This window comes from Prosthecobacter sp. (assembly GCF_044226605.1).
Lineage (GTDB): Bacteria > Verrucomicrobiota > Verrucomicrobiia > Verrucomicrobiales > Verrucomicrobiaceae > Prosthecobacter.
Window position 1 is genome coordinate 1 of the sequence record NZ_JBGAGS010000010.1, and the last position, 57,671, is coordinate 57,671.

General features: G+C 61.0%; 48 protein-coding genes. 21 read left to right on the forward strand and 27 right to left on the reverse strand.

Features of this window, described 5'->3' with window-relative positions:
• From ACILSO_RS14895 to ACILSO_RS14930, 8 genes are all read right to left on the reverse strand, one after another.
• The coding region (locus ACILSO_RS14895; RefSeq protein ID WP_395738221.1) for a DUF1501 domain-containing protein at positions 1-1,028 on the reverse strand (1,028 nt) is incomplete at its 3' end.
• A 92-nt stretch (positions 1,029-1,120) separates the two neighbouring features.
• Positions 1,121-2,350, reverse strand: a complete 1,230-nt coding sequence (locus ACILSO_RS14900; RefSeq protein WP_395738222.1) for an MFS transporter — start codon at positions 2,348-2,350, stop codon at positions 1,121-1,123.
• Positions 2,347-3,171 carry an NAD(P)-dependent oxidoreductase gene (locus ACILSO_RS14905; RefSeq protein WP_395738223.1) on the reverse strand — a complete coding sequence of 275 codons (825 nt, stop codon included), beginning with the start codon at positions 3,169-3,171 and terminating at the stop codon, positions 2,347-2,349. The genes ACILSO_RS14900 and ACILSO_RS14905 overlap by 4 nt, the downstream gene beginning before the upstream one ends.
• Positions 3,168-4,025, reverse strand: coding sequence for a sialate O-acetylesterase (locus ACILSO_RS14910; RefSeq protein ID WP_395738224.1), 858 nt, complete (start codon positions 4,023-4,025; stop codon positions 3,168-3,170). The genes ACILSO_RS14905 and ACILSO_RS14910 overlap by 4 nt, the downstream gene beginning before the upstream one ends.
• A gap of 88 nt (positions 4,026-4,113) precedes the next feature.
• On the reverse strand, positions 4,114-5,154 hold the full coding sequence (locus ACILSO_RS14915; protein WP_395738225.1) for an amidohydrolase family protein: 1,041 nt from the start codon (positions 5,152-5,154) through the stop codon (positions 4,114-4,116).
• A gap of 7 nt (positions 5,155-5,161) precedes the next feature.
• Positions 5,162-6,715, reverse strand: a complete 1,554-nt coding sequence (locus tag ACILSO_RS14920; protein ID WP_395738226.1) for a hypothetical protein — start codon at positions 6,713-6,715, stop codon at positions 5,162-5,164.
• A 5-nt stretch (positions 6,716-6,720) separates the two neighbouring features.
• Positions 6,721-7,383 carry an acyltransferase gene (locus ACILSO_RS14925; protein ID WP_395738227.1) on the reverse strand — a complete coding sequence of 221 codons (663 nt, stop codon included), beginning with the start codon at positions 7,381-7,383 and terminating at the stop codon, positions 6,721-6,723.
• A gap of 14 nt (positions 7,384-7,397) precedes the next feature.
• Positions 7,398-8,936 carry a hypothetical protein gene (locus ACILSO_RS14930; protein WP_395738228.1) on the reverse strand — a complete coding sequence of 513 codons (1,539 nt, stop codon included), beginning with the start codon at positions 8,934-8,936 and terminating at the stop codon, positions 7,398-7,400.
• Positions 8,937-9,042: 106 nt separating this feature from the next.
• Here ACILSO_RS14930 and ACILSO_RS14935 point away from each other — a divergent pair, with 106 nt between their 5' ends.
• Positions 9,043-10,293, forward strand: a complete 1,251-nt coding sequence (locus tag ACILSO_RS14935; protein WP_395738229.1) for an MFS transporter — start codon at positions 9,043-9,045, stop codon at positions 10,291-10,293.
• Between the two features lie 261 nt (positions 10,294-10,554).
• On the opposite strand, the gene ACILSO_RS14940 is transcribed toward ACILSO_RS14935, so the two are convergent.
• The 6 genes from ACILSO_RS14940 to ACILSO_RS14965 all read right to left on the reverse strand — a co-directional run bounded on the left by ACILSO_RS14940 (position 10,555) and on the right by ACILSO_RS14965 (position 18,131).
• Positions 10,555-11,802 carry a mandelate racemase/muconate lactonizing enzyme family protein gene (locus ACILSO_RS14940; RefSeq protein ID WP_395738230.1) on the reverse strand — a complete coding sequence of 416 codons (1,248 nt, stop codon included), beginning with the start codon at positions 11,800-11,802 and terminating at the stop codon, positions 10,555-10,557.
• A complete protein-coding gene (locus tag ACILSO_RS14945; RefSeq protein WP_395738231.1) occupies positions 11,799-12,809 on the reverse strand; it encodes a D-2-hydroxyacid dehydrogenase in 1,011 nt (336 codons plus the stop codon). Before ACILSO_RS14945 ends, ACILSO_RS14940 begins: the two co-directional genes overlap by 4 nt.
• Positions 12,806-13,729 carry a dihydrodipicolinate synthase family protein gene (locus ACILSO_RS14950; protein WP_395738232.1) on the reverse strand — a complete coding sequence of 308 codons (924 nt, stop codon included), beginning with the start codon at positions 13,727-13,729 and terminating at the stop codon, positions 12,806-12,808. The genes ACILSO_RS14945 and ACILSO_RS14950 overlap by 4 nt, the downstream gene beginning before the upstream one ends.
• Before the next feature lie 12 nt (positions 13,730-13,741).
• On the reverse strand, positions 13,742-15,328 hold the full coding sequence (locus ACILSO_RS14955; protein ID WP_395738233.1) for a M14 family zinc carboxypeptidase: 1,587 nt from the start codon (positions 15,326-15,328) through the stop codon (positions 13,742-13,744).
• Entirely contained in the window at positions 15,325-16,713 is a 1,389-nt protein-coding gene (locus ACILSO_RS14960) for a hypothetical protein (RefSeq protein WP_395738234.1), read from the reverse strand. The genes ACILSO_RS14955 and ACILSO_RS14960 overlap by 4 nt, the downstream gene beginning before the upstream one ends.
• Before the next feature lie 74 nt (positions 16,714-16,787).
• On the reverse strand, positions 16,788-18,131 hold the full coding sequence (locus ACILSO_RS14965) for a Gfo/Idh/MocA family oxidoreductase (protein WP_395738235.1): 1,344 nt from the start codon (positions 18,129-18,131) through the stop codon (positions 16,788-16,790).
• 143 nt (positions 18,132-18,274) lie between these two features.
• Between ACILSO_RS14965 and ACILSO_RS14970 the strand changes: the two genes are divergently transcribed.
• Positions 18,275-18,724 carry a CBS domain-containing protein gene (locus ACILSO_RS14970; protein ID WP_395738236.1) on the forward strand — a complete coding sequence of 150 codons (450 nt, stop codon included), beginning with the start codon at positions 18,275-18,277 and terminating at the stop codon, positions 18,722-18,724.
• A 1-nt stretch (position 18,725) separates the two neighbouring features.
• On the opposite strand, the gene ACILSO_RS14975 is transcribed toward ACILSO_RS14970, so the two are convergent.
• Together ACILSO_RS14975 and ACILSO_RS14980 are read right to left on the reverse strand one after the other, a co-directional pair.
• Positions 18,726-19,940, reverse strand: a complete 1,215-nt coding sequence (locus tag ACILSO_RS14975; protein ID WP_395738237.1) for a sialidase family protein — start codon at positions 19,938-19,940, stop codon at positions 18,726-18,728.
• Between the two features lie 19 nt (positions 19,941-19,959).
• Positions 19,960-20,883 (reverse strand): ThuA domain-containing protein, encoded by a 924-nt coding sequence (locus tag ACILSO_RS14980; protein ID WP_395738238.1) that lies wholly within the window; start codon positions 20,881-20,883, stop codon positions 19,960-19,962.
• Positions 20,884-21,012: 129 nt separating this feature from the next.
• Between ACILSO_RS14980 and ACILSO_RS14985 the strand changes: the two genes are divergently transcribed.
• Positions 21,013-22,032, forward strand: coding sequence for a potassium channel family protein (locus ACILSO_RS14985; protein ID WP_395738239.1), 1,020 nt, complete (start codon positions 21,013-21,015; stop codon positions 22,030-22,032).
• A gap of 54 nt (positions 22,033-22,086) precedes the next feature.
• On the forward strand, positions 22,087-24,123 hold the full coding sequence (locus ACILSO_RS14990; RefSeq protein WP_395738240.1) for an FAD-dependent oxidoreductase: 2,037 nt from the start codon (positions 22,087-22,089) through the stop codon (positions 24,121-24,123).
• Here the strand turns inward: ACILSO_RS14990 and ACILSO_RS14995 are convergent.
• Both ACILSO_RS14995 and ACILSO_RS15000 read right to left on the reverse strand, forming a co-directional pair.
• Positions 24,080-25,006: a YndJ family transporter gene (locus ACILSO_RS14995; protein ID WP_395738241.1), complete on the reverse strand. Its 927-nt coding sequence runs from the start codon at positions 25,004-25,006 to the stop codon at positions 24,080-24,082. The two genes, ACILSO_RS14990 and ACILSO_RS14995, sit on opposite strands and share 44 nt — an antisense overlap.
• On the reverse strand, positions 25,003-25,539 hold the full coding sequence (locus tag ACILSO_RS15000) for a DUF1990 family protein (RefSeq protein WP_395738242.1): 537 nt from the start codon (positions 25,537-25,539) through the stop codon (positions 25,003-25,005). The genes ACILSO_RS14995 and ACILSO_RS15000 overlap by 4 nt, the downstream gene beginning before the upstream one ends.
• A gap of 122 nt (positions 25,540-25,661) precedes the next feature.
• Here ACILSO_RS15000 and ACILSO_RS15005 point away from each other — a divergent pair, with 122 nt between their 5' ends.
• The 3 genes from ACILSO_RS15005 to ACILSO_RS15015 are packed head-to-tail and all read left to right on the forward strand — an operon-like array spanning position 25,662 to position 28,445.
• Positions 25,662-26,324 carry an HAD family hydrolase gene (locus ACILSO_RS15005; protein WP_395738243.1) on the forward strand — a complete coding sequence of 221 codons (663 nt, stop codon included), beginning with the start codon at positions 25,662-25,664 and terminating at the stop codon, positions 26,322-26,324.
• Between the two features lie 47 nt (positions 26,325-26,371).
• The gene (locus ACILSO_RS15010) at positions 26,372-27,049 is read left to right on the forward strand and encodes a hypothetical protein (RefSeq protein ID WP_395738244.1); all 678 of its coding nucleotides are present in this window, start codon (positions 26,372-26,374) and stop codon (positions 27,047-27,049) included.
• 22 nt (positions 27,050-27,071) lie between these two features.
• The gene (locus ACILSO_RS15015; protein WP_395738245.1) at positions 27,072-28,445 is read left to right on the forward strand and encodes a non-reducing end alpha-L-arabinofuranosidase family hydrolase; all 1,374 of its coding nucleotides are present in this window, start codon (positions 27,072-27,074) and stop codon (positions 28,443-28,445) included.
• Between the two features lie 89 nt (positions 28,446-28,534).
• Here the strand turns inward: ACILSO_RS15015 and ACILSO_RS15020 are convergent, their stop codons facing one another.
• The gene (locus ACILSO_RS15020) at positions 28,535-28,846 is read right to left on the reverse strand and encodes a hypothetical protein (RefSeq protein ID WP_395738246.1); all 312 of its coding nucleotides are present in this window, start codon (positions 28,844-28,846) and stop codon (positions 28,535-28,537) included.
• 246 nt (positions 28,847-29,092) lie between these two features.
• On the opposite strand from ACILSO_RS15020, the gene ACILSO_RS15025 reads away from it, so the two are divergent.
• The 3 genes from ACILSO_RS15025 to ACILSO_RS15035 all read left to right on the forward strand — a co-directional run bounded on the left by ACILSO_RS15025 (position 29,093) and on the right by ACILSO_RS15035 (position 32,744).
• Positions 29,093-30,493, forward strand: a complete 1,401-nt coding sequence (locus tag ACILSO_RS15025; RefSeq protein ID WP_395738247.1) for a DUF2851 family protein — start codon at positions 29,093-29,095, stop codon at positions 30,491-30,493.
• A 25-nt stretch (positions 30,494-30,518) separates the two neighbouring features.
• The gene (locus ACILSO_RS15030) at positions 30,519-31,937 is read left to right on the forward strand and encodes a pectate lyase (protein ID WP_395738248.1); all 1,419 of its coding nucleotides are present in this window, start codon (positions 30,519-30,521) and stop codon (positions 31,935-31,937) included.
• A 96-nt stretch (positions 31,938-32,033) separates the two neighbouring features.
• Entirely contained in the window at positions 32,034-32,744 is a 711-nt protein-coding gene (locus tag ACILSO_RS15035; protein WP_395738249.1) for a hypothetical protein, read from the forward strand.
• A 256-nt stretch (positions 32,745-33,000) separates the two neighbouring features.
• On the opposite strand, the gene ACILSO_RS15040 is transcribed toward ACILSO_RS15035, so the two are convergent.
• Complete coding sequence (locus ACILSO_RS15040; protein ID WP_395738250.1) at positions 33,001-33,732, reverse strand: CorA family divalent cation transporter; 732 nt, start codon at positions 33,730-33,732, stop codon at positions 33,001-33,003.
• 186 nt (positions 33,733-33,918) lie between these two features.
• On the opposite strand from ACILSO_RS15040, the gene ACILSO_RS15045 reads away from it, so the two are divergent.
• Genes ACILSO_RS15045 through murC form a run of 3 tightly spaced genes read left to right on the forward strand, consistent with a single transcriptional unit; the run spans position 33,919 to position 36,888 of the window.
• The gene (locus ACILSO_RS15045) at positions 33,919-34,164 is read left to right on the forward strand and encodes a hypothetical protein (protein WP_395738251.1); all 246 of its coding nucleotides are present in this window, start codon (positions 33,919-33,921) and stop codon (positions 34,162-34,164) included.
• Positions 34,161-34,562: an HNH endonuclease gene (locus ACILSO_RS15050; protein WP_395738252.1), complete on the forward strand. Its 402-nt coding sequence runs from the start codon at positions 34,161-34,163 to the stop codon at positions 34,560-34,562. Before ACILSO_RS15045 ends, ACILSO_RS15050 begins: the two co-directional genes overlap by 4 nt.
• A gap of 19 nt (positions 34,563-34,581) precedes the next feature.
• The gene (gene murC, locus ACILSO_RS15055) at positions 34,582-36,888 is read left to right on the forward strand and encodes a UDP-N-acetylmuramate--L-alanine ligase (RefSeq protein ID WP_395738253.1); all 2,307 of its coding nucleotides are present in this window, start codon (positions 34,582-34,584) and stop codon (positions 36,886-36,888) included.
• Positions 36,889-36,895: 7 nt separating this feature from the next.
• On the opposite strand, the gene ACILSO_RS15060 is transcribed toward murC, so the two are convergent.
• A complete protein-coding gene (locus ACILSO_RS15060; RefSeq protein WP_395738254.1) occupies positions 36,896-37,597 on the reverse strand; it encodes a hypothetical protein in 702 nt (233 codons plus the stop codon).
• Between the two features lie 163 nt (positions 37,598-37,760).
• On the opposite strand from ACILSO_RS15060, the gene ACILSO_RS15065 reads away from it, so the two are divergent.
• The 4 genes from ACILSO_RS15065 (at position 37,761) to ACILSO_RS15080 (ending at position 42,767) form a co-directional block, all read left to right on the forward strand.
• Positions 37,761-39,677, forward strand: coding sequence for an O-antigen ligase family protein (locus tag ACILSO_RS15065; protein WP_395738255.1), 1,917 nt, complete (start codon positions 37,761-37,763; stop codon positions 39,675-39,677).
• Between the two features lie 51 nt (positions 39,678-39,728).
• Entirely contained in the window at positions 39,729-40,331 is a 603-nt protein-coding gene (gene leuD / locus ACILSO_RS15070) for a 3-isopropylmalate dehydratase small subunit (protein ID WP_395738256.1), read from the forward strand.
• A gap of 33 nt (positions 40,332-40,364) precedes the next feature.
• The gene (locus ACILSO_RS15075; RefSeq protein ID WP_395738257.1) at positions 40,365-42,119 is read left to right on the forward strand and encodes a putative manganese-dependent inorganic diphosphatase; all 1,755 of its coding nucleotides are present in this window, start codon (positions 40,365-40,367) and stop codon (positions 42,117-42,119) included.
• A 255-nt stretch (positions 42,120-42,374) separates the two neighbouring features.
• Positions 42,375-42,767 carry an endonuclease domain-containing protein gene (locus ACILSO_RS15080; RefSeq protein ID WP_395738258.1) on the forward strand — a complete coding sequence of 131 codons (393 nt, stop codon included), beginning with the start codon at positions 42,375-42,377 and terminating at the stop codon, positions 42,765-42,767.
• On the opposite strand, the gene ACILSO_RS15085 is transcribed toward ACILSO_RS15080, so the two are convergent.
• The 5 genes from ACILSO_RS15085 to ACILSO_RS15105 form a co-directional block, all read right to left on the reverse strand.
• Positions 42,757-43,428, reverse strand: a complete 672-nt coding sequence (locus tag ACILSO_RS15085; RefSeq protein WP_395738259.1) for an esterase/lipase family protein — start codon at positions 43,426-43,428, stop codon at positions 42,757-42,759. The genes ACILSO_RS15080 and ACILSO_RS15085 overlap by 11 nt on opposite strands.
• A complete protein-coding gene (locus ACILSO_RS15090; RefSeq protein WP_395738260.1) occupies positions 43,425-43,736 on the reverse strand; it encodes a type II toxin-antitoxin system RelE/ParE family toxin in 312 nt (103 codons plus the stop codon). Before ACILSO_RS15090 ends, ACILSO_RS15085 begins: the two co-directional genes overlap by 4 nt.
• Entirely contained in the window at positions 43,733-43,951 is a 219-nt protein-coding gene (locus tag ACILSO_RS15095; protein WP_395738261.1) for an addiction module protein, read from the reverse strand. The genes ACILSO_RS15090 and ACILSO_RS15095 overlap by 4 nt, the downstream gene beginning before the upstream one ends.
• A gap of 64 nt (positions 43,952-44,015) precedes the next feature.
• Positions 44,016-44,147 (reverse strand): hypothetical protein, encoded by a 132-nt coding sequence (locus tag ACILSO_RS15100; protein WP_395738262.1) that lies wholly within the window; start codon positions 44,145-44,147, stop codon positions 44,016-44,018.
• A gap of 158 nt (positions 44,148-44,305) precedes the next feature.
• Entirely contained in the window at positions 44,306-49,405 is a 5,100-nt protein-coding gene (locus tag ACILSO_RS15105) for a DUF1549 domain-containing protein (RefSeq protein WP_395738263.1), read from the reverse strand.
• A 163-nt stretch (positions 49,406-49,568) separates the two neighbouring features.
• On the opposite strand from ACILSO_RS15105, the gene ACILSO_RS15110 reads away from it, so the two are divergent.
• From ACILSO_RS15110 to ACILSO_RS15125, 4 genes are read left to right on the forward strand one after another with little or no spacing between them, the layout of a single operon-like run.
• On the forward strand, positions 49,569-51,047 hold the full coding sequence (locus ACILSO_RS15110; RefSeq protein WP_395738264.1) for a Wadjet anti-phage system protein JetA family protein: 1,479 nt from the start codon (positions 49,569-49,571) through the stop codon (positions 51,045-51,047).
• 37 nt (positions 51,048-51,084) lie between these two features.
• Positions 51,085-51,741: a DUF4194 domain-containing protein gene (locus tag ACILSO_RS15115; protein ID WP_395738265.1), complete on the forward strand. Its 657-nt coding sequence runs from the start codon at positions 51,085-51,087 to the stop codon at positions 51,739-51,741.
• On the forward strand, positions 51,738-55,076 hold the full coding sequence (locus ACILSO_RS15120; RefSeq protein ID WP_395738266.1) for an SbcC/MukB-like Walker B domain-containing protein: 3,339 nt from the start codon (positions 51,738-51,740) through the stop codon (positions 55,074-55,076). Before ACILSO_RS15115 ends, ACILSO_RS15120 begins: the two co-directional genes overlap by 4 nt.
• Positions 55,073-56,284 (forward strand): Wadjet anti-phage system protein JetD domain-containing protein, encoded by a 1,212-nt coding sequence (locus ACILSO_RS15125; RefSeq protein ID WP_395738267.1) that lies wholly within the window; start codon positions 55,073-55,075, stop codon positions 56,282-56,284. Before ACILSO_RS15120 ends, ACILSO_RS15125 begins: the two co-directional genes overlap by 4 nt.
• 21 nt (positions 56,285-56,305) lie before the next feature.
• Here the strand turns inward: ACILSO_RS15125 and ACILSO_RS15130 are convergent, their stop codons facing one another.
• Entirely contained in the window at positions 56,306-57,559 is a 1,254-nt protein-coding gene (locus tag ACILSO_RS15130; protein WP_395738268.1) for a GNAT family N-acetyltransferase, read from the reverse strand.
• Between the last annotated feature and the right edge of the window lie 112 nt (positions 57,560-57,671).

Here is a 57,671-nt window from a genome sequence, read left to right on the forward strand (position 1 = left end):
TCCACCAGCGCCGTGATGCCCTTGTCAAAGATGGGGAAGTCCTCGCGCTCGCGGGAAAAAATGTCGTTGTTCGCGCCACCGTGCCAGTCCCACTTGCTGTAGTTCACGGTCACCACTCGCGCCCCGGCCTCCACGAGCCGGCGTGCGGCGAGAAAGCTTTGCGGCACCCGCGGTGCGCCGTTTTCATCAATGCGCTTCACCGTGTCACCCGAGCCATAGCGTTCACAGATGCGCGGGTCCTCTTTGGAAAGATCGAGCGCGTCCGCCAGCTTTGATGATGTCAGCACTCCCATGGCCTGCTGCGTAAAAGTGTCCATGGCTTCCATCTTTCCGCTGGAGTCCACATCGCGCCGGAAGTTGTCAAAACTCCTCAGCAGTTTCGTGCGATCCGAAAGCCGGTCATACGTGATGCCTTGCAGCGTCAGGTCGCCACGACTTGGCCCCGTGTGCTGGAAGGCTGCGCTCGCAGAGCCGAGCAATCCCGGCCCCGGCTCGTTGTAGGGGCCGTGCGTACATTCGTAGCACATGCTCACAAACGGTGGCACCGCCAGATCATGCGCCCCCTGCAGCTTTCCCACCACACTGCCAAATTGCGGCCATCCTCCGGGCGGCACAGTCCCGGTCCGATTAGGAAATCCTGTGTAACATTGGATGGCATCATGCCCCGCCTGCGCACCCACCAGCGAGCGGATCACGGTAAACTTGTCCATCATCTTCGCCATCCGCGGAAAGAGCTCGCAGATTTGAATGCCGTCCACATTCGTACCGATCGGCTTGTGCGGCCCGGCGATCTCGCGCGGCGCATCCGGCTTCAAATCAAACATGTCCTGATGCGGCGGCCCGCCCACCAGATAGATCAAAATCACCGCCTTGTGCGAGTTGCGGATGCCCGCCTGGTCTTCCAGCGCCAGCAGCTTCGGCAGCGAAAGCCCCACCGACCCCAGTCCTCCGATCTTGATAAAATTACGACGCGAAACACCATCGCAGAAAGCGCTGCGCGATTCAGCCGGGGCAAGGATCTTGAGCATGAGGGATCAGCGTTGAGTTGACAGACCGCTCTCAAGTAATCGCGCTCAGCCCGCTTTCTTTCGCGCACCCCAGCAATCACTGCGCCATGCCCTCACGTAAGGTCTTCCGCCTTCGTGTCCGGCGCCCACCAGATCACCACCATCCCCAGTGCATAGATCGACGCACAAATCGCTCCCACCCGCGCATAATCCCCGCCCAGCGCCGAGAAAAGATATCCCGCCGCCAGCACTCCCACCGCCGTACCAAAGCGCCCCGAATTGTAAGCCAGCCCGCTTCCCGTCGCCCGCACCCGCGTCGGAAACAGCTCCGGCAGATACAGCGCCAGCCAGCCAAAAAACAGCGTCGCCACAAACCCCTGCGCGCACACGATCGCATGAAACCCCGCCTGCAGCGGCGCCGTCAGTTGAAACATTGCATACGTAATGCTCACCGTCGCCGCGCTGATCACACAATAGCTCAGCCGCCGCCCCAGCCAGATCGCACACTGCCCTCCCAGCAGACTTCCCAGCGTCGCCCCCAGCGCCCACCACCCCTGCGTCGCCGCCTTGTAGTCCCCATGCGCCGCCCCCGCGATCTTGTCCGCCCACGGAATCATCCACTTGCTCGCCGACCACGCACCGATCATCGGGATCGAACTCAGCAAAATCCCCACCACCGTGAATCGAATCAGCCCCGGTTGAAACAGTTCCCGCAGCGGCGTCACCGGTCCCTTCGCCGCCCCACGCGAAGCCAGCCACTTCGGCGACTCCGGCAAAGCGATCAGCACAAACACTCCCAGCACCGCAGGAATCCCCGCAAACTGAAACACCCACCGCCACGACTCCGGCGTGATGTGCCACTGCCGCGCCACCTGAGACAGCGCCAGGATGCCCACATTCAGCCCTGCCATCATCGCGCCCGACACCAGCGGCCGCGACGCACTCGACCAGCATTCCGAAACCAGCGCGATCCCATTCGGCCACAGCCCGCCCACTCCCAGCCCCACCATAAATCTCAGCACCAGCATCTGCTCCTGCGTCTGCGCATACGCACCCATCGCCGCAAAGACCGAGTAAAACAAAACGCACACTCCCATCGCCCGCGTCCTCCCCACCCGATCCCCCAGCGCTCCCAGCGCCACACCACCGATCGCCGCGCCCAGCATCAGCGCCGCCGTAAATCTCGCAAACCATTCGCCCCCCAGCTCCGCTGTAAAACTCGCCCCCAGCAAACTCTTCGACACCGACAGCGAAGCCACCGGCATCAGCCCCAGCTCCACGCCATCAAAGACGAGCCCCAGAAACACCGTCACTAAAACAAGATATCGTTGCGCAGCACTCATGGTTTTAAAATCGCTTGAATCACCGCGCTGTTGTCCGCCTCTCCATATCCCAGCGCCTCCGCCTTTTCCAGCAACGCCCGATGCGTCTCACTCAGCGGCAGCGGCAACTCACTCGCCGCCAGCATCAGCCTCACATCCTTCAGATGCTGCGAAAGCTTCGCCTGCGGCTCAAAATCTCCCGTGATCATCTTCTCACCCTTCGTATCCATGATCCGCGAGTACGCCATGCTTCTCCGCATCACATCAAGCGTCTGCGCCAGATCCAGCTCCATCTGCTGCGCAAACACAATCCCCTCCGCCAGCGCCGCACGATTCAGCCCCAGCACCAGATTCGTCACCAGCTTCATCTTCGCCCCGCTCCCACACGGCCCCACATGCACCACCTCTCGCGCAAACCTCTCCAGCAGGCCGCGGCATCGCTCAAACACTTTCCCATCTCCACCCACCATCACTAGCACCTCCCGCTTCATCAACTGCGCACTGCTCCCCGACACCGTCGCATCCAGATACTCCACGCCTCGCTCCTTCAGTTCCGCCCCCAGCGCCGCCATCTCACTCGGATCTCCCGTCGTCGTATCAATGACAATCCGCCCCGCCTTCAAATCCGCGCCCCTCAACACCTCCCGCACAATATCTGAATTCGGCAGACAAAGAAAAACCACCACACAATTCTCAAACACATCCCCAGCCGTCACCGCATTCACACAGCGCGCCCCATCCACATCCCACCCACGCTCCGCACCGGTCATCTTCATCAAGGCACTGCCCATCAGCCCCATGCCGACGATACCAGTCACGCTCTCGATCATGTCCGGCTTCATGGTTTGCTCAGTTCGGTGAACTTCGCCGCAAAGCGTCTGCCGATTTCATATTGCGCGGCCGTGTCAAAGTGAACCTTGTCGCCGATATGCGTCTTCAAATCGCGGGCATCCACACACGCCGTATGCGGCACCTGTTTCGGCAGATCCAGCAGGATGGCATTCATCGCCTGGATGTCAGCCAGCCTCTCTTCGTCCGCCATCTCGCCGATCGTACAGGCGATGAAAGGCAGATCCGGCACCGCGAGATCACTGCGCAAAGATTCAATCATCGCACGCAGCCTCTCCGCATGCACCGGAAGTCCGTCCGGCCTCGCGTTCGCCTCGCCCTGCAGCCAGATCACCCCTCGAATGCGTCCTTTGACATCCGCGGTGCTTTGCAGCGCCACCTTGGCCCGGCGCACGCTCTCATCGTACAGCTTCGCACCCTTCAGCCATCGTTGAATCGACGACCCTCCCACCGCACACGGAATAAGCCCGATGGCCGCCTTCGGGTTCGCTGTCTCAAGCGTCTCCGCAAACGCCAGCCCAGGCCCCACTCCCGCGTTGTCATACCCTTTGAAAGTCTTCGCGTCTCCCGTGAGATGCAGCGGGTGCCGCGCCAGATACCACTGATCATCACCCAGATGCATCATCACGATGCGGGGATCACGCTTCGGCTCCTCCGGCATCACACCCCGCCCCTTCATGTTTGACTGCCCCATGAGCAGAAACAAATCCAGCTCCGTCGTGCCCTCCGGCAGCTTCGTCACATCCACCGCCTCCAGCGGCGGCTTCGTCGGCGGCGGAGTTGCGACCTTCTGCGCAAATGCCGCAGGACAAAGTACCATCACAAAAAAGGCGGGCAGTAGTCTCATGAAAACGGTGATTGAGTTGTGTTATCCAAAGCAGAGGTTCGATTCCATAAGTCGCAATTTCATTCATCCATGCAGCCGCTCACCTCTCTCACACCAGCCCAAAAAACTCACGCGCATTCCCGGATAAAATCTTCTGCTCATCCGCCGCCGGCAGTTTTAGCGACCGCAGCGGCTCCAGAATGGCGCTCGGCTCCACCCACGGATGATCACTCGAAAACAGCAGCTTGTCCGCCCCGCTGAAATCCAGCGCAAACCGCATCGCCTCCGGCAGCGGCGACACAATGTCCATATAGATGCTCTTCAAATACTCACTCGGCTTGCGCTGCAAATTCTGCGGCCCGCGCTTCAACACCGTGAGCTGATGATCCATCCGCCCGCTGATGTACGGCAGCGTGCCACCGAGATGCGGACACACCAGCTTCAGCCTCGGATGTTTATCCAGCAACCCGCTCGCAATGATCCGCGCGATCGCAATGGTATTTTCAAACATGTTCCCCAGCGTGCTCGTCAGCTCATACCCCTTCACCACCTCCGTCGTCATCGGCTTCGCCGGATGCAGCAGGATCGGCACCCCCAGCTCTTCCGCACGCGCATACAGCCAGTGAAACTGCGGCTCATCACACCACGCCCCCGCTAGATTCGTGTACAGCAGCACACCCTTAAATCCCAGCTTCTTCACACACCGGTCCAGCTCCTCGCTCGCCGCCTTCTCATTCTGCAGCGGCAGCACACACAACCCGCGAAACCGCGTCGGATGCTTCGCGATCACCCCCGCCAGCGAATCATGAATCAGCTGCGCCACCGCCGGCCCGTCCGCGCCAAACCACTCCGGCCCCGGATCATTCGTGCTCAGCATCGTGATCTCGATCCCGTTCTTGTCCATCGTCGCCAGCTTCGCATCCACATCCAGGTAAAACGGCGGCACCTTCCGCAGCCAGTCCCCCATCTTCAGAATCGCCATTCCCTTCTCATCATACACCAGCGGCTCCGTCTTCCGCTTCCGCATCATCTCGATCACCTCCGGAAAGAAAAGATGGCTCTGACAATCGATAATCCCACTGGGTGGCGCTGCTACAGCAGCCACCGCGCTGCCCGCGACAGTGGCAGTAAGAAAATGACGTCGATTCATAAGTTCATCACTTGGCGGGTTTCAAATACAACGCGCTAAACCGGATCTCCGTGTTGCGCTTCCCCTCAAACGTCACGCGCACCCGAATCCGTTCAGGCAAATCCGCGCCCCCCTTCTCCCACACCACCGGTGTCTGAAACCCGCTCTGCTTCACCGTGCCGACATATCCCGCCAGCGGCGTCTCGTTCGCACTCAGCAGCTCAATCTTCAACGCCGCATCCGCCCCCAGCCCATCCGCATTCACAAAAAACTCCTGCGCTCCCTTCACCAGAATCGCAGCCGTCGTGAACTCGCTCGTGATCTCCGGCAGTTGATAATCCCCCGGCCCCTTTCCCGCCGTCTCCACCACCAGCTCGCCAAACCGATCTCTCGGCAGCTTCGCGATGCCCACCCCACCACGCGGCGGCGCTTCCTTCCAGTGCCTCGGATCCCACGAGCCATAATAAACAAACGTCTCGTCACCGATGTTCTCAAAGCCCTGCCCCTGAATCACACCGCCCTGATCCCACGCGCCATCCTCACCACGTTTGATGAAAGTCCACTCATGCGCTGGTTCACGAAAATTCAGCCCATCATTGCTCACCACAAAGCCCAGATCGATCGTGATGTCCGGCCACTCCTTCGCGCCATGCCACAGGCCCACTACGCCCAGCAGCACATTGCGCCGGTTCCACACACTGATCCCCTCGTGTGTCTGCTCCCCCTCCAGGCTGCGCCCCGCCCCTAGCACCTCATGCTGCGGCTCGCGCACAAATCCCACATTCTGCGTCGGCATCCAGTGCACAAAATCCGCCGAGCGATACATCCGCGTCACCCGTCCCTGATACGGCCGCGTCGCATTCAGTGCATTCTGTCCGCACGCATAAAACATCCCGTCCCACTGATACAGCCCGCCGCTTGGCTCAAAATGAATCGCAGGCAGCAGCACATCCTCCTTCTTCAGCTCCGCCTTCACTGACTTCACATCCACCACAGGTTTCCAAGTCAGCCCATCCGCACTCACAAACGGCAGCAGAGTCCCCAGCCTTCGTTGCCCTCGAAAATACACATGCGAGGTCATCTTGTACCGCCGCGCCGGATCCGCGTCCGCTTCATCCTTCAGCACCTTCACATTCACAAATCCCCACGGCCCGCCACCCATCGCCAGCAGGTTGTTGTTCTTGTTCCCCTTGTAGTCCACCAGCCCCAGATTTGGCTTCGTCCAGTTCACACCATCCGTGCTCTCCGCATACGCCGCACGCCACCGCGCCGAGGCCACCTTGTTCTCCTTGTCATCATCAAACGCCACATACCACAGCCGATACTTCCCATTCTCCTTCAGTATCGATCCATAAAACTGCACTCCCAGCGCATCCGGCGTCCCCGGCGCACCACGCGGCAGCACCGGATTCCCCGCATGCTTCTCCGGCTGCCTCATCTCCAGCCGAAGATTCTGCGAATACGGAATCGAAACGTTATCAAAAGCAAACAAGCTCACCGCCTGCGTCTCATCAAAAAATTCCGCAGCAGCAGACACTGTCGCGCATGCACAAATCATCAGCATCAAGTTGAAGCGTTTCATAAAATTTAAAGCGTTTCCTCCCTCCACGTATCGTCCCTCTGCGCCCCAAACAAATCCGTCTGCGGCAGCAGTTGCTCCGGCAGATTCCCACCCGCCAGCACCTCCGGCATCGGCTGAAACTTCACCGGCACGCCATATGCCAGCGTGTCCGGCGGCACGTCCTTGTTCACCAGCGTCCCCGCACCAATAAAAGCCCCGCGCCCAATCCTCACTCCCGGACAAATCGTCACCCCACCACCAATCGTGACCCCATCCTCAATCGTCGCCCCCTGCACCCCATCCTGCCGCATCGGATACTTCGCATTCAGAAACGTCGTGCCGGGTCCAATGAAAACCATGTCTCCAATCGTCGTGCGGCTCGGCACATACACATGCGCCATGATCTTCACCCCGTTGCCAATTATCAGCCGTCCCTCCAGCGTGCATTTGTGATGCACCACGCACCGATTCCCGATCGTGATCTCCCCACGAATCAGCACCTGATGCCCGCATTGAAAGCGGTGCCCGATCGTCGTGTTCGCATAAATAATGCTCCCGCTCCGAATGATCGCATGATCCCCGATGCGCGTCGGCTGCGAGTCTCCCGGATAGCGATACCCGAGTACCACATTCGCATCGATCTGCGCCTCCGCGCCGATCTCATGAAAAGGTTCCGTGGGAATGCTCATGGTATTAATCAATCTCAATTCTCCTTGGCAAAACGGTTCAATGTTTCCAGCCCCTTCACCGCGATCACATCTCCCGCAGGCTTCGCATAAGGCGCACGAAATTTGCTGTAGCGATAGTGCGCGCTCATATACTCCCCATCACCCGGATTCGTATTCGCACCATCCGTCAGGTACCCATACGAGAGATTCGTGTAGCCACACGGAATCGAAATCGGCAGCGGCGATCCCGCACGGATCTGCCGCCCAATCCCCTGAAACGGTTCAAACGGCATGCATACAAATCCCACATCCCCCAGCCTCAGCACCTGAATCTCCACCTCAAGAAATTTCGCAACACTCTCCGCCTCGCCCTTCTTCCGCCGCTCCAGCGCCCACTGGCTCCACGGCAAAATCATCTCGATCAATTTGCCGCGATACGCCGGTGTCAGCTCCCTCGGGAAATTATGCCCGATGCACGCCAGCGTATTCTCATCCCCCGCATTCGCACGCCGGATAAAATCCTCCATCTCCGCAATCTCCCTCTTCAGCACCTCCTCGCTCGGCAGCGGCGCCAGCGGTATGCCCACCTTCTCCACCGCAAAGTCCATCCCATCCCGCTTCGACACCTTCAGCCCGCCCAGCGCCGCGATGTAGCTGTCCGCCAGCATGCGCCCATACTTTTTCGAAAGCTCCACATCCCCACGAAACATCCCCTTCGAGTTCACATCCCCTGCGCAGCCTTGCAGAAAGCTCACCGCAATCGGCTTCTTCGGAGAAAGATGCGCCGCCACATGCTCGCACGCCACCTGCGGCCAGTCGCCAAAGATGATCGGCTTCTCCGGATGAAAACACGTGCACGGATGCGCGGTGAAATGCGTGATCGCCGTCACCACCTCTCCCTTCACATTCTTCAGCACCACGATCGGCGCCTGCCGGTCCATGTCCCCATTGAAATCCACGCCCAGCAGATCGCGATCCTCCTCACGGATCAAATAGCTGCTCCCATCCGCACGCCGCCCCTTGCGGTTGTAGCTGATTCGCCCCTCCGTGCCCTCCGCCCACGAAACCGTCACCGCCTGCAGCAGCGCAGGCAGTTGCTTCGCCGTCGCCGCCAGTTGCTTGATAAATTCCTCCCCCGCAGGCACCAGCTTCGCCGGAGGTACATCGTGCGGATGCATCGCAATCGTCGAATACGCCTCGATGTGATTGCTCACCAAATTGAGATCCGTGTGATTGTGCGACACCATCAGCAGCACCCGCTCCATCGGCAGCTTCAGCGCCTCCGCCGCCGTGCGCCGGATCAGCGGACTCACATTCGCCCCCTTCGGCGAATTCATGTGCGTCGCGATGAGGCACACCCGCGACTCCCCTGCTTGAAACAAAGTCACCGTCGTCTTCAGCGGCCCCTCCACCTTCTGCACCAGCGCCCCCACCTTGCTCGATGTAAAGCCTCCCGTCGTCGGTGTGATACCAAACTCCAGCGCCGCCACCTGCAGCCTAGCATCAGCAGCACGCACGCTCATCAGCCCGCTGAAAGCTGCCAGAAGAACGAAGATTCGAAAAAAGCGCCTCATAAGTTCCCGCTGTGAACGTCAGCAACTCCCCGCGCTTTCTTGGTCATGTCACCAGACCAGCATAAATACAGGAAGAGCCGAAACTCCTTGGCCGTTGTCACAGCCCATGCCCTCTGACGCAAGCCCCCCTTCCCTTCCCGAAGATTCGCGTCCGTATCAGGGGGCCTGGCTGGTGGTCGCTCTCCTCTGGGTCGTCGGCTGCCTGAACTACCTCGACCGCGTCATGCTCACCACCATGCGCGACTCCATCAAGGCCGCCATCCCCATGGGCGATGATCATTTTGGTGCCCTCACCATGGTTTTCCTCTTCGTGTATGGTTTGCTCAGCCCTGTGGGCGGGTGGTGCGCGGACCGTTTCAGCCGCAGCCGCGTCATTCTCATCAGCCTCATCGTCTGGTCGGCGGTCACCTGGGCCACGGCCTATGTGCAGACCTATTGGCAGCTTGCCGCCACACGTGTGCTCATGGGCATCAGCGAAGCCTGCTACATCCCCGCCGCCCTTGCCCTCATCATGGACTACCATCGCGGCAGCACACGCTCGCTCGCCACCGGCCTTCACATGACCGGCATCTACGCAGGCATGGCGCTCGGCGGCATGGGCGGCTGGATGGCGGACCATCACGGCTGGTCTTCCGGCTTTAAAGTCTTCGGCTCCTTCGGCGTCGCTTATGCGCTCATTCTCTTCGCCTTGCTGCGGGACGCGCCGCGTCAGCGCACCGAAAAATCCGCCGACGGCCTCACCACCGAGCCTCCGCTCCAAATCGTCGCCACTCTCGCTGGCAATGCCCGTCTCTGGCTCCTCGCCCTCCACTGGAGCCTGCTCGGCTTCGCTGGCTGGGCCTTCGTCTCCTGGATGCCCAGCTACCTCCGCGAGCATTTTGACCTCACTCAGACCAAGGCCGGCTTCACCTTCTCCGTTTACATGCAGACTGCATGCCTGGCCGGTGTCGTCGTAGGCGGCGCCTGGGCGGACCGCTGGAGTCGTGTCAATCTTCGCGGACGCGTCTTCGTCCCCATGATCGCCCTCACCCTCTGTTCGCCCTTCGTCTTCCTCAGCGCCAACACAGACACCCTCTCGATCGTCTCCGTTTGTTTGATCGCCTTCGGCTTCGCCCGCGGCTGCTCAGACTCAAACATGATGCCCATCCTCTGTCAGGTCATCGAGGCCCGCCATCGCGCCACCGCTTACGGTTTCCTCAATCTCTGCTCCTGCATCGTCGGCGGCATCGCCGCCTATCTCGGCGGCTGGCTTAAAGAGCGTCACGTGGACCTGAGCTACATCCTCATGTCCTCCGCCCTCGGCGTCCTCCTCTGCGGCCTCCTCCTCATCATCGTCAAACCCGCCCGCCGCGATTGATCCCGCCGGGACTGCGGCACTCCATTGCCGCTCTGGAAACCTTCCTCCGAAGCCCACCCACCTCGATTGATCCAAGAAGCCTCATTCCGATTTGGAGTGCGGTCGCGCAGCGAGGAACGAGCGCAGCTACCGCTTTCCGCAGGCCAGCCTGCTTCCGCTCACCCACCCTCCTCAAAAGCACCCACCTCCCCCAAAACACCGCGTCCTTTCTGTCCCTTCCGTCCTTTCTGTCCTTCTAACCAGCTGCCACTCCCCTCCCCCTCACGGCCTCAACACCTTCCCCGTCACCGAGCTAAACTCCCCGCTCCCCGGCTCAAACGGATACCGTTCAAGAAACCCCTCCGGCAGCCGCACTCCCAGCCCCGGCGTATCCGCCAGCCGCACACGCCCGTTCTCAATCACCGGCGGCTCAATCCACAAATCCGTCAGCAGCGGCGCCACGATGTGCGTGTTCAGCTCCGGCCGCGTCGGATTATACGCCGCCATCTCGCACACCGCCGTGTTCCGGCTCGCAAACGCCGCATGCAGATTCGCCGCCACACCCGGTGTCGCCGACCACGCATGCGTCGCGATGGACACTCCCTGCAGCTCGCACAGCCGTGCGATCTTGATAAAGTTCATCATCCCTCCCATGAACGCCGCATCCAGCTGCGCCAGCGCAAAGGGCTTGTGCTCCAGCCAGTCGCGCCACTCCTCCAGACTCGTCAGCGTTTCACCACCCGCCACCGGAATCGTCGTCGAGCGCCTCAGCTCACCATACGCCCGCATGTCCGTATAAGGCAGCGCCTCTTCAAAAAACCCGATGGGGTAGCTCTCCAGCGCCTGCAGCACAAACTGCGCCGTGGGCAGATTCCAGATGTGATCCGCCTCACCCAAGAAATCCATGTGCGCATCCAGATTGAGCTGAAACGTGTCGCCAAAGCGCTCACGCAAAAACTCCACCTTGCTAACCTCAACATCGCTCGCCTCCTGCGCCGTCCGCGAGGCCAGGATCGGATGCCCCGGCCGGTACAATCCCGCGCCCAGCTTCACCGCATGAAATCCCAGGCTTAAGTATTGCTCCACCTTGCCCTCCAGTTCCCCGCGATCATGCGGACTCGTCCCGCCCGTCGCATAACACGGCAGCGTCTCGTGGCAGCGACCGCCCAGCAGTTCATACACCGGCACCCCCAGCGCCTTCCCCTTCAGATCCAAAAGCGCAGCCTCAATGCCGCTCAGCACGATGGAGCCCAGCCCAACCCGTGCCCAAAACTTCCCCGCCGTGAACATCCTCCGGCTCAGCACATCCACCTCCAGCGGCGACTGCCCCACCAGGATCGGCTCATAAAACTTCACGATCTCCGGCACCATCTCCGGCACAAAGTACCCCGCGTATGTTTCCCCCAACCCCGTCAACTCCGTATCCGTCTCGATGAGGATCAGCGCCGCCGAGCGCCTCACACGCGACTTCATGAAAATGTCCCGCTGCGGCGCGGTGGTCAGCAGGGTGCGAACGGCGGTGATTTTCATTGGAGGTCGTCAGGTGGAATGATGTTCAGCAGCGCCTCACCCGCCGCATAGCGGCGTGCGTTCTGGCGAAAAATGTTCAGCAGATCCCGGCTGTAATGCGGCGAAAACGAAGTCCCCGAAATGTGCGGCGTCAGAATCACCTGCGGAAACCGCCACAGCGGATGCTCAGCCGGCAGCGGATAGTGGTAGTGCGTGTCCAGCGCCGCGCCGCCGAGATGCCCGTCACGCAGCACCGCCAGCAGCGCCTCCTGCTGAATCAGCGGCCCCCGCGCAGGATTCAGCACAAAAGCCCCCTTCCTCAGCGTTCGCAGTTCCACCTCGCCCACGATGCCGTCCGTCTTCGTCGTCAGCGGCATCGCCAGCACAAGAAAATCAATCCCGCTCAAAAACTCCATCTTCTCCTGCTCGGTAAAATAGCGGTCAGGCAGCGAGCCATCCGGATCACCCGTTCCCGCAATGCAGGTGGAATCCGCCCGCGACTTCACTCCCGAGCGAGTCAGCGCATGCACCGTCATGCCAAAAGCCTTCGCCAGTCGCGCCGTCTCACGGCCGATTCCTCCATACCCCCAGATGCCCACCGTCTTCCCACGAATCTCACCCGTAAACTGCGCCGACCGCTCCCAGATCGCCGCATCCTGATGCCGGATCAGCGTGCGCAGATCCCGCACCAGATTGATCATCATGGCCAAGTTCCATTCTGCGATCGGGCAGTCAAAAATCCCCCGCGCATTCGTCACCGTCACACCTCGCTCACCCAGCCGATGCGGAAACAAATGCGAATACCCCGCCGACTCAATCTGCAGCCACTTCAAATTTTTAAACGCCACGAGATTCGGCGGCGGCTGCGCGGCAAAAATCACCTCCACACGCTCCGCCTCCTCTTCCGGCCACGCCGCACCTGCCGCCAGTCCGCGCAGCACACGCACCTCCAGTTCATCGATCACCGGCTCCGCGCCCGGCGCAGCTTCCATAAACGGCAGTCCAGTGGTTAGGCAGAGACTCTTCATGGCAGCCAGTGCGGTTGATGTTGTTGCAGCAGCTCACGATAGCGGTCAAACCGTGCCTCGCTCACGCTCTCATACGGCGGCAGCAGCCGCAGCGGAAACGCCGGATCATGAATGCGGCAGAACAGTTTGTCATACGCACCATCCATGTGCGCACTGCTCCCCACCGCCTCTTTAAACGCCGCGATGAGTCCTTCAAAGTCAGCCACGATGCTCGCAATCTTCGCCTCATCCCGCTCCCGCCCCGCCTGAAAATACTCCCTCGCCCGTGCAAAATTCGTTGAGGTAAACGAGATCAAAAAGCCGCACTCACTCATCAGCGCCGCCTTCGCAAAGCCCGCCTCCGTGATGAAATGCTGAAGCTGCGGCGCATCCGCAAACAGACTCCTCAGCCTCGCCTCATCCGCCGTGCTGTTCTTCGTCGCCACCAGATTGGGAAACTCCGCCGCCAGCCTCCCATACTCCTGCCCCGTGATGATGCGCCCCGTGCGCATCAGGTTGTAGTGCAGAAACTCCGCCTCAGGAAATCGCCCGCAGGTCTCACGGAAAAAAGTCTGCATCTCCACATCATTCAAAACGCCCCAGCTCGGCAGACTGATTTGAAACCTCGTTGCCCCCATCGCCCTCGCCCGCTCGATCCTCTCGATCACCGTCGGCAGCGACTGATTGATCAGACCCACCATCCCCTGAACCCCATCCGCCTTCGTCTCATCCAGAAAGACCCGCGTCACCACATCAAACTGCGACTCCGTCACAGCATACCCCTCCCCCGCAGTCCCAAAGACATAAAGATCCCGAATGCCACATGCGATCTGATGCCGCACCGACCGCCGAAAAATCTCTTCCTCAAACTCGAACCTCTCACTCCACGGCACACAGCACGTTGCCAGAATGCACGGACGGTATCGTTTGGCGGCGCTCATGAAAAAAACACCTCAAGGTTTCTTCAGCTTCTCCATCACCGCCGCAGGCGGCTCCCACCCATAGCTGCGCTTCTCATTCCCGTTGTAGGCGCAGGTCACCACAAAAAGGTCCGCCGCCTTGGTTTTCTCCGGCGGCAGATTGATCTGCACCTGCGTGTACCCATCGGCAAACCACGCCTGATACCCATCCGCTGCACTCTCCTTCAGCGTGTGCCCGTTCACCGCCACATCCAGCAGCGTCGGCGCCTTGTAGGGGATCCGCAGCCGAAACCCGATGCCCTTTTGAATCGGCTCACCCTTCGTCGCCTCACGCGGATCAGACGTAAACTCATACTCCGGCCCCTTTTTCACAAAGGCTTCAATCGCATCCGCATTCACACCGGGCAGCCCCCGCAGATTCGCCACAAACTTCCCCGGATCATTGTCCAGTGCCGCCAGCCCTTTCGGCGTCACCGCGCACACATACGTCGCCCGCCCGTCATATTCCGGATACATCATGCCATCCGCAAAGGTCGGCTGCCGACCCCACAGCTCCGCGCGGCTCTGCCGTCGCTGCGTGGCCGTCTCACCATACGCCGTCACAAATCGTCCCGCCCTCGCACGCACCCGTGTCACCGGATACCCCGAAAACTTCTCGCTCACCCACGGCTTGTTCCCCAGCGCCAGAATGCCCGACACCCGCGCCACCCCGCTTTCCTCCCAACCGATCTCCGTCGTCGAAATCATGGTATGATATTTCATGTAGCCATAGAACATGGTTCGAAACCGCTGCGGCCTCGGCGCATTCCACAGCCGGCTGCGAAACACATCATGGTCCGGATTGTAAAAACACCGCTGTGCATCCGCCTCCGCCCGGTCAGATCCATACCCAGCGTCCTGCCCTGCCTTCACCATCGCCTCCGTCACCCGCGGGTCCCACGGCCTCACTCCGCAGTTGGAGTACGAGCACGCCGAAACCTCAAACATCGTCTGCCCTTTCAGCATCGTTCGATCGCCCATCTTGTCGTCCGGAAACGCCTGCAAACCCGTCCCATGCAGATCAAGATGCACATCCGGCTGAAACTCATCCACGATACCAAGGAACGCGTTCAGCTCCGGCGTGCGCTTCGGCACCGCCAGCTTCAGCTTCGGCAGATCCCAGTAGCCAATCTGCGAATCATACAGATCGATCTTCTCCTTGTTGTTAAAACGGTCCGTCGTGAAAAACGCATACGGATTCGCTATCGGCACCACCAGCACCACCTGCTTTTGCCTTGTTTCCTTCGCCAGCTCCGAATCCCCCAGCAGCCACTCGATCAGCTTCAGCGTTGTCGTCGTCCCCGATCTCTCCGGCCCTCCATGCAGCGCGGACACCAGCGCCACCTGCTTGTCCTCATCCGGCACCTTCGCATCCGTGATCTTCACCAGATACACCGGCTGCCCCTCATGCGACTCCCCGCGCTTCTCAAACGTGAACACCCCCGGATGCTTCTCCGCCCAGTACTTCAGCGTCGCATCATACTCCTCAAAGGTGATGCGGTGAATCTTCTCCACCCAAGGCTGCGCCTGTTCGGCATAGCAGAGCAGTGGCATCAGCAAAAAAGCAAAGATCAGTTTCATGGTACAAATTGCAGCGCAAAGAGATCAGCATCCTTCAGTTCAAACCGCAGCCTCACCTTCTTCCCGGCCAGGCTCCCCCCCTTCCACACCACCTCATGGTCGATGTGGTCCCCCTGGATAGGTTTGCAATCACCCGCCGAGAATCCCGGAATCACCTTCCCCTCCGCATCCAACACCTCCACCCGCGTCTCTCCCCGGCTGATCAAATTCAGCACCAGCTTGCTTCCATCAAAAGTCAAAGGCTTCGTCACCACCACCCCATCTTTTGCCGAAACCGACACACAACCGTCCACTCGAAACGTGAATCGGCGAATGCGACTTCCCGGCCCCTGGTAGTACGCCTCGCTCGCATAGACCGACAGCTCCCGCTCCCTTCCAGGCAGTTGCAGCACCCCACACGTCATATAGTTGCTCCGATTCCAGTCCCGGTCCTTCGGTGCCGTAATGGGTATGAGAGGCTCCTCCCAGCGCTTGAAGTTCACCCCGTCCCGGCTGCTCATAAACACCGGCTCCACCTGCGAATGCTTCGGCTGGTACCGCGTTGGAAATCCGAAGATTAGCTGCGGTGCCCGCGCATACGGCCGCACCGCATTCGTATACAGCTGCACCTCCGGCGCGTCCTTCCCATAGGCCAGATCCTTCTGATTCTCCCAGTGCAGAAAATCCTTGGAAGTCGCCGTCCGGATCGCCCGCACCCCCTTCGGTTTCCATCCCCGCTCATCCGTATACCCCCCGGTAAAGTAGCGCCAATAAGCCCGGTACTCCCCACGCTCCGCATCATAGAAAGCTGTGTTCTGCGAATCAAACGACCCAGCTGTAATCACCGGCTCCTCCCGCATGCGCGTCCAGTGCAGCCCGTCGGCCGACTGATAAGCCTGCAGGCTCGGCTTCAGCTTGCGCGTCTTTTCATCTCCAGTGCTCGCCAGTGCCTTATAGCGCGCTTCAGGTGGGCAGTTCGGATTGACATCCTTGAACGGCGCAAAGTTGGAGCAACCTTCTCCCTTGAGAATGATGTTGTTTTCCTTGGACCCATTGTACTCCACCAGCCCCAGCTTCGGCTTCACCCACGTGATGCCATCGCGGCTCTCCGCATAGCAGGTCACTCCCGGCTGGCTGGGCCTTCCGCCTTCCTCACCATGATGCGACCCGCGGTAGTAGCAGCGGAAAAGATCACCATCCTGAAACAGCGTGAAGTAACCTGAAGTGTTTCCCTCCCACGCCTCATCACAAACAATCGCCACATCATGCGCCTCCGGCTTGTGCAGTTTCAAAGCCGCACCTTCCATCTTCTCGATGATGTGCCCGTCCACAAACAGTTCCCGCTCCGCCGCACCAAGGCTGAGAGTGAGACAAAACCATGCGCACAGTGGGTTGAGAGTCGGCATAGAAGACGGGAGAAAACGTGTCGCTTTGACCGTTCTCTCCCGTCAATGCGCTTAAATGCGCTGTCCTGCGCAAATCAGCCGTCGATATTCCAGCCGTCGCGATATTCCTTCTTCATGAAGGCGTTCGCTTCCGGTGTGTCAGGGCTGGTGCCCGTCTTGCCATCGTACTGGATCTTCTTGCCCGTGCGATAGGCCACCAAGCCGAGGAGCATCATCTCGATCATGTCCGCGCTGTAGCCAAAGTTGCAGGCAGTGGGCTTGCTGGGGTCACGGCAGGCATCAAACCACTGCTTCTGGAAGTGGCCGATGTCCGGCAGCATGTCTTCCTTCTTGCGTGGCTTGTAGTAGCTCATGTCCGCATCATTCCCGTAAGGGAGGATGAGACGTGAGTCGAAGTCCGCGATGAGGAAGCCCTTCGTTCCCTTGAACATGGCCCCGTGCCCGATCTTGGTCAGGTCGATCTGTGGTTTCGGCGAGCTTGGCATCGCGCCGCCCTGATACCAGGCCACGGAGATGGGTCCGCGCCAGTCATTCGCCGGCAGTTCAAAGTGGGACTCGCATTTCACCGGCGTCACGTCGGAGTTGTAGGCATCGCCCTTGGCTTCGGCTGAGGTCGGCAGGCCGCCGTCCACGGCATTCCACAGCAGGTCCATCGTGTGGCTGCCCATGTCGCCGATCTGTCCCGCACCGAAGTCCCAGAACATGTTCCAGGAGAGGCAGTTTGCACCGGCTCCGCCGGAGAAGTAGGCCGGATTGTAGGGGTGGAAAGGCGAAGGGCCAAGCCACAGGTCGTAGTGGAATCCGGCAGGCGGCTGACCTTCTTCGGGGAAGTAGCCGGGCTTCGGAATCTGGCGGTTTCCCCAGGCATAGGCGGCCTTCAGCTCACCGATGGCGCCGTCGCGGATCAGTTCGCGCACACGGTTGAAATTCGGGTTCGCATGCCGCTGCATGCCCACTTGGGTGGCCAGTTTGGTCTTCTTGGTTTCCCAGGTCGCACGAACGGTGCGCGCTTCATTCACCGTGATGGCCAGCGGCTTCTCACAGTAGCAGTGCAGGTTCCGCTTCAGCGCCCAGTTGGCGATGAACGCATGCGTATGGTCCGGCGTGCAGACGACCACGGCGTCCAGCCCCTTGTGGTCCAGGCACTTGCGCCAGTCGATGTAAGTCGTGGCATTCGGGAAGCGCTTCAGCGCATCCGGGAAGCGTGCCTCGTTGATGTCGCAAAGCGCCACCACGTTTTCCTCCGAGATGGAGTCGTAGTGCGCCAGACCGCGGCCCCATACGCCGATCAGGGCGACGTTGAGCTTGTTGCTGGGGGCGTTTTGTCCAAACAGCGGGCGGGTGATCATGCTGCCGGCGACGAGGCCGGCGGCACCGACGAAGCGTCGGCGGGAGAGAGGCGTGGGTTGGGTGCTCATGGCACCGCATCAAACGGCACGGAAGGTCATTCTCAAGCACCAAGCTGCACCGATTCCCGCTTTTCCCCCGGCCGGACGGGGCGGGAAAACGAAGCTTGATTATCAGAATCCAATTTCAGAAAATGACTAATAACATCCAAACCATGGACATTCCTACCGCCGCCAAAACCCTGCTGGAGCACAAGGGCCGGGACATCTGGACCATCACTCCCTCAGCCACCGTTTTCCAGGCCATCCAGATGATGTCGGAGAAAAACATCGGCGCCCTTCCTGTGGTGGAAGGCACCAAGCTGGTCGGCATCATCTCCGAGCGCGACTACATGAGCAAAGTGGCAATCAAGGGCAAATCTTCGAAAGCCACCCCCGTCAGCGACATCATGGTGCGTGATGTGGTGAGCGTGGGTCCCGATCAATCCGTTTCAGGTTGTCTCGAGATCATCACCGAGCACCGCATCCGCCATCTGCCCGTGGTGGATGGCGAGACACTGCTCGGCATTGTATCCATTGGCGATCTCGTGAAGTGGACCATCGCCACGCAGCGCATGACGATTGAGCAGCTGAACGCCTACATCTCCGGCGGCTACTCCGCCTGAGTCAGACCAGAGTGTTCGGCCGGCTCCAGCGGATTTTTCCCAGCAGCAGATCGCCTTTGAAGCCGTGCTTCGGCAGCATGCCGCCATCCGTCACCCAGGATTCATCCGGCGAGATGTTCGTGGTCTGAAAATTGCCCATCAGCGGCACCTCATCAGGTGCCTTGATGCCGTCTCCTTCCAAAGGAAGCACCACGCGCTCCGTCTCCCGGATGAGCCGCAGTGTCTTCAAATCCACCTGCGCCATGAACAGAGGCGAACGCCAGCGAATGACGTTCACGTTGCTGGCATCCTTGCGCGTATAGACGAGGTGCAGCGCCTCGCTGTGCGGAAGCCAGTGCTGCTGCGTGGTGCTCATTTCCAGCGGCGTGCCGTCATCCCAGCACCAGGGCTGCTTCTCTTCAAAGTCGAGGCCGTCATCACTCGCCGCCACGTAGCCGCGATTGTCCTCAGCACGCAGCGTTGCATAAAATTTCCCGCGATACCGCACCAGCGAAGGCTCCAGCAACCCGCGCCCTTTCGCGTGTTTCATTTCACGGCCCACCTTTTGAATGGCCAGCGTCTCTCCATCAAACGAGCAGCGCACACCCGCGGCCGAGCGGCCCGTCTGCTGCGCACCAAAGGACATCACGAAGGCAATGCTGCCGTCTTCCAGCACCTCGCGCTGGCCACAGTTGTTCGTATAGATGGTCGCACCGCGCGGGTCATCCCAGACCAGGCGTCTCCTCTCGGACCACTGGCCGTTTTTATAGACCGCATACACCGGGCAGCGCGGCGGTTGGTTACGGTCAAACTTGGGACCGCGGTAGAAGACATTGTGCCCCATCGCCAGCACCGTGCCGCTTTTGGCGTGGTATTGCGGCACGACGTCGCACACGCCTTCCTCGCCACGTCCATCGCTCGTGGGTTCACGGCCCAGTGCCGGAATGGGCTGCGGCTCCGACCACGTCTTGCCAAGATCACGCGACTCCATCCAGTGCACCGGCATGAAGTAATCCGAGCCGCGAATCTCCTGCATCGTCATCAGCACCACGGGGCCATCTTTTGCCGGCACCACGCAGGGCCTAGGATGAAACCACGACGGCCCGCTGCCATCGCGGCCTCGCTTGAGCGTGATCGTTTCCACCGAGGCAATCAGCGCAGAGGCTGACTGCCCGGAGGCCAGACTGGCGGCCAGCAGACCCGCCGTGCTTTGCTGGAGAAAATGACGGCGTTTCATGGAATCTGGAGGCTAAAAGTTACTTCGCCTTGGGGGCAGGCTTGGGCTTCTCTGGCAGGCCCTGGCCGGGCTTCGGATCCAGATTCGCCTTCATGTCTTCCTCCGTCACGGCGGAGGCCACGCCGCCATCAGGGATCTGCGCCTTCGCGGTCCAGAGGATGGCGTTCAGCACCAGCTTGCGCTGATCGTTGTTGGCCCAGCCTTGATGATAATGGCCGCCGGTGAAGCCAAAGCCGCGGCCGCCATCGGCGCGCTCACAGGCCCAGGCGACGTGCTGCTTCTCCTTGTTTTTCACGGACTCACGCACGGTCGGATTTCCACTGTGTGCGCCATCCGGGCGGCTCATGGTGGAATCGGGAGCCACATCACTCAGGATGGGAGTCACTCCCTGCATGTTCGGACGGAAGCGCATGTAGAAATACCATTCGTCATTGGTGCCAAAGGGCTTCACACCGGTGCTGATGGGGTGCACGGGCAGTTCCTTGAAATTGGCGTCCCAGTGCGGGTTCACGCTCCAGTTGATCTCAAAGCAGCCGCCCATCCAGTCGATGAATTCCTTGCCGCCTTTTTCAATCGTTGGCTCCACTGCGTAGTGCAGCGTCAGGAAGCCGCAGCCGCGCTTCATTTCCTTGTCAAGTTGCGCCAGGCGATCGCCTTGCAGGGCCGGGTGCCCGCCGCCGCCGTCCGAGTAGATGACGACGCTGTCCGCCTTGGAAAGCTCCTCCTGGGAGGGCCACTCGCCGTTCAGGTGAAACTTGATGTCCACCGCGTCCGCCGTGTTCTGCTCCAGGCATTTTTTCAGCAACTGGATGCCCGCATTGTGCTCATGCTGCGCCGGGCCGTGGGAGGGCTTCCCCGCGATCATGACGATGTTTTTCTTGTCCGCTGAAAACGCGGAGCCGAGGAGTGAGAAGACCAGGAGGCCGGTGAGCAGTTGCTTCATAGATTGGGGTTGGAACGTGGCAAGCAAACGCCCCGAACGCACGCGGCATTTCAGACGGTCGCAGCGATCTTTAGCGTCCGCCCCGGTTCTGGCACGGCTTTCGCTACGTTTTTCCTTTACCCCAACCCCATGCCCATTTCCAAGAGCCGCCCGCAGACCAATGTTCTGTACGCCTTTGCCTTCGTCGGCGTGGTCATGGCGGTCTTCACCGTGGGTTACCGGATGGCGGGCTGGTCGTGGAGCGATGCCTTTTATATGGTCGTCATCACGGCTTTCAGCGTCGGCTATGGCGAGGTGGTGCCGATCACCGATCCGTGGCTGCGGGCGTGGACTGTGGCTTTGATTCTCTTTGGCTGCACCGGCATCATTTTCGTCACCGGTACTTTGGTGCAGTGGCTGACGGAGGCGCAGATTCAACGGGCTTTGGGAGGAAAACGCATGGAACACGAAATCGAAAAACTAACCAACCACGCCATCATCTGCGGCTATGGCCGCATCGGGCGCATGATCGCCACCCAGCTCCAGGCGGGCGGCATTCCCTTTGTCATTGTCGATCAGGCGACTGACCGCGTGGCGGAAGTGCGGGATGCGGGCTTCCTCACGCTGCAAGGAGAAGCCACCGACGAATCCGTGCTCAAGACCGCAGGCATCAGCCGTGCGCGGGTTCTGGCCACCGTGCTGCCCAACGACGCAGCGAATGTCTTCATCACGCTCAGCGCGCGCAACATGAACCCCAAGATCCAGATCATCGCGCGCGGCGAGGTGCCTTCCACGGAGCGCAAACTATTGCAGGCAGGTGCAAATCGTGTCGTGCTGCCCGCGCACATCGGCGCAGACCGCATCGCCCACCTCATCCTCCACCCGAACACGCGGGACCTGATCGGCGGCAAGACGAAGGCCGGTGTCGATCTGGACCACCACCTCACGGAACTCGGGCTCGACATGGAGGAAATCGAGGTCCGCGCGGACTCGCCCTGGGTGCACAAACGCGTCAACGAAATCGAGAACGGCCTCAGCGGCCGCATGCTGATCGTGGCCATCCTGCGCAAGGAAGGGGCCACCGACATGAACCCCAGCCCCAGCGCCATGCTCATGCCCGGAGATGCGCTGGTGGTGATGAAGCGCGTTTTGCGCCGCGAGCGGACCTGAGACGTCGCATTTTTCCCTCAAGCTGGCTCGCTGCCTGCGTCTGAAATGCGGACTATGCTCAAGATCAAGCAACCCGACCGCATTTTCAAGGTAGCCATCATCGGCGGAGGGTTTGCAGGAGTCTATTGCGCACGCGAATTGGTGAGCATCACCCGCGAGATCTCAGGCATGACGGTGGCCATCATCGCCAGTGAAAACCACATGGTTTTCCAGCCGATGCTGCCTGAAGTCGCCGGAGGTTCCCTCTCGCCGCAGCATGTGGTCAATCCCATCCGCATGATCTGCCAGGAGGCCGAGGTGCTGAAGGGCGAGGTCACGCACATCGATCTGGAAAACCGCATCATCACGCTGAATGGTGGCATGTTCACGCCGCAGGTCACGGTGGGCTTTGAGCACATCATGCTGGCCCCCGGCGCAGGCGTGGACCTCAGCCGCATTCCCGGCATGGCGGAGCACGCCTACCTCATGCGCACCGTGGGCGATGCCATGAAGCTGCGCGCCGCCATCATCAGCCGCATGGAGGAGGCCAACCTGATCACCAGCGCCAAGCTGCGCAAGGAGCTGCTCTCCTTCGTCATCGTCGGCGGTGGGTACTCTGGCGTGGAAACCGCCGGGCAGATCCAGGATTTGATCGTCGGTGCGCTTCGTTTTTATGAAAACATCAAGCCGGATGAACCTAGCGTCACGCTCATCCACAGCGGCGAGCGACTGCTCGGCATGCTGAGCGACAGCCTCGGCACCTACACGGGGAAATGCCTTGCCGAGATGGGCGTGAAGATCCTCTTCAAGAGCCGTGTGCGCGCCGTCACCGCGCGCACCGTGCAGTTGGGAGATGGCACCAGCCTTTCCGCCACGCTGGTGGTCTGCACCGTGGGCAATGCACCGCATCCGCAGATTACCGCCTTGGGTGCCACGGGTGCCCTTCCGGTGGAGAAAGGCAAGGTCGTGGTGGAAGCTACCGGCCAAGTGAAAGGCCTGAAAAATGTGTGGTCTGCCGGTGATTGCGCCGTCTTTCCCAAAGCCGACGGCGGCAACTGCCCGGAGACCGCGCAGTTTGCCATGCGGCAGGGGGCGCTGGTGGCCAAAAACATCGCCGCTAGTTTCACCGGACGCGCCTTCAAGTCCTTCCGCTTCACTGGTCTCGGCGAACTCGCCACCATCGGCCATCGCAAGGCGGTGGCGCAGGTGTTTGGCATGCGCTTCTCCGGCATCATCGCCTGGTTCATGTGGCGCAGCATCTACCTCATGAAGCTCCCCGGCTTTGACCGGAAGCTGCGCGTGATGGCGGAGTGGACCTTCGAGATGTTCTTCCCGCGCGACATCAATCTCCTGACGCCCAGCTTTTCCTCACCGCTCGGCGAAATGCACCTGGAGCCGGGCGATTCTCTTTTCCATGCCGGTGAGCCGGCGCAATCCCTCTACGCCGTCAAAAAAGGCAACGTCAACATCACCGATGCGCAGGGCCAGATCGTCAAAGCCGCCGGCCCCGGCGAGCACTTCGGAGAGCGCGCACTGCTCAGCGACGGCATCTGGCGTTTTGATGCCCAGGCCACCGAATCCAGCGAACTCGTGGCCATCGATGGCGAGACTTTCAAGACCCTCGCCAGGAGCATCGGGTCACTTGATGCGCTCTTTCGTGGCACCGCGCAGCAATATCATCTGCCGGAGGAAATTCAGCAGACGGTGAACATGATCCCCGAAGCCACCCGCCAGTGCTGCGCCGCCGATGTGATGACGAAGAACATCGCCTCCCTCGATTCCAGCGTCACCGTGCAGGATGCCGTGGCCGAATTCCAGGCGCACCCGCACAGCACCTATCCCGTCACCGCGAACGGCTGCGTCATCGGCCTGCTGCGCCGCTCCGTGGCCTATGAGTGGCTGAAAAACCACGGCCTCACCTGCGCGGACAAACTGCAGACCCTGCCGCTGACCAAGCCCTTTTGCATCACTGCCGACACCCCCGTGCCGGTGCTGGTGGGCACGCTGATGCGGAGCGGCGTAAGCAAAGCGGTGGTGGTGGACGCGGAGAAGAAGCTGCTGGGAATGATCACGCTGTTTGATTTGCTGAAGGGGGCGAGGCAAGCCGGTTGATGGAACTTCGCCAGGCCAGAATCCCGCACAGGCCAAAACCAAACGCATTCAGCGTCCCGTGGATCTTCCACATTTGCGGCATCGTCAGGGCGAAGTCTGGCAGCACATAGCGCAGGCCAAAGCCAAGCGCGAGTAGCATGGCGGCCAGGAGAGATGCGCCTGAAACGATGAAGCCGAAGCGTGGCATCGTCGAATGCTGTCTTTCCAATCCCCGTCGCATTTGCGAAAGGGCCACGCCCAGCGCTCCAAGCACCAACACGACCACGACAAATGGCTCCACGAATTTCCACACCCCGAAGTGGGTGCAGGTGATGCCCGTGGCGACCAGAGGAACACCGAGCAATATCGCCACACATGAAAAGCGCGTCCAGCATCCCGGCTTCGCTTTGGCATTCAGCCCTGGCATCAGAGGCAGCGTGAATCCTGCATGATGGAAATGCGCAGCAGTTAGCAGCACGATCAGCGGATCGAAGCCCCAGGGTGTCCAGTTGGCGCGATTGGCCACCAGCCATGCCGCACCGATAGCGGGGAAGACTGCGGCCATCTGCTCGCAAGCAACGCTTGCTGAAGGAACTCCTTGGCTGCGCCACTTTGCCGACACCTCTTTCAGCGCATAGACGCGCATCGCCAGCCACGGCAGCGCACACAGGGCCGACCCAACGCCGGGCTTGAGCAAGAACGACCCTGCCATCACCACTGCAGCCACGTATTCCAGCCTGTGCCGCCAGGTTTTCGTTCCATGCCAAAGGGGCATCAGCATCAGCGCCGAGAAAAGCAGCAGTGCCTCCACAAAGACAAAATCGTCAAACGCCAGCGCCAACACCGCCGCAGCCCAGACCAGCGGTTTGATCCAGGATTGAAACGCATAGGCATACCGGTTCATAGCGCCTTCATCCTCCGCTGCGAATCCCGCACAAACCGGCATTGCCACCAGCGGGCCAGCGGAAAGCCGAGCCAGGCCATCCAATGATGCGGATGTGAAAACGCGCGGATGGCATACCAGACGCTGCCATCCGGCCTGCGCTCGATGACGAACTGCTCCTCGCCGCACTCAGCGTGTTCTGGCAGAGTGCCGTACACAAAGCCGTGCGAATTCGCGGAGTCGCAGCGGCGCAGGATGCGGCAGGGGTTTGCCCACCACAGGCCGCAAATGCGCGTGACCATGGCGACGATCTGACCCACCTGCTGACCCTTGGCTTCCAAGCGGTCCACTTCCGCCCAGGTGGGAAACATGACCCATGCGTCCAAGGCCTCGCACGCGGCACGATAAACTTCCTCTCCACTGCCCAGCCTCACTTCATGCTCATCGGCAATGAAGCCGCCTTCAAACGGCGGCGTGTAACTCAACGGCTCATTTTTCCATGATTCCAGCAGTCGGTGCAGGTGTTCGGGGGCGGGGCGTTTCAGGCTGAGCATCGTGCCCGCACGCTGCCATGTCCTTGAGAGCAGACGAACCGAATTTGCACAAAAAGTGCGCTGTCAGTTTTCACGGTTTTCGAATCTTTTGCATCTTGCGACACTTTCGGCCATCCATGCGCATGCCCCCACCCATTCGCGCCGTCATCTTCGACTTCGACGGCCTCATCGTTGATACTGAAAGCACTGGTTACCACACCTGGAGAGAAATCTTCAACACGCACGGCCATGACCTGCCCGTGGAGCGCTACGCGCAGGCGGTTGGTACTGACTTTATCACGGGCGTCTATGACCCCAAGCGCGACCTTGAGCAGCTTACGGGACGCGACTTTGACTGGGCGGCGATGGAACTGGAGCGCAAGGCCCGCGAGGGCGAGTTGCGCAAGCATCTGACCCTGCTGCCCGGTGTAGCGGACCGTCTGCAGGAAGCGGCTGCGCTCGGACTGCGCATCGCCATTGCCAGCAGCAGCCCGCGCGTGTGGATCGACTCCTGGATGGAACAGCTCGGCCTGCGCCATCATTTTCACCACATCTCCACCGTGGATGACACGGGAAAGGTGAAGCCTGACCCCAGCCTGTTTTTGCATGCCGCGGAAAATCTTGGCGTCGCACCTGAAGAGGCCGTCATCTTTGAAGATTCGCTCAATGGGCTGCGCGCCGCGGTGGCCGCCGGAATCCGCTGCATCGTTGCACCAGGGCCCATGACGCAGCACCTGGACTTTACCGGTGCATGGATGCGTGTGGGATCGCTGGCGGAAGTCTCGCTGCGTGAACTCATGCCCTGAAAAGAGGCTTCCTTTTTGCGGCCGCATTTGATATTTCAGAGGCTTCTATGAAAACACGCCGCACGTTTCTCGCTGCTGCATGCACACTCGCATGTGCCTTTCCTCTGTCAGCCCTGCAACCGGCTGAACCCACGGTGCAACAAAAGCTCGACAAGATCATTCTGCCCACGGTGCAGTTCCGCGATGCAACGATCGAGGAAGCGGTGGAATACCTGCGTGTGAAAAGTCGTGATCTCGACAAGACCGAGCCGCTAGTGGTCAAAGGTGTATCATTCATCCTGGACAAGGATGACTCGGCAAAAACGCCTCTGACCCTGGACCTTCGGGACATACCTCTGGGCGTGGCTTTGCGCTACTGCACGGAGTTCGCCGGGCTCAAATATCGCGTAGATGCTCATGCTGTCGTCATCGCAGCCAAGCCGGAGCCCCAGTTTGCACCTCCGGTGCTCGGCAATGCGCGAGCCATCATCTTCCCAAACGTCATGTTCCAAGAGGCCACGCTTGAGGAGGCCGTTGAGTTTTTGCGGGTGAAGTCACGTGATCTCGACAGCACCAAGAAGGGCATCAACATCCTGATCAAACCCGGCGGAACGCCGGCCCCCATCAGCCTCGATCTCCGAGAGATCCCTCTGCATGAGGCCCTGGGATATGTCGCTGCGTTGAGCCGGTACAAGCTCACCACAGACGGCCACGCCTACCTCCTCAGCCCGGCTGCGGGGAAGTGATCTTCCCGGCCACTGTCATGTCATGAAACTGCATCTCCTGCCTTCCCTGTGTCTCATCGCCACACTGCATGGGGCTGAGCCGGCGTGGCTGAGCACGGGTGAATTTCAGTGGGAGAGCTCGCCACCGCTTATTGGGCCCGCGACGGATACCGCGGACCCGGATGTGGCGCTGAAAGACCCGACCCTGGTGTTTCATGAGGGAAAGTGGCATTTGTTTGCCACGCATCGCCGTGCCTCCGGCAAGGTGGACATGCAATACCTCAGTTTCACGGATTGGAAGGATGCCGACAAAGCGACGCGCCACACGCTCGACTTCCACGACCAGTACCACTGCGCACCGCAGGTGTTCTTCTTCACGCCTCACCGGAAGTGGTATCTCATCTACCAGCTGGCCGATGAACGCCGTGCGCCAAAGATGGGGCCGTTTTTCTCCACCACGACCACGCTCAGCGATCCGAAGTCATGGAGCAAGCCGCAGCCCATGATCGAGACGCTGCCCGAGGGTGGCGACAAGATGCGGTGGATTGACTTCTGGGTGATCTGCGACGCCACCAAAGCGCACCTCTTTTACACCAGTGATGACGGCCATTTCTGGCGGCGTGAGACCACGAAAACCAGCTTCCCGCTCGGCTGGTCCAAGCCCGAACTTCTGCTCAAAGACACGAAGGATGAGCTCTTTGAAGCCTCGCATACTTACAAGCTCAAAGGCCGCGAGCAATACTTGACCCTCATCGAGGCCATGGCACCCGGGCAGCGTTACTACAAGGCCTGGCTGGCCGACAAACTCGAAGGCCCCTGGAAGCCGCTGGCTGCGACCCGAGAGCACCCCTTTGCATCATCCGCCAACGTCACGCAGAAGGAACCGTGGACGACGAGCATCAGCCACGGCGAACTGATCCGCAGCAGCAATGACGAAATGCTGGAGATCGATCCTGCGAACTTGCGCTTCGTTTTTCAGGGCGTGGATGATGAGGGGTATAAGGCCAAGAAATATGGGAGCATTCCGTGGAAGATCGGGATTCTTGATTTCCGAATCAGCTTCCTCGAAGAGACCTTGAACCGCATTGTCTTTCCCAAGGTCAGCCTCCGAGGCGCCACAGTGGAAGAGGCCATGGAGTACCTGCACGTGAAGAGTCGGGATATGCAGCTGGCCTCAGGAGAGAGGGCAGGAGGAGTAAATTCCGTCCTTCGCACCGATGAAAAGGCCAGCGCCGCAACCGTTTCCATGAGTGCGGAAAACATTTCCTACCGCGATGCGCTTGAGGAGCTTGCCCGGCAGTCCGGTCTGCGCCTGACCATTTTTAGACATCGCGTGATGCTGGCTCCCAAAGCAGACAAAATTTCAGCAGGTCCTTCGGAAAGTGCTTCTGAGGATCCTTTTCGTGCTCGGCCATGACTGACTTTTCGCGTGCCCAAAAAAGCCGCCGCTATGACAGCGGCGGCTTCAAGGGATGAATGGAAATCTCAGCCGGCTTGCGGCAGCTCTCAGTGCGGCCCCGGAGCAGTCACTGGATGATTGAGAAAGGGTCTGGCTTTGGCGCGCTTGCTGATCTTGGGTTCGGCGACGGGAGCCGCTGCGCTGGAAGCGGCTGTGCCAGCTGAGCCAGCCGTGGTGGCGGATCCACCTGCGGCGGTGCCTGCCGGAGCAGCGGGAGCGCTGGGAGGGGCCTGAGGGAAGATGCTCTTGATCTGGCTGATGCGCAGAGGCTTTTTGATCTTAGCCGGGGAGATGGGCGGACCGGCTTGGGCGATGGCGGCAAAGGCCAGCAGAGAGGCGAGCATGAGCTTCGTTTTCATGGCGGTGATGATCTTGGGTTGGGAGGTGCATCTCATTCAGAAAACAGCCTTCCCTGGAGTGACCGCAGGGCGGATTTCCTAAACTTCTCGGTGAGATTAGCCAGATTCGCTCCTGTTGCAATCTTGTGCATCTGAAGCGGCGGTTTGCGGGCAAAGGGAAAAGCGTGTCACTTTCATCCCGGACATGTTGCAGATTTATAAATCCGGTGGCATTCCGCGCCAGCCCCGCCTTGGTGCGGGCCTGCCATGACGCCGCTCCCGCTAGCCGACCAGTATGCACGTTTTCGCGATGCCGTGTTTGCCGGTGTGGCCGAGGTGCTGCCGGGATTTGCCGAGCCGATGACGGAGATGGAACTGCAAAGCCTGTGGTTTGCCGGGGCCTTTGGCAGTGAATTCACCACCACGGATGGCAAAGCCGTAAAGATCGCTGATTTCGGCGTGTGGAATTCGGGCGCGGGCCCGGACTTCAACCACTGCGCCGTCGTGATCGATGGCCAGACGCTGCGCGGGGACATCGAGCTGGATCCCGACGCCCGCGACTGGGAACGGCACGCACACGGGGCGAATGAAAACTTCAACCGTGTGGTGCTGCACCTTTTTCTGCACGCGCCGGAGGAACGCTTCTTCACGCGCACGAGTGCGCACCATGCGGTGCCGCAGGTGCTGCTGCACGCCGGCATGCTGCCGGAGGGCACCAAACCGAAGCAGAACCTCGCCCCGGCACGGCTGGGGCGCTGCTCGACGCCTCTGCGCGAGATGGACGCCGCGCGGGTGCAGTCCATCATTGAATCCGCCGCGCAGCATCGGCTTGAGCTGAAATCGAAGCGGCTGCACCGCAGCGTGGCCGCGCAGGGACGCGAGCAGGCGATCTACCAGGCGCTGGCGCAGACGCTGGGCTATCGAAAAAATCAGCAGCCTTTTGCGATTCTCGCCCAACGGATGCCGCTGAAAAAGATCACGCAGATGGATGCCGCGAAGCGCGAGGCCTGGCTCTTTGGCATCTCCGGATTTCTCGAAGGCATACGGAGTGACGACACCGAACCCGCCACACGCTCCTACCTGCGCCAGCTGTGGAGCGAATGGTGGCGGCTGCGCAGTGGCGTGGAGCGCTGGCTGGACGACCGCCAGGCGCTGCGCTGGAAGCTCAATGCCATCCGCCCCGGAAACCACCCGCAGCGCCGTCTGGGAGCGCTGGCCGCCATGCTGGAGTCGTGGTCCGCCATCGTCACGCCGCTGGCAGATGCCACACGCTGGAGCCAGGCCGCTTGGCGTGAATCCCTGCTGGCGCTCACGCATGATTTTTGGGCGACGCATTACACCCTGCTGGCAGATTCCGCGGAGAAACCGGTCGCCTTGATCGGAGAAACACGGGTGCAGGAGATGCTGGCGAATGTGGCCTACCCGCTGCTGGTGCCGGAACGGACGCGCCTGTGGGCGGAGTATCTCGAACTCCCCGCGCTGCTCGACAACCAAAAGGTGCGCCTGGCGGTGCAACGCCTGTTTGGCGACGACCCCAAGTCGAAGGATTTCAGCAAAAAACTGCATCATCACCAGGGACTGCTGCAGATTTATGAAGACTTCTGCCTGGAAGATGACTCCGCCTGTGCGGACTGCCCGTTTCCGGAAAGACTGAAGGAGTGGACCTGATCCGGACGTTTCCGCATTCCCAGCCATGCGCCCTCTGCTCCTTCTCGCCCTGTCCTCGTCGTTCGCTCTCGCAGAACTGCCTGACCCCGCTGCCATCACGGCGGCCATGAAAAAAGCTGTCACCTACGCGCACACCCATCTCGCACGCGAGGGAGGTTATGCGAGCAGCTGGGACAAGGAGGGCAAGATCGGCGAGGTCGAGCATGGCAAGTCCGCCACGCTCACGTCCATCCAGCCGCACGGCACCACCACGATGGGGCTGGCCATGCTGAGGGCCTATCAGGCCACCGGAGATGAAGTCTTTCTCACAGCTGCCAAGGATGCGGCGAAGTCCCTGATCAAATGCCAGCTGGCCACCGGCGGCTGGGACAGCGACTTCGATTTCGATCCGGAAAAGATGAAGCGCTACCATCTGCGCAGCGATCTCGATGCCGGGGACAAAGAGCCTGGCAAACGCCGCAACTCCTCCACGCTCGACGACAACAAGACTGAGTCCGCGCTGCTTTTCCTGCTGGAGATGGTGCATGAACCTGCCTGCAAGGACGATGCGGAACTAAAGCGCTGCACGAAGTTTGCCTTCGACTCCCTGCTCGCTGCCCAGGCTCCAAATGGCGCATGGCCGCAGCAGTTCAGCGGCCCTGCGGATGCCAGCGCGCCGGTGGTCAAAGCCAGCTATCCCGAGACCTGGAGCCGCACGTTTCCGGCTGTGAAGTACACCGGCTTCTACACGCTCAATGACGACAATCTGCAGCAGATCGCCCGGGTTCTGTTCCGTGCCTACGATCTTGAGAAAGATGAGCGCTATCTCGCGGCTCTGAAAAAGCTCGGGGAGTTCTTCCTGCTGGCGCAGATGCCTGAACCGCAGCCAGTTTGGGCGCAGCAGTACGATCGCGACATGCACCCGGTCTGGGCGCGCAAGTTTGAGCCGCCATCGGTCACGGGTTACGAAAGCCTTGGCGCCATGGAGGTGCTGCATCAGCTCTGGGTGGTCACGGGAGATGACAAATACCTGCGCCCCATCCAGCCCGCACTCTCGTGGTTTGAGCGCTCCAAGCTGGCCGACGGCACGCACGCGCGCTTCTACGAACTGCAGACCAACAAGCCCCTGTTCTTCGTCAAGGATACCTACGTCCTGACCTACGACGACAGCAACATGCCCACGCATTATTCCTTCAAGACCAGCCAGCAGAGCAAGCTGGAGAGTTTCAAAAAGCAGCTGGCCAAAGGCCGCGAAGAACTGCAGCAAAACTTTGCGGGACCGCAGACCCCGAAGGAATGGGCCAGCCGTGCGAAAGGCGCCGCCTCCAAGGCCAAAAAAGCCGCTGAATCTCTCGATAGCGAAGGCCGCTGGATCAAGGACGACCAGATCGACGCGGGGGAATTTGTCAAAAACTTGAATGCGATGACGCATTACCTGGAAGCGCGGAAAAAGAGCGGGGAGTAATGCCCCTGCCGTTCGTAGTTTTCACAGTTCCGGGCATCATTCGCCGCTTCGAACTTCTTGCGGTTCGAAAAGCTGGCTTCTTATATGACTTCTGTGATGAACAATTCCCCCACTGCCTCGTTGAATGTGGTGTTTGAATTCTTGAACGCGTCATTGAAGCCCGAGGTGAAGGAGTGTTTCCGCATGCAGGAGATTCACAAGGACATGCCGGATTTTCTGGCCTACGGCTCCTTCACACTGGAAGCATACAACATTGTGCGCGACTCATTCATGCGGTCCGGAGAACACCCTCCTGTGTGCAGCTTATTGGAGGACTTTTGTCTGTTTCACGAGACGGATCGGGCGACGGCCATTACATGGGCATATGCCCTGTACCTGAAACAGCAGGATGTGCTGGAGGCGCTGGGAGCAGATTATGCCTTCAACTGGAAAGGCATCCTGACCGAGGTGCTGCCTCCAGAACGAGACATGTCCATCACCCGGCATGACGTTCCCGAATGGCGGAACCTGGTGGTGCCGACGGATGTCTGGGCGCAATGCCAGTGTTACGGGTTTGACAGCCTCGTCGTCCTGCGCGGAGATCGGCTGCTATGTGACAAGAACATCGCTTATTACAATTACCATTCACACAACACCTCATGGGACCGGGCCTGGGAAAGATATCAGGCTGGAGGAGGTCATCGGGCCTTTGTAGCCGGCAGTCTGAACCGCCTTCCGAAGACGGTGGACGGCCCGCGGCAGACCGTCATCACAGGGACACATCGGGCTTTGCAGGAAGGCTCTCTCAAATGGGAGCCGCTCGCCTAGGAGCTGTGGCGGCTGGCACTCCCTGAAGAGCCGGCCACGCTGCTGTGCGATGATTTGAACTTTTTCCGCTACTCCTCAGTAGTGGTGCTGCGCGCTGGCTTCGTGCAGGATGTCGCCGGACAATAGTGACCCGGTGCCGGCCCCAAACATGGCTGGACCTGATCCGAGGGCATGGTCTATCTACCGCTGCACCCCTCGGGCACGTATGGCAACACGCCCGCCCCGGACGCAACGCTGCGGCCCATGGCGCGAGTCCTTAGCGCCTGGCCACCAACGCGCTCATCACAAGACCGATGGCCACGCCAGCCGCGGCGATGAGCCAGAAGTTCGCCGGTGTGTCGGCCACGTCCGCCTTCACATACATGCTGAACAAGCCGGTGAGCGCGGTGAGCGGCAGGAACAGCGCGGCCATCACGTTCAGACGGTGGGAGGTGTTGGCCATGATCTGCGCGCTTTTCGCCTGGGCCTCGGCCTGCTTGGCAACGGTGAAGTTCAGGCCAAACTGCGCGTCTTGCAGCAGCAGCTCGGCGGTGCGCTCCACCGCTGCGGCCTGGTCGCGCAGATTGATCACATCGCGGTCTGCTTTCACAAATTCGCGCGCCTGCTGCATGGCGCGGTGGATGCTGCGGGTGCTGCGCAGCACCGGGGCAATGGCCTCCAGCACCTGGTGGTACTCGGCGGCTGTTTGGGCCGAGTGCTCCTGCTTGTCCAGATCATCCAGCCGCGCCGCGTAAGCCGCCAGGTGATTTTGCAGCGCGAGGCTGCCGCCGTTTTCCGGGCTTGATTTCCAAGACCCGTCCGGCTGCCGCCAGAACAGCGCCGGCCTGCGCTCCACATCGTGCGGCCCAGGAAGCTGGTGGAGGATGATGAGCAGATGCCCTTCCTCAAAGATGGCGCGCTGCGTCCCTGCCTCCCGCCCCACCCGGTTGCGAATCGCCTCAGGAATGGTGGCCCACAGTTTCGGAATGATTTGGATTTCTGGTTTCATGATTGGGAATGTTTTTAATCCCGCTGCCATGAGAGCGAGGCGTGTGAGGTGGGCGATTGGAAAATGACGGGGTGATTGTCAGTGATGGGTGGGGGTGGCGGGATAGTCTTCTGGCCCGCCAAAAGACCCAGTTGCAGCAGTAGCGGCGAGGGGTAGAATTAAGCGATGCAATCTAATCTTGGCCTTGTGGACAGCCTGTTCAGCAATGTCAGCGCCTGCTTCAATAAGCAGTCGGCGGAAGCGCTCGTCGCTTTGCGGGCAGACGAAAAAACGACTGCAGCGATCGAAGAAATGGCCGGCAGGTCACGCGAGGGGCTGCTGAATGCCGAGGAACAACGGCAGTATCAGGAAATCGCCCGCGCGGTCAGCTTTGTTTCCGTGCTCCAGGCCAAAGCGCGCGTTTACCTGCGCGAACTACGGCAGAGCGCATGAACAAAGACTTGCGCCAAAAGGTCTGGGAGCGTTCTCAGGGGCGCTGCGAATACTGCCTGCTCAAGCAGGAACATGAACCGTTCATTCCGCTTCAGCTTGAGCACGTTACTGCCAAACAGCATCAAGGCGGGGACGACTTGGACAATCTGGCCATGGCATGCCTGCTTTGTAACAGCCACAAGGGCCCCAATCTGACGGGACTGGACCCGGATACAGGCATCATCACCCGACTCTTCCATCCACGACAGGACGTGTGGACTGCGCATTTCCGTCGGGATGGAGCCTTGATCATCGGTTGCACGGATGTCGGGCGCACGACTGTCTGGTTGCTTCAGATGAATGATGTCGAACGACTTGAACTCAGGCATTTCCTTCTGGAGAGAGGCGAAATTCTCTGAATCTTCCCACCCATCCATCATGACCCACGCCGTACTCAGCCTCCTCAAAGAAAGCCGTCACCCCATGCGCATCGACCTCATTGGGGTTGCTGGCTCGGGGATGAGCGGGCTGGCGCTGCTGCTGCTGGGATTGGGTCACAAGGTCAGCGGCTCGGACAAGGCGACCACGCTGGAGACGGAGCGCCTGCAAAAGCTCGGGCTGCAGTTTTTCCACGGCCACACGGACAAGGAGGTGGAGGACTGTGACATGGTCATCTACTCCAGCGCCATCAAGCCTGGCAACGTGGCCTATGAGGCGGCTTACAAGCAGGGCATCCCGCTGATCCGCCGCGCGGAGGCGCTGGCCGCGGTGATGGCGAACAAGCAGGGTGTCGTCGTTTGCGGCACGCATGGCAAGACCACCACCTCCGCGCTCACCGCGCATGTGCTGCGCCAGGGTGGGCTCAAACCGAGCCACTATGTCGGCGCGGAAATCCCGATTCTCGGGTCCAATGCGCACTGGGATGCCGAGGGCGAACTCTTTGTAGCCGAGGGCGATGAAAGCGACGGCACGCTGGTGAACTTCACGCCCGAACACGCCATCGTGCTGAACATTGAGCCTGAGCATCTCGATTTCTACGATGGCATCGAGGCCATCAAGGCGGTGTTCCGCCAGGTGCTCAGCCAGACGCGCACGCACTGGGTGTATTGCGCGGAAGATCCCGTGGCCAGCGAAGTCTGCGCCGGGCCTCAGGGCGTGAGCTACGGCTGGAGCCGCGCGCACGATTTCTCGGCGAACATCCTCTCGATGAAGCCGGATCACTCCGAGTTCGAGGTGTATCAAAAGGACCAGCTTCTTGGCACAGCCACGCTCGGCATTCCCGGGAAGCACAATGTTTCCAATGCGCTCGCGGCCATCGCGCTGGCGACCCGCTGCGGCGTCACGTTTGAGGCCATCCAGCATGCGCTGCGCACGTTCCGCGGAGCAAAGCGCCGCTTTGAAATTCGCCACAGTGGCGAGCGCTTTACGGTGGTAGATGATTACGGCCACCACCCGAGCGAAATCGCCGCGACGCTGGCGACTGCGAAGGGCCTGAATGCCAAGCGCATCGTCTGCCTCTTCCAACCGCATCGCTACAGCCGCACGCAGCTTTTGAAGAAGGAATTCGGCGCCAGTTTTGGCGATGTGGACGAACTGTTTATTACCGACGTTTATCCGGCGAGCGAGAAGCCGCTGCCCGGCGTGAGCGGCGAAACCATCCTCGAAGAAGTGCGTCTGCAAAACGACCACACCAAAACCGGCAGCACGCCGACGATGCCCATCGCGCGAGACAAGGTGGGCAATGCGCTGCGCCCCGGCGACCTGCTCATCACGCTCGGCGCGGGCAATGTGCATGAAGTCGGCCGCTGCATCGCGCGCGACCTGCCGGTGCTGGAAAAACTCTGCGCCATTCTGGACGCGAACGGCGGTGGCGTGGCAAGGCTGTATGAGCCGATGAACCGCCACACGACCTGGCTCATTGGCGGTCCCGCGCAGTATTGGATCGAGCCTCGCAATGAGGCAGCGTTTGCGGAAGTGGTGCGCTATTTGCGCTCGGCCTCCATCCCGATCCGAGTCATCGGTCGCGGCTCCAATCTGCTGGTCAAAGACGGCGGCATTCGCGGCGCGGTCATCCACACCAAGGGCGACTTTGAAAACGTGACGGTGGATGGCGACGTCATCACCGCCGGAGCCGGAGCACGGCTCAAGAAGATTGCCAGCGCGGCACGCAATGCGGGCATCGGCGGCTTTGAATGGATGGAGGGCATTCCCGGAAATCTCGGTGGCGCCATCCGCATGAATGCGGGTGCGATGGGCAGCGAGACTTTTGACCGCATCGTCAGCGTACGCTTCATCGACACCGACGGCAGCATCAAGGAAAAGCCGCTCGCTGAGATCACGCACCACTACCGCAATGTGCCGGAGTTTGAGGAGCGCTACGTCGTTTCAGCCACGCTGAAAGGCAGCCCTGCGCCGCAGGCGGAGATTGATGCCAAGCTCGCGGCCTCACATCAAAAGCGCCGCACGTCCCAGCCCGTGGGTGCCAGCGCCGGCTGCACGTTTAAGAATCCTGAAATCTGTGGCGCTGGAAAGCTGATCGACGACCTGGCCCTCAAAGGCCGCAGCATCGGCAAGGCCATCGTCAGCGATGTGCACGCCAACTTCATCGTAAACCAAGGCGGTGCCACAGCCCGCGAAGTGCTCGACCTCGTGAGCCAGATCAAGGAAACTGCCATGCATGAGCGCGGCGTGACCTTGGAAATGGAAGTGAAGGTCATCGGCGAGGACCAGCCGCTGCCGCTGTGAGAATGGTCTAGCTGAGGATCTGCCCGGAAATCTCATGGGTAGAGACAAACTGCTGAACCTGCATGGCGGGATCGCAGGTGGCGAAGCGCGCAGGGGCCATCATGGTGGAGTTGATGACTCTGGAAGCCCCAGAGTCAGGCGAGAGGATCGTGGCACCATGCAGCACGCCGTGGGTACCACCGGCCGCGCCGGGTTCTGCCATGCAGTTGTTGATGACGACAATGCGCGACCTGCTTTCCTGCCAGTCTGAAACGGTGGTGAGATAGTCCTTCAGCATCTCCGCCCCGGCACTGAACATGGGATTGTGCTTCTGCAAAAAATCCGCCGGGGTAATCCCCAGATCATGCGCGCAACGGGAAAAGTCTGCGATGTGAAAGTCACTGCGCACCGACGTGGGTTCATAGCCCAACATTAAAAAAGAACGGTCTGGGGCACCGTCCAAATGCAGACGGGTCGTGGTCTGCTGATCGAAGCGGCCAAGCGAAAGATACTCCAGCGGCTCGCTCCACCGCTCCGCATGCAGCACTGAAAGGCGCTCTTTTAGGAGCCGCATGCTGCGCCGCAAATCGTGAGACTCCGTGCCGGCAGGCAAAACGAGCACGGCAAAACCCGACTGGATAAAGTCGGTGCGAAACACACGCTCAAAAACGGTTTCGGCGTCCTGGAGAACGTCTGTCGATTCAATAAGCATGCTGGCAGCCCGGGTCATGGGAGACGGGAACCTTGCCCGGGAAGCCACGCAAGTCCCATCTGCGGCCGATGCGCTGTCGCTGTGACAAACGTCTGACAAGTCGGCGCACTTTTTCAGTGTCCAACTCCGGAGAATCGGTGTTCATTTTCAGCTTGTTCCGTCCTGGGGCGGTCCTTTTGGCATGCAGAAACTCGCTCTCATTCTCTTTCTCCTCGGCCTGTTCGTGACCGGATTGCTCGGCACGGAGACGCGGCTGCTGTTCTTCTGGCCGGGGTGCATGCTCATCGGGCTGGCGGGGATGGTGGCAGTGCTGCGGTGGAAGCTGCGGGTGAGCTTTCAGCCGAGCGACTGGTGCCTGCTGACGATGCTCGCGCTGACGGGTTATGTGGGATGGCGCGCCTTTACTTCTCCAGTGGAGGTGTATGCGCGGGAGGACGGGGCGGTATTGCTCGCCTGCTTTGTCGCTTATTTACTGACCGTCACCGCATTGAGCCAGTCGAAATGGCGGCTGGGAATCGTCTGCGTGGTTCTGGTGCTGGTGGCGGGAGATCTGACCGCCGGGTGGGTGCAATTCAAAGGGCGCTGGGACTTCCACCTGGTGCCGGAATTTTCGCGCTCTTTCCCGGCGGGGCGCATCGGCGGTTTCTTCAACAATCCCAACCACCTCGCGGCTTTTCTTTCCCTTGCGGCCTTTCTCTCGGCGGGGGTCATGCTCTTTGCGCGCATCCACATCGCCTCACGGCTGCTGCTGGGCTTCGGCATTCTCAGCATGCTGGCAGGCGTGGTGCTGACGATGAGCCGGGCGGCCATGCTGGGCCTGGCTGCCGGCGGCATGGCGATGGTGCTGCTGACGCTGTGGATCGTGTGGCGCACGAAGCGGCCGCTCTTTAAGTGGCTGCTCATCGCCCTGCTGCTGGTCGGCGGCGCGGCTGGCGCCGCACTTTACAAGGTGAACGAAGACTCGATGCTCACGCGACAGCTGGCCACACCGCTGGGCGAGGACATGCGCGTGCACATCTGGCGCGCCGCGCTGGCGCAGCATGCGGATTCGCCGTGGATCGGCGTGGGATCGCGCATGTTTTACGAAGGCGGCATCACGCATCGCGATCCGGCTTCTTCCGCGCAGACGGGAGATTCGCTCTTCGCCCACAACGAATACCTGCAGACCCTGGCGGACTACGGCTGGGCAGGGCTGGCGCTGGTGGCGCTGGTGATCCTGGTGCACCTGCTGAACGGGCTGCGCTTCCTGCGCTGGTTCACGGCGGAGAAGTATCCGGCCACCGGGATGCTGGGCAGCAATGCGCTGGCGCTCACGCTTGGAAGCATGGCCGCGCTGCTGGCCACTCTGGTGCATGCGGTGTTTGAATTTCACGGCCATATCCCGATCACCGCCCTTTTGGGAGCGGTGCTGCTCGGGCTGCTGGCCAATCCGGGTATCGAGAGCGAGGTGTACAAGCCCCGCCGTATCTGGGGGCTGCGCTTCCTCATGAAGATCGCCATGCTGGTGGCCTCCGCCACGCTGGTAGGTGCCGCGGCGGTCTATGGCACTGCGGACGGCCATGGGGCCTACGCGCGCGTGCAGAACAGCCGCGGACGGACGGCCGAGGCCCTGGACCATTTTGCCCGGGCTGCTGCCATGGACCCGCGCAATGCTGTGCTGGCCTATCAAAATGGATTGGCCCTGATGAATTCGATCAACTCGGGAATGACCAAGGAGGCCTATCTCCGAACGGTGGACTCGTCCATGAAGGAGCTCACCCGGGCGACCACGCTGAACCCCTACAATTACCTCTATCAGCTTGCCCTGGCGGACACCCTGGATGCCTCCGGAAAATACGACGCGGCTTTCCAGGCGATCCAGCAGGCGCTGGCCTTGGCCCCCCTCTACGAGGAGCCGCGCATGGCGCTGGGCATGCACTACCACCGCATGAGGAAGTATCGGGAAGCGGAATTTGCCTACCTCTGGGCCGGTCAGGCGAAGGCCATGAACCCCGCGGGCACCGTCAACTGGCTGGACAACTACCGCGAACTCCTGCGCCAGACCGCCCTGGAGGCCGAGCAGGCCCGGGCGGCCCTGATCCAGCAGCAGGGACGTTGAGGCGTGCATTTATTTGCCCTCGCGCCGAATTCCGCTAGTATGGCGGCCCCCATGGCACTCGCAAAAATCACCCAAGTCGCCGGCACCGGCGTTTACGTTCCCGGTTCGGACATCGACACCGACCGCATCATCCCGGCACGCTTCATGAAATGCGTCACGTTTGACGGACTCGGCGAATACGCCTTCTACGACGTTCGTTACGACAAGGACGGCAAGCCCACCGGCCACCCGCTGGACGATCCCCGCTTCAAAGGCGCAAACATCCTGCTCTCCGGCACCAATTTCGGCTGCGGCAGCTCCCGCGAGCACGCCCCTCAGGCCCTGTACCGCTTCGGCATTCGCGCCGTCATCGCCGAGAGCTTCGCGGAAATCTTCTTCGGCAACTGCACCACGCTGGGCATTCCCTGCGTGTGCGCGAGCGCCGCGGACATCAAGGTGCTGGCCAATGAGATCGAGCGCAATCCGAAGCTCGAAGTCACCATCGACGTGGTTGCTGGAAAGGTGCTTTTTGAAGACCAGGAATTTGGCATCACCCTGCCCGGCACCGCCCATGAGGCGCTGACCACAGGCAAGTGGGACCCCATCGCCGAGCTCCTTGAGAACAAGGACGCCGTGCATGCCCGCATCACCGCGCTGGGTTTTGCCACCGCCTGAGGCTGAGCTTGTCCCCCCACAGCATCCTCTCGCATGGCCGCCACTGAAACAGCCGCGACGGAAAATGCGTCGCTGATCAACCGCATTTCCTCGGCCTTGCGCCAGACTGCGTCGCCCGACACGATCCACGTGATCGGGCATCGCAATCCGGACACGGACGCGATCTGCTCTGCGATCGGTTACGCGGCATTTTTGCGCGATGTGCGTGGCATGAAGGCGGAGGCCGCCTGCTGCGGTGAGCTGAGTGTGCGTACCAACTGGGTGCTCCAAACCGCCGGCGTGCCCAACCCGAGGCTGCTGCTGGATGTGCGGCCCACGGCCTCCACCATCTGCCGGCGCGATGTCTTCACCGCCAGCCCGCACCAGACTTTCCTCTCGGTGTACCGGATGATGATGGACCACAACTTCCGCAGCATCCCGATCGTGGATGATGAGGGCCGCCTGCTGGGCATGCCTGCCATCCAGGAGCTGGGTCAGCTTTTCCTGCCCGCGCAGACGAACGACAAGACGGATGCTGCCAACCGTGAAGTGCGCAGCAGCCTGCTGAACATTGTGAACGCGCTCGATGGCATTTTGGGCGGCGCGGCTCCGGACTTGGAAACAATTCAGGATTTTGTGCTCGTCGTTGCAGCTTCCAGTCTGGAGACCACGCGCAAACGTGCGCAGCAGTTCCCCGCGAATCTTCTGGTAATGGTCACGGGCGACCGCCCTGAGATTCATGAGCTGGCCATCGAGATGAACGCGCGCTGCCTCATCATCACCGGCAAATTCAAAGCCACCACCAGCGTGCTGAAGCGGGCGGCGGAGCAGGGCGTTGCCATTATTTATTCGCCCTACGACACCGCCAGCACTTCGCAGCTGCTGCGTTTCTCGCGGCCCATCGGCGAGGCCCTGTCGCACGAATTTTTGTCCTTCGGCTCACGCACGCCCATCCGTGAAATCGTCCCGGCGGCGCAGCATTCCAGCCAGCCATTGTTTCCGGTGGTGGATGAGGAAACGCAGAAGCTTCTCGGCGTGTTTTCCAAGTCGGACCTGATCGATCTGCCCCGCATGAAGCTGGTGCTGGTGGATCACAATGAATTCGCCCAGGCCGTGGCCGGTGCGGATGAAGCCGAAATCATCGAGGTGATCGACCATCACCGCCTGAGCGGCAATCTGCGCACCAAGGAGCCGATCCGTTTCATCAACGAGCCCGTGGGCAGCAGCTGCACCATCGTGGGCATCATGTACCGCATGCGCGGCGCGGCCCCGGAGAAAGCCACCGCCATCTGTCTCTGCGCAGGCATCATCTCGGACACGCTGCACCTCACCAGCCCGACGACCACGAACACGGACAAAGAGATTCTGGAGTGGCTCAGCGGCATCGGCGGGATCGACAGTGCGCAGTTCGTCAAAGACTTCTTCGCCGCCGGCTCCATGCTGCGCGAGAACACCCCCGACCGCGCGCTGGAAAGCGACCGCAAGGTCTTCGAGGAAAACGGCTGGCACATCAGCATCTCCCAGATTGAGGAGCTCGGGCTTGATGAATTCTGGAAACGCGAGGCGGACCTTCAAGGCGCGCTGCATGCCCTTCTCACGAAGCACAATCTCCATTTCGCCTGCCTCATGGTTACGGACATCACGCGACACCACAGCGTGCTGCTGGTGGCCGGAGACCAGCGTGTCATCGATGCCATCGACTATCCGCAGGCCAAGGAGCACGTGTATGACATGGCGGGCGTGGTAAGCCGCAAGAAGCAGCTGTTCCCATACATGAGCCACGTGGTGACGAAGCTGGCGGCGCCGTGAGGTGAGGCTGGCGGGGCGGAATATTGCCCCCTCACCCGGCCTCTCCCCGAAGGTCACACTGAGCAATCGCGTCCTCGACGGGGAGAGGAGATTTGCGTTGTGGCTCCGATTTATTTCCAAAGAAATCCAACGCGAATCTCCCTCTCCTCGCCCAAGACTCCGCTGCTCCAGGATCAACTTCGGGGAGAGGGCTGGGGTGAGGGGACGACAAAAAGCCCTCTTGACGATTTTCGTGCCTTCCGACGTATTGACCCCATGCTCACGCGCCTGGAAGAAATTCGCCATGAAATCACCGGAGAGCGTCTCACCCTCATCGAGTTTGCCCGCAAGCTTCGCCAGGATGCCACCGACCCCGAAGCCCTCCTGTGGGCCTGCCTGCGTGATCGTCGAGTGAACAAACGCAAGTTCCGCCGCCAGCACCCGGTGGAGCCTTATATCCTCGATTTTTACTGCGCGGATTTAAAGCTGTCCATCGAGCTGGATGGAGGACAGCACAACACCGCCGAAGGAAAGCAGCACGACAAAGTGAGAGAGGCATTTTTGCGCTCTCAGGGCATCGAGACACTTCGATTCACGAACGACGACATGATGCGTCACACTGACAGCGTGATGAACATGATCTGGAATCGCACCGCCCTCACTCCCTAAAACTCCCCGTCTTCAAAAACCGGGTCACTGCGCGAAACACCGCAGGCTGCAAAATGATGGTCGCGTGATTCGTCGGCAGAAGCACGAAGTCTGCCTCTCCCTCTCCATGCGAGCTAGCGATGGTGACAACACCATCTGACTCGTCGCCTAAAAAACGCCGAAAAACCGGCAGCGTGTCCTTGTTTCCCATGATGACGCCGGTGTCTGGCGGGAGAGGCCCGAGGGTGTTGGGCGTGCTGTTCGCATCGGTGCCCAGCTCTGCGGACACGGGTCCAAGAAGCCAGCGCACCCAGCCCCACTGCCGCAGTTCATCGATGATCTGGCTGCCTTGATTTGGCGGGGCCAGCAGCACCGCACGGCCGAGCGGAAACTTCGGGTCCCGCTGCGCCGCCCAGGCTCGGAACACGATGCCACCGAGCGAGTGCGTGACGAAATGCACCTGCGTTCCTTCCTCAATCTCCAGCTTCTCCAGCGCCGGATTGATGTGCTTCTGCACCGCATCCGCAATCGAACTGCGGTGAGACGGATAGCCGATGCTCTTCACCCGGTAGCCGCAATACTTCAGCCACAGCCCCACCATCCACATGCTGCGCCGCGACCGGCCAAGTCCGTGAATGAGGACGACTGTGGGGGTGGGCTGGGTTGTTAGGTCGGTCTTCATGACATTCGGCTGCGAAGTTCATCCCACCATGCCTCAGGATCACGCCGAGGGTCGGCAACACCGATGATGACAATGCCGCGCGATTCTGGAACGTAAAACAATGCAAGTTGACGCCGCCTGATCATGAGACGCCGAACTGGAAACCTCCAGTTCGGTGGCATCCGAGGAAACTGAACAAGCAAGGCAGAAGCTGTTTCGACCTGAGTCAGCAATTCCATGCCCTTGCCTTCCCGAACATCCTCAGCTTCAGCAAAGAAACGCTGCAAGTCGGCCTCGGCAGCCCAAGTCCAGACGAGCTCGTGCTTCATGCACGAGAGGCCAGAATTCGAGCTTTGACATCACTCCAGGCAGATACCCGTTCCGGGTGCTGCTGATACTCCTGCCACCGCTGTTCAACGAATTCAGCCAAAGCAGGGTTGTCGTCAGGGGTGTCGTCCATCACATCCTTCCAAAGCTCTGCCATGAGGGTCATCTTATCCTCGTCGGGCAGTTGCGCGAAACCTGGAAAGCGTTCGGCGATCATGGATAGAAATTATGGCATCGACGCCGTCGAGTCAATGTTTGATGCCCTGTCTGATCCGACAGCCTCAGGATTTCGAATTCGCGAGCCAGAGCATGCGCTTGTTCGGCTTCGTTCTGGGCCCGTTTGAAGCGATCACTCCCAGCACCTTGTCCGTCGTGGCCGCAAAGGTCGCGTAGTCGGTGGTGGAAGGCTTCAAGCGAATGGCCTTTGGTGCCTTGCCAGCTGCTTGATGCAGTTTTTTTCGGTACTCACCTTGGCTGAAGGTTACGACACGGCACCCCACGCGTCAATTGGGGAGGCGAACGCACTCCCGACCCAGTTGCGGCGCAACTGGGCAACTTTGGAGAGGGCAGCTTAGTGATTGAACAGGAAGGCCGGCGAATTGATCAGGGCCCAGGCGAGGTCCTGTGCAGCTGTCAGCCGCTTGTTGCCAAGCTGAGTCTGGCTCAGGCCCGCGTCGCGGCGGAGCTGCACGAGCTTGGGATCCAGCATGATGGGCTTCTGGCTGTCGGTGTGCTTGGTTTCCAATGCCACAAGCTGCGGATCCACCGGCAGCGGCCTGCGGGCGTTGGCCAGGACCTTCTTCTGCGCCTGGTAGTCCTTGAACTGATTGAGGAAGTGCTGGGTGAGCAGCGCGTTCTGCTCCGGCGTGCGCTTCGGAGCCTTCAATGCGGCGGCCACAGCGGCCGGAACACCGAAGCGCACCATCGGATTCGTGGTGACCCAAAGACGGAAGCGGCCGGGGTTGTACTTCCCGTTCTGGAAGTTGGAGGTCATCGTGATGGTGAACTGAGAGCCGCCGTCGTTCGCCACCGGCTTGGCGAATTCAAACGTGGCCTCGTGGCGGAAGCCGCCCTGCGGACTGACGGCCCAGCCGCGGTCGCGATTGCCCTTCTTGAGCGACTCCGTGACCAAGAACTTGTCCTGCTCAAAGTCTGCCTTCGGATTTTTCAGAAGCTGCTCTTCACCACCACGCTTGCTGCGCTTGGCATCAATGGGGTCGGTGCGGACGGTGAACTCGCCGAGGACGAAATTGCCATCAGGAGCGAGGCCGGGGCCGTTGCTGGGCAGGCGGTCGTCGGGCAGCATCTCCAGCTTGATCGCGGTGATGTTGGTGAGAGAGGTCTTGCCAATGAGCACGTAGGCGCCCGTGGTTTCACGGCCTGCGGGCATCGCGGTGGCAAAGAGGCTGCCATCGGGCTGCATCTCGAGTTTTTCCACACCACCCGCGCGCTGCACCTTGATGCTGTCAAAGGGCTGCCACTCGGTGGTGAGATCGAGGTAGTTTTCCCACGCGGGCTGATTGGCCGGCGCTGTGTCCTGGGAGGCTTTCACCTTGGCTTCTGCGGCCGTGATGGCGGCTTTGCGGGCGGCTTCTTTTTTGGCCACTTCAGGAGCGATCTTGGCCTTGTAGGCTTCGAGTTCCTTCTTCGCCATATCAATGGCGGCCAGACGGTCCGCCTCGGCCTTTTCGATGATCGGTTTCTGCTCTGCTTCCTTCACCTGCAGCGCACCCGCGAGCTGCTTGTTTTCTGGATCAATCTCCTGCATGGAGGCAAGGGCGGCATTGATCTCCTTCTCGCTCGCATGGGTGTTGAGGACTCGCATGAAGATGGCGTCCACCAGCTGGCGGTCGTCCTTGATCTCGTTGGTGAGTTTGGCGATGGCGTTGCCCGGATCGCTGATGGCGTCTCCCACTGTTGGGCCGCTCATGAGGGCCATGACGGGGCCGAGGTTCACCTCGTTGCTGCGTTCGCATTCGCACACGGATTCACGGGCGGGTTTGCCAAAGTTTGCCAAGAATCCGTCCTGCAGCTTGATCTGGCCGTCTGCCAGCGCGGCGGCGCGGGTGCCCTTGGGCACGCCGGGGATGTTTGGCATGCTGCCGGTCACGGCAAACACAGAATCAAAGAGCACTTCGGCGGGCAGGCGGCGGGCCTTGGCGTGGCTGTAGTTGATCTTGTCGTCCTCGTTCCACTTGTTGGTGGCAAGGCTCAGATTGTAGGTGCGGCTGTTGGCGATGATCTTCATCAGGTGGCGCACGTTGAAACCGCTCTGGATGAACTCGTTCGTCAGGTACTGCAGCAGCTCCGGATTGCTCGGCGGATTGCCGGCGCGAATGTCGTCCAGCGGCTCGATGACGCCGGTGCCGGTGAGGTAGCCCCAGATGCGGTTGGCATAGCTCATGGCAAAGTAGTCGTTCTGCGGGCTGGTCATCCAGGTGGCAAACTGCTCGCGGCGGGTGCTGGCGGTCTTGCTGACGAGTTCGGCCTCAAACGGCACCTGGGGCGCCACGGGCTTGTTGGTGCGCAGGTGCATCACATCGCCGTCTTTTTTGTCGGTAACGATTTCAAACAGCGGCTTGGCTCCTTCCACCGCGGTGCCGCCGATGGTCGCTCCCTTGGCGGCAGGGTCGCCCTTCAGGTCGATCTGCGCAAAGTAGGACGCTGTTTCATAATACTGATCCATCGTCCAGCGCTCGAAGGGATGGTCGTGGCACTTGTTGCAGTTGAAGCGTGTGGCCAGGAAGAGGTGCGTGGTGTTTTCGCTGATGTCTTCGGCGGTGCGCACGGTTTTGAAATAAGCGGCGGGTGGATTGTCCTTGTTGGAACCGCTGGCGGTGATGATGCGGTAGGCAAAGCGGTCATACGGCGTGTTGTCGCTAACCTGCTGCTTGATCCAGGTGCGCAGGCCCGAGGCGCCTTCGGTGCCGAGGAACTTGGAATTCACCTGCAGCATGTCGGCCCATTTATTGGCCCAGTGTTCAACAAAATCAGGATTGCCGATGAGCTTGTCGATCACCTCGCCGCGCTTCGTGCGGGTGTCGCGGGTGTCTGCGAGGAAAGCGGCCACAGCTTCGGGCTTTGGCGGCAGGCCGGTGAGGTCCAGATGAATGCGGCGCAGGAAGTCCTCGTCACTGCACAGGCCACTCGGCTCGATCTTCATGCGCTGCCATTTCTGCGCCACGAGTTCGTCGATCTTGTTCCACTTCTCCGGTTCCTTCCAGGCGAAGCCGGTGCGGTCTCCCATGACGGTGATGGTGGTGGCTGCGTAGGCACCTTCAAAGCGGGCGAGGATGGGCGCTTCGCCCCGGCGCAGGCTGGTCATGAGGCCCTTTTTGTCAGCCTCGATCACATCGCCATTGCCGCTCTCGAGGAAGGCCTCGGCGGTGACATCCTTCACATAGCCATCCGCATAATGGGCGATGACGCGAAGCTGCTGGCGGCCGCCGATGCGCTCGATGACGGGATTCTTTGGCGAAAGCTCGATGCTGGAGACGCGCGGAGTTTTGAGATCCAGCTTCGCACCCTGGCCGATCCAGGCTTTCAGGGACTCATAGTAAAGCTCTCCCGGGACGGTGAGCTGGCCACCCTCATGCGGCACAGCGCCGCTGGCCTTCAGCAGCATGAGCGAATGCTCCGGCGAGGCGACGTTGGCGCGGCGGCTGGAGATGTCGTCGGTGAAAGCGAGCACGTCATACACGGGATCATAGCCACGCAGGGAGAGCTTGAAGCCCGCCTTGCCTTCCTTGGCGCCGTGGCAGGTGCCCTGATTGCAGCCGAGCTTTGACATGATGGGCATGACATCGCGCACGTAGTCGGGCTTGAGGGCCACGTTCAAGCCGGCCACAGTCACGGGGATGTTGGCGGTCTTGCCTTGGAAGGAAATCTTCACTGCGGTGGCACCGTCTTTGTCCGGGCGCACCATGCCGCGGGTGTTCACGTCCACCACGTCGGTGTTCTCCGCGGTGATCTTGGCCATGCGGGTGACGTCCGCGCGGGTGCCGTCGCTCATGCGGGCGGTGATGAGAAGCTGCGCATACTCGGTGGGCTTGCCGATCTTGATGGTGGCGGGTTCCACTTCGATGGAGGCGACGGTCGGACCGGTGTGGAGGGTTTCGACCTTGGTGCCTTTTTCCAGCACGGCGCGCACGCTGTCGTCCGCGATCACGTCCGTGGCGGCCAGCACTTTTTCCTTCACCAGCGGCACGGAGACAAACTCCTTGGCGATGGCCCCGGTCGCAGCATCGATCACACGCACCATGCCGTCCTGGCCTGCTGCGGCGACTGTTTTGCCATCCGGGCTGAAGGTCACACTGAAGAGGCCGCAGGGCACCGGTGTGCTGCTGAGCTGCTTCACATCTTTGACGATCCACTCATCCAGCTCCGGACCTTTGCCGTTCACGGTTTCCACGATCTTCTTCACCGCCTCGGGCATGGTGCTGTCGTAGTCGCTGGCATAGATGTTCACCGCACCCACGCCTTCATTGGACGAGCCCACTGCGATGCGCTTGCCATCTGGCGCGAAATCCACGCCAAAGATGCGGCCCTGCATGGCGGGGAATTTACGGATGAGGTTCGCGTTGTCGCCAATGACGCGCTTGGTGATGCGCTCCATGCGATAGATCGCCGGCACACCGTCGGTGCCGCCGATGAGCACTTCATTGCGCTGCGGATGGCGCGCCAGCACCTGCACACCGCCTTTCAACGCCCCTGGAGTGATGGAGGTGATGTTGTCCACAAAGCGCTGCGTGGCCACTTCCGTGAGCTTCACGCTCATGTCACGGCCGCAGGAGGCCACATGCTTGCCATCCACACCCCACACGGTGTCCAGCACCCAGTCGCTATGACCGCCCATGAAGAGCGTCTCCTTGCCGGTGGCGACGTCAATCGCACGCACTGCATTGTCGCCACAGCCAAAGGCGAGGAATTTGCCATCGGGCGACCAGCTTGCGCCATACAGCGTGTCAAAGGTCAGCGACTTGGAGAGCTCCAGCTTCTTTGCGGCGAGGTCCCAGATCTGGATTTCGCCCATGCGCGCCGGGCTGCCGCCGGTGACGGCAATCTTCTTGCCATCCGGAGACCACGCGAGCTTCTGAATGCGCTCAGCCAGACCCACGAGACGTGCCACGATGCCGCTGCCATCGGCCTTGTGAACGAGCACTTCATGATATCCCGCAACGGCGATCATGCTGCCATCCGGTGAATACTCGATGGAGGTGATGGCCGGGGCCTTCACGTACTCCGGCGGGTGGGCCATGTCGTATTCCGCCTTGGCGGAGGCCGGTGTATCATCTTTGGCACCTTCGGTGATCCAGCGCTCGATAAGGGCGATCTGCGTCTCGTGCAGCGGGTCGGCCTTCTGCGGCATCTCCACCTTGCCCTTTTCGTCTGGCTTGATGAGCTTCAGCAGATTGGACTCGGCGGGTTTTCCCGGCACGATCGCGTGGCCTTCCTCGCCACCTTTGAGCAGGGCGACGAACTCCGTCATGATGTAGTCGCCCTTCCTCTTGGCGGGCTGGTGGCAGCCGTTGCACTGCGCCTGGAAAATGGGGCGGATGTGTTTGTAGAAGGAGACCGGCTTGTTCGGGTCGATGCCTTCCTCCTTCTTCGGCGGTGCGGCATGCGCAGAGGCGGCGAGGAAGATCGCAGGGATGAGGAGACGTGTCTTCATGGGTTGGCGTGGGCGTTTTAACAAAATCAGGTCAGCCCCGCACAACGCCCGCGCACAGCCATCTCTTGCGCCGCCGCCGCCCAAGGGCGGAATCGTCCATGCACCATAGCGGAGTTGGACGGGCAGTTGCCTCGGCAGGAAGTCTTCGCATGGTGTGGACCCGATGGTTTCCGAATCTCTCAGCACCCGACTCAGCCGCAGCGTGTCGGCGGATTTTTTCCGCCCGCTCTCCCGGCCTTCCGCGCCGGTGTATGTGGACTGCGCGGACCGCCTGATCGAGGAAGCCGGTGAAGCAGGCAGGCTCTCGCAGCGCGAAACGAACGAGATCATTCGTGAAGTCATCGCCCGGCATCCGCTTTCGCTTCTCGCCGAAGATGAGGGTGCGGCCCTGCGCGATGCACGGCAGCGTGCGGGCCAGTTTTTCAACCGCCTCATCGCCGCGGGTTGGATCGAAGATCAGACGCTCGGCCTGCACGAGCGCTGGGCCGTCATCGCCCCTGGCCTTCGCCCCCTGTTGCGCATGCTGCGAGACCTCGCCGAAGACCGCGTGGCGGAGCTGAAGACCTTTGCCGACACCCTGCGCGGCCTTTGCCAGACGCTGGAGGCACGCGGCGTGCTCGACCCCGTGCTCCAGCAGCCAGACCAGCTGCGCTCCACCATCACCGATCTTTCGCAGCGGCTTGAGCGCGCCATCGAGCAGCTGCATGCCGTGGAAAAAATCGTCACCAGCTTTGAGCAGCGGCAAAGGCAGAGCGCCACCGCCGCCGATACGCTGAGCCTGCTCTACGAGGAGTTTGGCCAGGGTCAGCACATGGTCTGCTACGATGCCCTGCGCCGCGGCGGCCTGCTCATGCGCATCGAGCAGGCCCGCGGCACCATCGCCGAGCGCCACGACGATCCGCTCATGCGCGAGCGCCTTTCCGAAGGCCTGCGCGAGCACTACGGCTACGACAACTCCGAGTCCTACGACATCGCCGTCTCCATGCTCACCCGGCTGGACCGCGACCTCGGCGGCCTGAAGCGGCGCGCCGAGGCCATCGACCTGCGCATGGCCGCCTTCAACCGCCTCAGCCAGCAGCGCTACCGCTACCAGACCGAGCTTCGCGGCCGCCGCCCCGAAATCATCAAGGCCTACTGCGACGCCATCAATACCGCGCACGCTGGCGGTCGCTTTTCCGACTTCAATGACCAGCCCGCCGACTTCGCGCCGCGCTGCGTGGAAACCCGCTTCTTCTTCGGCACCGAGTCCCTCGCCAAATCCCGCCGCATCAAGGCCCCCGTGGATCTCACGTTTGGCCAAAGCGGCACCGCCAAGCAAAGCGAGGACGATGTGCTCGCAGCATGGAAGGAGCGCCAGCGCCTCGCCCTCACACCGCAGCGCGCCGCACGCCTGGTGGCAAAGCTTCTGCCAAGCAAGAAAAGCAGCGCCAGCACCGAGGAAATCCACCTCGAAACCGCCGACGACCTGCTCGATCTCCTCGCCGTGGTGGCCTACGAGCACGCCCCTGCCCTCGCCGGCAAACGCGTCCGCTGGAGCGTGGACGGCCTGCGCCGCCGCAACGGCCTGGAACCGCATCTCATCGAGCATGACATGCATGCGGGGCATCGGATTGAGCGGTTTGAGATTACAAGAGAGGGTTGAGCAAGCGCTCAAGCCCCTCCATCATCGGCACCCCGCCATGTCCGCCTCCACCTCAGATCCCCTCTGGCCGCGCTCCTTTTGGAGTGATGTGCCGGATGCTGACCGCGCGGGACTGCGCGAGGTGCTGGCGGAGCTGCTGGGCCGTGGCGTGCTGCTCGGCGATGAGGGCAGCGGGCGCGAACTGTACCTGCTGGCGCGTGATCACTATCGCACGCATGTGGAGGACTACCTGGCTCCCCTCGCACTGGAATTGATCGTGGATGAGGAGCACTCGCTGCTACAGGCGAGGCCACGCACGGAATCCTGCCTTCTGCTCGGTCGTTTTGACAAGGACGAGACGCTGGTGCTGCTGGCGCTGTGGCGTTTGTACGATGATGAAATTAGCACCGGCAGCCAGGAGGCGGTCATTGTCACAGTGGATCAGCTCTGGGCCGCGCTGAAGGTGTATTTTGACAAGGTGGCCACACCGGAAAAATCGCAGATCGAATCCTGCCTTGTGCGCCTGCGCCGGCATCGGCTGGTGCGCACGCTGAAGCCTGAAGGCATGACGCAGGCGGGGGAAATGCAGATCGAAATTCTGCCGAGTCTGGCGCGTGTGATTCCCTTTGATGACATCGCCTCATGGCAGGCGCGCGCGGAGACCTTTCTGCCGCCAAAAGATGGCAGCGCCGCAGCGGAGGAGGTGCCGGCATGAGCCAGTCACGCATCACCCTGAGCCGCATCCTGGCGGTGAACTGGTACGGCTATCGCCAGATCGTCGATGTCTCCGGCCTTTCGCTGATCACCGGCGCCAACGGCAGCGGCAAAAGCGCGCTGCTGGATCTCATTCAGTTCGTGATGCTGGGCGAGCAGCAGAGCAAGTTTAACAAAGCCGCCGCAGGCGCAGGCAGCGGGCGCAGCCTGCGCGGCTACTGCCTCTGCGACACCAACACCACTGGCCGTGATGGCAACGAGCGCTACCTGCGCCCCAGCAGCGTCACACTCGCCGCGCTGGAATTCACCTGGCCCCTCAAGCCTGGCGAAGCAGAGCCGCGCCGCGAGACCTGGGGGGCGCGCATCGAGTACGAAAGCCCCTCCGCCAAGCCTTCGACCATCTGGTTTTGTGCCGGGCGCAGGCTCGCGTGGCAGGATTTTCTGAACAGCGAAGCCGGACCCCGGGCGATGCAGTTTCTGCCTGAAGACGAATTCCGCACCCGCGTGAAACGCGAACTCGACGGCGATGTGTGGGACCGCCAGAAGGCCTATCTGGAGGAAATGGCGCTGCGCAGCCACCTGGGTTTTGATCCCGAGCAGATGGGCAAGACGCTGCCCCGCGCGATGGCCTTTGAGCCGGAGAGCAACTTTGAAAAATTCGTGCGCGAGTTCCTGCTGGAACCCGGCATGCCGGATGTGAAAGCCGTGAAAGCCAGCGTGGACGCCCACCGCCGTGCGCAGGAGCGGCTGGAGAAAATGCACGACCAGCTTGAGCGCCTGAAGCGCATCTCCGCGCATCATCAGGACTGGATCAAGTCGAAGCGTGAGTCCGCGCTCTACACCCACCTTAGCGACGCCTTGAAGCACGAGGAGGCGCTGGAAAATCTGCAACGCAGTCGTGCCGAACTGGATGAAAAACAGGCGGACTACGAGGACAACCGCAAGGTTCATGAGCAGGCCCTGAGTGAACGCGACCGCCTGCGCCGCTCGGTGGAGGCAGCCCGTGCCGCACTTGGAGACAAGGCCGCGCGCATGGAGGAAAATGACCGCCGCCGCCGCGAAGTCTCCAAGGATATCGGCCGCCTGGAAACGGCCGCCGCGAGCTTGCATGAGCAGATCCGCAACCATCTGCGCCACTGGCAGGACTGGACGCTGCACGCAGCGCGCCTGGGCCTGCAGGATACCAATGACGCCTCCGCCGCCATCTCCGGCATGCAGAGCAAGGACGAGAGCAAAGCCCTCACCGCCGCACGAGACTCTGCCCATGCCTTCATCAAATTGCGCGATGAAGCCATGGAGCAGCTCCGCCCTGTGGAGGCCCGCCTGGCCGAACATGAGATGCGCAAGTCCGCGCTGCACAAAGACCTCACGCAGCTCCGCGAAGGGCAGTCATCCCCTTCCCCTCTGCTGAATGCCCTCCTCGCCCGCGGCCAGAAGGCGGTCGCCTTGGGACGCATCGTCGAAGTGAAACCCACGGCAGAAAAATGGTGGCCGCTGCTGGAGAGCGTGCTGGGCATGAACCGCCGCGCCATCATTCCCGAGGACTTCCGTGCCGCGTGGGATCAGGCCCAGCAGACGCCCAGCCCGAACGAGCTCCTCATTCACCCTGAAGAAGCCGCCAAGATCAGTGCGAAAGTCGAGAAAGGCTCGCTGCGCGAAATGGTCGAAACCCAGCACCCGATGGCCGGCAAAGTGCTCGATCATCTGCTCGGCGGCATCGTCGCTGTCAACAAAGCCGCGCAGCTCGACAAGCACGAGCGCGCGCTCTCGCTCGACGGCTGGCTCAAAGACCCGCCCCGCCGCGTGCGCCTCACGCCCGAAAAAGAACTCACGCTGGGAGAGGAAGGCCTGCGCCGTCTCCGCGATGTGCGTGAGAACGAGCTTCGCGAAACCGACGCCGTCATTGAAGAAGTACGCCGTGATCGCGATGATCTCCGCGCCTTTGTGAATCGTGGTATGGAATGGCATCTCGACCGCTTCACCGTGCCCGACGGCGCGGACGAAGTGCCGCTGCTGCCCAAGCTGCGCAAAGAACTCGGCGAGCTTCAGTCCACCTGGGATCTCATCGCCACGCCGGACAACGTGAAGGCGATGGAAAATCTGCGCGTGGAAAATGCCTCGCTGGAAGGCATTCACGAACGCATTGGCAGCCTCAAGTCCGCCATCACCGCCTTTGAACTCACCAAGGCCCGTCTCGAGGAAGCCATCAGCGAAGACATCTTCCAGGAGGAGCAGACCCGCATCGCCCGCCAGGCTTCGCGCACGCTCGTGCGCGGCTTTTCCGACGACGACATCACTGGCCGCATCGACGCCCAGCGGCAGAAGTCCACCTCGTGGCGCAGGTCCATTGAAATGGCTGCCGCGCTGGCTGTGCAGCTCGACACGCATGCACAGGAGGCACGCCGTCAGCGCGATGAGCAGCGCCGCGAACTGGTCAGCGTTCACGCCGATCTCAGCGATGCGCTGGATGCCGAAGCCGAAGACAACGAGGCCTACGACAAGCGCCGCGAAGATCTGGAGACGCACGAACTCGAACGCTTCAAAACCGCCGCCCTCGAGGCCAAGCGCGAGTGGGAGGACCGCCTGCAGCACCAGGTTCTCGACGTCCTGCGCGAAAAGCTCAGCGAAGCCGACCGCACCAAGCGTGAACTAAACCGCGCCATGGATCACGAGATCGGCGGCTGGCGCTACCAGCTCACAAGTCGTGCCGACAAAGCCCACACCGCCATCTGGACGCTCGTCGAAAAAGGTCTGCCCAGCGGCTCTGAAATGGAACTCTTCAACGCCGCCGGACGTGAAGACATCGAACGTGCAAAGAACGAGCTCATGGCCGCCATCGATGCCGCCGACAATCCTGAAGACAAACGCCACCAGCGCGCGCTCGACTACCGCTATTACCACCATTGGGACATCGAGGCCAAGCCCGCCGGGCGTGGCGATGCCGCCGCCATCAGTCTGAACAAGAGCGCCAAAAAACAGAGCGGTGGTGAAAACCAGGCGCCCTTCTTCGTCGCCACCCTCGCCGCCTTCCGCCGCGTGTATGATCTCGGCCGCCGCGATGATCCGCAAAACCTCGGTCTCGTCGTTATGGACGAAGCCTTCAGCAAGCTCAGCGGCGACCGCATCGACGACTGTCTCGCGCTCGCCCGCAACTTCGGCCTCCAGCTCATCATGGCCTTCCCCGAAGACCGCCTGCCCACCATGTTCCAGCATGCCGACACCGTCGTTCAGTGCCGCGTGGAGCGCACCTACGACGAAGCCAGCGAGCAGATTCAAAACATCGAAAACTGGGTCGTCCGCGTGGAAGGCGCACGTCTCGCTGAGCTGATGGAATGAAATGGCTGGCGCAGCTTCACCAGGACTGGATGGCCGCCCGCAAGCGGCGCGTGACCGCCTCGGTGCAGCCCTTTCGGCGTGATTGGGAACAGTTGCTGGAGGATGCTGGCATCAAGTCTGCCGAAGATCAGCAGGCCGCCCTGCGTGAAGCGCAGCGCATGCCCAAGCTGCGCCTGCTTCCTCGCAAACGCAACCCGCGCTACATCGACAAGATCCTCATCCCCCTGGAGTCGGAGGCATGGCTGCATGCGCAGTTCGGCAGCCAGCCCGGGGCAGCATCTCAGCAGCAAGCCTTGGAGATCGTGCAGACATGGGCCGCCAAAACACATCCGCTCCTGCCAGAGTTATGGCAGGGTCTCTGCCAGCGCTTGGAAAGCGCATTTACCATTCCACGTGTTTTGGAACCCTTCCGCTGGCTTGAAGTAACACGCGTAAATGACCTCCTCTCTCTCCTCTTCCAAATCACCTCCCGCGAATGGCCCGCAGGCACCCTGATTCGTGATGCAAGCACGCAACTCGGCCACGACTCCAAACATCTGGAAGAGCAGCAAAGCTTCCTCGAGCGCGCCCTTGAAGCTCTCTTCGAGCGCGAGACACCGCTGGAAGCGCTTGGCATCCAGACGAGCAACAGCACCCTGCACTACTGCGGGCCTTTGGTGCTGCATTTCGAGGATCACGTGAAGCCGGTCGATCTGCGTTTCGAATCCACCCTGTCCGCGGCAGAATTGGAGCGCGCCACCCACATCACCACCAGCGCGGAGCGCTTGCTCACGGTCGAGAACCGCAAGACCACCTTTCTTCAACTTGCGCATGCGGATGAGGCACGCAGCACACTCATCGTCGCCACTTCCTTCCCCACACAGGCGGTGAAGCTCCTGCTGCAAAAACTTCCCTCCGGCCTGCCACACCACCATTTCGGCGATACCGACCCCAGCGGCTGGGACATCCTGCGCAGGCTGCGCGAGATCCGCGGCAATCCCGTGCACCCATTTCACATGGCATGGCGGCATTCCGCCGCATCAGCGCCACTGACTCGGCGCGACCTTCAGATCATCGACCGCCTCCTTGCTGACTCCTGCATGTCAGACTGCCGCACAGCTCTGCACGCCATGAAAAATTCCGGCATGAAAGGTGACTTTGAACAGGAATCTCTCGGAAGGCCCTCGTTGTCCGCCTGGCCGTTTTATGAAGCCCTGGGTTGTGGCTGACTCCTTGACGGTCTGCGGCCTCTATTTCACCGCATGCGCGGTCCCGGCTGGTTGGCGCCTGGCTTGGGCGGCGTTTTTGGCAGGAGGCGGCGGCACGCCAAACACCTCTCGTTCGGGGACAGCCGTGGTGGGAAAGAGAGCTTTGCGCAGCTGCCAGAGCAGCCAGTGAACCCATGGGTTGCCGTGGTGAATGCCGAGATAAAGCGGCACGCGCTTCGCCCCCAGCTCTGCTTTGACTTCGTAGCAGGTCTGTCCGAGGTGCACACGGCTGAAGCCGCGCCGCTCAGCCTCTTCGATGACCCGGTAAAACATGTTGAAGTAAACGTTTGAGTCGCGTTTGAACCGATAGTCAAACCCGCTGTACAACGGGTGAATGGTGCCGCCGTCACGATCGCACAGCACCAGTTCACATGCCACCAGACGCTCGCTTCCTCCGGCCTGCTGCGCTCCCATTACGTAGAAGGCATCGTCGCCGAGCATGCGCTCCACCTCTTTGAAGAAGGCCTGGTTCAGACGCTCGAAAACAGAGTGCGACCGCTCAAGCACCTCCTGGTATAAATGGTAGATTTCTGCCTCGCGGCCTTTTGAATTTGGAACCACGCTCCAGGTGACCCCGTTTTCGGCGCAGACTGCCTTGCGCTTTTTCATCTTGCCCCGGTAGTGCGTGTTGATCGCCACGGCGTATCCGCCGCTTTCCTTGCCAGGCAGCCGCAGGAACATGGCAGGCAGGCTTTCCACAAAGAAGAACTCGGGGCCCAGTCTGGCCCGCAATATGTCAGCAGTGGCTTTACCAGGCTCCTTGATAACGACCATGCCTATGCCGAGGGCTTTGGCCTGGCGGCGGACTTCATCGAAAACCGAGTTCAGTCTTTCCGCACTCCACAAGCCTTCATCAGCCAGATCCTTGAAGCCCAGCAGATCGTCGCCATTGGAAATGGCGCTGCCGACCACGAAGAGCCGCACGGTGAGGAAGCCGGGAATGACCTTGCGGATCCAATCAGTCATATGCTGCAGCCACGGACTGGCGACTGCCACGAGCGACAGCTTGAAGGCAAAACACGGAACCACACAGACCACGCCCTCGCCGTCCCGTCCGGTCAGGTAGTGCGTCTCGACATGATCCAGAGCTGCGTTTTCCACCGCCTCATGGAGCGCGTGGGAGCGGAGCACGGACTCCCGGCCAAAGCATGCATCCCACGCTGCGGCGATCTCGGCGATGCTGCGATGCCATTGGAAAGTTAACTCAGGGGATGTAATGCGGGAAAAGCCTGACATGGGATCTGCGGCACAGGTGCAGATACTACCTCCATCGATTCTCGCGCCCTCGTTGCGTGTCGGCAAGGTTTGGCTCCTGAGAAATGGCTTTTTGCAGGCCCCTGCGAAACTA

Coding starts and splice junctions, on each gene's coding strand:
- ACILSO_RS15030 (WP_395738248.1), top strand. CDS start 30,519: ATGCGCCCTCTGCTCCTTCTCGCCCTGTCCTCGTCGTTCGCTCTCGCA.
- ACILSO_RS14970 (WP_395738236.1), top strand. CDS start 18,275: ATGGACATTCCTACCGCCGCCAAAACCCTGCTGGAGCACAAGGGCCGG.
- ACILSO_RS14960 (WP_395738234.1), bottom strand. CDS start 16,713: ATGCCGACTCTCAACCCACTGTGCGCATGGTTTTGTCTCACTCTCAGC.
- leuD (WP_395738256.1), top strand. CDS start 39,729: ATGGCACTCGCAAAAATCACCCAAGTCGCCGGCACCGGCGTTTACGTT.
- ACILSO_RS14975 (WP_395738237.1), bottom strand. CDS start 19,940: ATGAAACGCCGTCATTTTCTCCAGCAAAGCACGGCGGGTCTGCTGGCC.
- ACILSO_RS14980 (WP_395738238.1), bottom strand. CDS start 20,883: ATGAAGCAACTGCTCACCGGCCTCCTGGTCTTCTCACTCCTCGGCTCC.
- ACILSO_RS14930 (WP_395738228.1), bottom strand. CDS start 8,936: ATGAGGCGCTTTTTTCGAATCTTCGTTCTTCTGGCAGCTTTCAGCGGG.
- ACILSO_RS14985 (WP_395738239.1), top strand. CDS start 21,013: ATGCCCATTTCCAAGAGCCGCCCGCAGACCAATGTTCTGTACGCCTTT.
- ACILSO_RS15115 (WP_395738265.1), top strand. CDS start 51,085: ATGTCCGCCTCCACCTCAGATCCCCTCTGGCCGCGCTCCTTTTGGAGT.
- ACILSO_RS15005 (WP_395738243.1), top strand. CDS start 25,662: ATGCCCCCACCCATTCGCGCCGTCATCTTCGACTTCGACGGCCTCATC.
- ACILSO_RS14925 (WP_395738227.1), bottom strand. CDS start 7,383: ATGAGCATTCCCACGGAACCTTTTCATGAGATCGGCGCGGAGGCGCAG.
- ACILSO_RS15010 (WP_395738244.1), top strand. CDS start 26,372: ATGAAAACACGCCGCACGTTTCTCGCTGCTGCATGCACACTCGCATGT.
- ACILSO_RS15065 (WP_395738255.1), top strand. CDS start 37,761: ATGCAGAAACTCGCTCTCATTCTCTTTCTCCTCGGCCTGTTCGTGACC.
- ACILSO_RS14995 (WP_395738241.1), bottom strand. CDS start 25,006: ATGAACCGGTATGCCTATGCGTTTCAATCCTGGATCAAACCGCTGGTC.
- ACILSO_RS14950 (WP_395738232.1), bottom strand. CDS start 13,729: ATGAGCGCCGCCAAACGATACCGTCCGTGCATTCTGGCAACGTGCTGT.
- ACILSO_RS15120 (WP_395738266.1), top strand. CDS start 51,738: ATGAGCCAGTCACGCATCACCCTGAGCCGCATCCTGGCGGTGAACTGG.
- ACILSO_RS14910 (WP_395738224.1), bottom strand. CDS start 4,025: ATGAGACTACTGCCCGCCTTTTTTGTGATGGTACTTTGTCCTGCGGCA.
- ACILSO_RS14920 (WP_395738226.1), bottom strand. CDS start 6,715: ATGAAACGCTTCAACTTGATGCTGATGATTTGTGCATGCGCGACAGTG.
- ACILSO_RS15050 (WP_395738252.1), top strand. CDS start 34,161: ATGAACAAAGACTTGCGCCAAAAGGTCTGGGAGCGTTCTCAGGGGCGC.
- ACILSO_RS14945 (WP_395738231.1), bottom strand. CDS start 12,809: ATGAAGAGTCTCTGCCTAACCACTGGACTGCCGTTTATGGAAGCTGCG.
- ACILSO_RS15125 (WP_395738267.1), top strand. CDS start 55,073: ATGAAATGGCTGGCGCAGCTTCACCAGGACTGGATGGCCGCCCGCAAG.
- ACILSO_RS14935 (WP_395738229.1), top strand. CDS start 9,043: ATGCCCTCTGACGCAAGCCCCCCTTCCCTTCCCGAAGATTCGCGTCCG.
- ACILSO_RS14955 (WP_395738233.1), bottom strand. CDS start 15,328: ATGAAACTGATCTTTGCTTTTTTGCTGATGCCACTGCTCTGCTATGCC.
- ACILSO_RS15130 (WP_395738268.1), bottom strand. CDS start 57,559: ATGTCAGGCTTTTCCCGCATTACATCCCCTGAGTTAACTTTCCAATGG.
- ACILSO_RS15085 (WP_395738259.1), bottom strand. CDS start 43,428: ATGAAGACCGACCTAACAACCCAGCCCACCCCCACAGTCGTCCTCATT.
- ACILSO_RS14940 (WP_395738230.1), bottom strand. CDS start 11,802: ATGAAAATCACCGCCGTTCGCACCCTGCTGACCACCGCGCCGCAGCGG.
- ACILSO_RS15080 (WP_395738258.1), top strand. CDS start 42,375: ATGCTCACGCGCCTGGAAGAAATTCGCCATGAAATCACCGGAGAGCGT.
- ACILSO_RS15035 (WP_395738249.1), top strand. CDS start 32,034: ATGAACAATTCCCCCACTGCCTCGTTGAATGTGGTGTTTGAATTCTTG.
- ACILSO_RS14900 (WP_395738222.1), bottom strand. CDS start 2,350: ATGAGTGCTGCGCAACGATATCTTGTTTTAGTGACGGTGTTTCTGGGG.
- ACILSO_RS15095 (WP_395738261.1), bottom strand. CDS start 43,951: ATGATCGCCGAACGCTTTCCAGGTTTCGCGCAACTGCCCGACGAGGAT.
- ACILSO_RS15025 (WP_395738247.1), top strand. CDS start 29,093: ATGACGCCGCTCCCGCTAGCCGACCAGTATGCACGTTTTCGCGATGCC.
- murC (WP_395738253.1), top strand. CDS start 34,582: ATGACCCACGCCGTACTCAGCCTCCTCAAAGAAAGCCGTCACCCCATG.
- ACILSO_RS15040 (WP_395738250.1), bottom strand. CDS start 33,732: ATGAAACCAGAAATCCAAATCATTCCGAAACTGTGGGCCACCATTCCT.
- ACILSO_RS15090 (WP_395738260.1), bottom strand. CDS start 43,736: ATGAAGCACGAGCTCGTCTGGACTTGGGCTGCCGAGGCCGACTTGCAG.
- ACILSO_RS15015 (WP_395738245.1), top strand. CDS start 27,072: ATGAAACTGCATCTCCTGCCTTCCCTGTGTCTCATCGCCACACTGCAT.
- ACILSO_RS15000 (WP_395738242.1), bottom strand. CDS start 25,539: ATGCTCAGCCTGAAACGCCCCGCCCCCGAACACCTGCACCGACTGCTG.
- ACILSO_RS15020 (WP_395738246.1), bottom strand. CDS start 28,846: ATGAAAACGAAGCTCATGCTCGCCTCTCTGCTGGCCTTTGCCGCCATC.
- ACILSO_RS15105 (WP_395738263.1), bottom strand. CDS start 49,405: ATGAAGACACGTCTCCTCATCCCTGCGATCTTCCTCGCCGCCTCTGCG.
- ACILSO_RS15060 (WP_395738254.1), bottom strand. CDS start 37,597: ATGACCCGGGCTGCCAGCATGCTTATTGAATCGACAGACGTTCTCCAG.
- ACILSO_RS14965 (WP_395738235.1), bottom strand. CDS start 18,131: ATGAGCACCCAACCCACGCCTCTCTCCCGCCGACGCTTCGTCGGTGCC.
- ACILSO_RS14905 (WP_395738223.1), bottom strand. CDS start 3,171: ATGAAGCCGGACATGATCGAGAGCGTGACTGGTATCGTCGGCATGGGG.
- ACILSO_RS15075 (WP_395738257.1), top strand. CDS start 40,365: ATGGCCGCCACTGAAACAGCCGCGACGGAAAATGCGTCGCTGATCAAC.
- ACILSO_RS15110 (WP_395738264.1), top strand. CDS start 49,569: ATGGTTTCCGAATCTCTCAGCACCCGACTCAGCCGCAGCGTGTCGGCG.
- ACILSO_RS14915 (WP_395738225.1), bottom strand. CDS start 5,154: ATGAATCGACGTCATTTTCTTACTGCCACTGTCGCGGGCAGCGCGGTG.
- ACILSO_RS14990 (WP_395738240.1), top strand. CDS start 22,087: ATGCTCAAGATCAAGCAACCCGACCGCATTTTCAAGGTAGCCATCATC.